Annotated in this window: 56 protein-coding genes and 1 riboswitch (1 of these 57 cut by a window edge); of the genes, 27 read left to right on the top strand and 29 right to left on the bottom strand. The window is 64.1% G+C overall.

Translation table 11 applies throughout. From position 1 onward, the window contains the following. Positions 1-849, bottom strand: partial view of an A/G-specific adenine glycosylase gene (locus ACXAJV_RS06745; protein ID WP_475083432.1) — the 5' portion only. Its footprint begins 213 nt before the window's first position; the window shows 849 of its 1,062 coding nt (coding positions 1-849); it begins with the start codon at positions 847-849; its stop codon lies beyond the left edge, outside the window. A 51-nt stretch (positions 850-900) separates the two neighbouring features. On the opposite strand from ACXAJV_RS06745, the gene ACXAJV_RS06740 reads away from it, so the two are divergent. From ACXAJV_RS06740 to ACXAJV_RS06685, 12 genes are all read left to right on the top strand, one after another. Beyond that, positions 901-1,431 carry a DciA family protein gene (locus tag ACXAJV_RS06740; protein ID WP_475083430.1) on the top strand — a complete coding sequence of 177 codons (531 nt, stop codon included), beginning with the start codon at positions 901-903 and terminating at the stop codon, positions 1,429-1,431. Positions 1,432-1,456: 25 nt separating this feature from the next. Next, the gene (locus ACXAJV_RS06735; protein WP_475083428.1) at positions 1,457-2,182 is read left to right on the top strand and encodes a thioredoxin domain-containing protein; all 726 of its coding nucleotides are present in this window, start codon (positions 1,457-1,459) and stop codon (positions 2,180-2,182) included. A 130-nt stretch (positions 2,183-2,312) separates the two neighbouring features. Beyond that, positions 2,313-3,053, top strand: coding sequence for a thioredoxin domain-containing protein (locus ACXAJV_RS06730; RefSeq protein ID WP_475083427.1), 741 nt, complete (start codon positions 2,313-2,315; stop codon positions 3,051-3,053). After that, a complete protein-coding gene (locus ACXAJV_RS06725) occupies positions 3,050-3,766 on the top strand; it encodes a DsbA family protein (protein ID WP_475083425.1) in 717 nt (238 codons plus the stop codon). Before ACXAJV_RS06730 ends, ACXAJV_RS06725 begins: the two co-directional genes overlap by 4 nt. A gap of 66 nt (positions 3,767-3,832) precedes the next feature. Next, entirely contained in the window at positions 3,833-7,279 is a 3,447-nt protein-coding gene (smc, locus tag ACXAJV_RS06720) for a chromosome segregation protein SMC (RefSeq protein WP_475083422.1), read from the top strand. A 123-nt stretch (positions 7,280-7,402) separates the two neighbouring features. Beyond that, the gene (locus ACXAJV_RS06715; protein ID WP_348509197.1) at positions 7,403-7,723 is read left to right on the top strand and encodes an AtpZ/AtpI family protein; all 321 of its coding nucleotides are present in this window, start codon (positions 7,403-7,405) and stop codon (positions 7,721-7,723) included. A gap of 65 nt (positions 7,724-7,788) precedes the next feature. Beyond that, positions 7,789-8,565, top strand: a complete 777-nt coding sequence (locus ACXAJV_RS06710) for a F0F1 ATP synthase subunit A (protein WP_475083419.1) — start codon at positions 7,789-7,791, stop codon at positions 8,563-8,565. A gap of 61 nt (positions 8,566-8,626) precedes the next feature. Next, positions 8,627-8,851, top strand: coding sequence for a F0F1 ATP synthase subunit C (locus ACXAJV_RS06705; RefSeq protein WP_203294954.1), 225 nt, complete (start codon positions 8,627-8,629; stop codon positions 8,849-8,851). Between the two features lie 79 nt (positions 8,852-8,930). Then, positions 8,931-9,497 (top strand): F0F1 ATP synthase subunit B family protein, encoded by a 567-nt coding sequence (locus tag ACXAJV_RS06700; protein ID WP_475083417.1) that lies wholly within the window; start codon positions 8,931-8,933, stop codon positions 9,495-9,497. Position 9,498: 1 nt separating this feature from the next. Then, positions 9,499-10,062, top strand: a complete 564-nt coding sequence (locus tag ACXAJV_RS06695) for a F0F1 ATP synthase subunit B family protein (protein ID WP_475083414.1) — start codon at positions 9,499-9,501, stop codon at positions 10,060-10,062. 198 nt (positions 10,063-10,260) lie between these two features. Continuing rightward, on the top strand, positions 10,261-10,626 hold the full coding sequence (locus ACXAJV_RS06690; RefSeq protein ID WP_475083412.1) for a helix-turn-helix domain-containing protein: 366 nt from the start codon (positions 10,261-10,263) through the stop codon (positions 10,624-10,626). Next, positions 10,623-11,924 (top strand): type II toxin-antitoxin system HipA family toxin, encoded by a 1,302-nt coding sequence (locus ACXAJV_RS06685; protein ID WP_475083409.1) that lies wholly within the window; start codon positions 10,623-10,625, stop codon positions 11,922-11,924. Before ACXAJV_RS06690 ends, ACXAJV_RS06685 begins: the two co-directional genes overlap by 4 nt. Positions 11,925-11,936: 12 nt before the next feature. Here the strand turns inward: ACXAJV_RS06685 and ACXAJV_RS06680 are convergent, their stop codons facing one another. The 6 genes from ACXAJV_RS06680 to gcvT form a co-directional block, all read right to left on the bottom strand. Then, entirely contained in the window at positions 11,937-12,230 is a 294-nt protein-coding gene (locus ACXAJV_RS06680) for a hypothetical protein (protein ID WP_475083407.1), read from the bottom strand. Positions 12,231-12,604: 374 nt separating this feature from the next. Next, positions 12,605-14,176, bottom strand: coding sequence for an aminomethyl-transferring glycine dehydrogenase subunit GcvPB (gene gcvPB / locus ACXAJV_RS06675; protein WP_475083405.1), 1,572 nt, complete (start codon positions 14,174-14,176; stop codon positions 12,605-12,607). A 1-nt stretch (position 14,177) separates the two neighbouring features. Next, the gene (gene gcvPA / locus ACXAJV_RS06670) at positions 14,178-15,521 is read right to left on the bottom strand and encodes an aminomethyl-transferring glycine dehydrogenase subunit GcvPA (RefSeq protein ID WP_475083404.1); all 1,344 of its coding nucleotides are present in this window, start codon (positions 15,519-15,521) and stop codon (positions 14,178-14,180) included. 4 nt (positions 15,522-15,525) lie between these two features. Then, the gene (locus ACXAJV_RS06665; protein WP_475083402.1) at positions 15,526-15,735 is read right to left on the bottom strand and encodes a hypothetical protein; all 210 of its coding nucleotides are present in this window, start codon (positions 15,733-15,735) and stop codon (positions 15,526-15,528) included. Between the two features lie 2 nt (positions 15,736-15,737). Further along, positions 15,738-16,103, bottom strand: coding sequence for a glycine cleavage system protein GcvH (gene gcvH / locus ACXAJV_RS06660; RefSeq protein ID WP_271187323.1), 366 nt, complete (start codon positions 16,101-16,103; stop codon positions 15,738-15,740). Between the two features lie 74 nt (positions 16,104-16,177). Beyond that, positions 16,178-17,275 (bottom strand): glycine cleavage system aminomethyltransferase GcvT, encoded by a 1,098-nt coding sequence (gcvT, locus tag ACXAJV_RS06655; RefSeq protein WP_475083400.1) that lies wholly within the window; start codon positions 17,273-17,275, stop codon positions 16,178-16,180. A gap of 174 nt (positions 17,276-17,449) precedes the next feature. Further along, positions 17,450-17,540: riboswitch (glycine riboswitch) on the bottom strand. 256 nt (positions 17,541-17,796) lie between these two features. On the opposite strand from gcvT, the gene ACXAJV_RS06650 reads away from it, so the two are divergent. After that, positions 17,797-19,311 carry a serine hydrolase gene (locus tag ACXAJV_RS06650; protein ID WP_475083398.1) on the top strand — a complete coding sequence of 505 codons (1,515 nt, stop codon included), beginning with the start codon at positions 17,797-17,799 and terminating at the stop codon, positions 19,309-19,311. A gap of 115 nt (positions 19,312-19,426) precedes the next feature. Here ACXAJV_RS06650 and ACXAJV_RS06645 read toward each other — a convergent pair whose 3' ends face one another. The 3 genes from ACXAJV_RS06645 to ACXAJV_RS06635 all read right to left on the bottom strand — a co-directional run bounded on the left by ACXAJV_RS06645 (position 19,427) and on the right by ACXAJV_RS06635 (position 22,251). Beyond that, positions 19,427-19,816, bottom strand: a complete 390-nt coding sequence (locus ACXAJV_RS06645) for a hypothetical protein (RefSeq protein ID WP_475083396.1) — start codon at positions 19,814-19,816, stop codon at positions 19,427-19,429. Between the two features lie 70 nt (positions 19,817-19,886). Beyond that, a complete protein-coding gene (gene argS, locus ACXAJV_RS06640) occupies positions 19,887-21,653 on the bottom strand; it encodes an arginine--tRNA ligase (protein WP_475083394.1) in 1,767 nt (588 codons plus the stop codon). A 4-nt stretch (positions 21,654-21,657) separates the two neighbouring features. Continuing rightward, positions 21,658-22,251, bottom strand: coding sequence for a hypothetical protein (locus ACXAJV_RS06635; protein WP_475083391.1), 594 nt, complete (start codon positions 22,249-22,251; stop codon positions 21,658-21,660). A 122-nt stretch (positions 22,252-22,373) separates the two neighbouring features. On the opposite strand from ACXAJV_RS06635, the gene ispH reads away from it, so the two are divergent. From ispH to rnhA, 3 genes are read left to right on the top strand one after another with little or no spacing between them, the layout of a single operon-like run. Beyond that, positions 22,374-23,321: a 4-hydroxy-3-methylbut-2-enyl diphosphate reductase gene (gene ispH / locus ACXAJV_RS06630; RefSeq protein WP_475083389.1), complete on the top strand. Its 948-nt coding sequence runs from the start codon at positions 22,374-22,376 to the stop codon at positions 23,319-23,321. A gap of 11 nt (positions 23,322-23,332) precedes the next feature. Further along, positions 23,333-23,752, top strand: coding sequence for a DUF1801 domain-containing protein (locus ACXAJV_RS06625; protein WP_475083387.1), 420 nt, complete (start codon positions 23,333-23,335; stop codon positions 23,750-23,752). Beyond that, positions 23,749-24,186 carry a ribonuclease HI gene (rnhA, locus tag ACXAJV_RS06620; RefSeq protein WP_475083385.1) on the top strand — a complete coding sequence of 146 codons (438 nt, stop codon included), beginning with the start codon at positions 23,749-23,751 and terminating at the stop codon, positions 24,184-24,186. Before ACXAJV_RS06625 ends, rnhA begins: the two co-directional genes overlap by 4 nt. Here the strand turns inward: rnhA and ACXAJV_RS06615 are convergent. From ACXAJV_RS06615 to ACXAJV_RS06595, 5 genes are all read right to left on the bottom strand, one after another. Then, positions 24,183-27,122 carry a PAS domain-containing protein gene (locus tag ACXAJV_RS06615; protein ID WP_475083383.1) on the bottom strand — a complete coding sequence of 980 codons (2,940 nt, stop codon included), beginning with the start codon at positions 27,120-27,122 and terminating at the stop codon, positions 24,183-24,185. The two genes, rnhA and ACXAJV_RS06615, sit on opposite strands and share 4 nt — an antisense overlap. Positions 27,123-27,341: 219 nt before the next feature. Continuing rightward, positions 27,342-27,689, bottom strand: coding sequence for an energy transducer TonB (locus ACXAJV_RS06610; protein WP_475083381.1), 348 nt, complete (start codon positions 27,687-27,689; stop codon positions 27,342-27,344). 104 nt (positions 27,690-27,793) lie between these two features. Continuing rightward, on the bottom strand, positions 27,794-28,288 hold the full coding sequence (locus ACXAJV_RS06605) for an NfeD family protein (RefSeq protein ID WP_475083379.1): 495 nt from the start codon (positions 28,286-28,288) through the stop codon (positions 27,794-27,796). A gap of 27 nt (positions 28,289-28,315) precedes the next feature. Next, positions 28,316-29,260, bottom strand: coding sequence for an SPFH domain-containing protein (locus ACXAJV_RS06600; protein WP_475083377.1), 945 nt, complete (start codon positions 29,258-29,260; stop codon positions 28,316-28,318). Between the two features lie 75 nt (positions 29,261-29,335). Beyond that, positions 29,336-29,818, bottom strand: a complete 483-nt coding sequence (locus tag ACXAJV_RS06595; protein ID WP_475083375.1) for a redoxin family protein — start codon at positions 29,816-29,818, stop codon at positions 29,336-29,338. Positions 29,819-29,916: 98 nt separating this feature from the next. Between ACXAJV_RS06595 and ACXAJV_RS06590 the strand changes: the two genes are divergently transcribed. After that, complete coding sequence (locus ACXAJV_RS06590; protein WP_475083372.1) at positions 29,917-30,504, top strand: YqgE/AlgH family protein; 588 nt, start codon at positions 29,917-29,919, stop codon at positions 30,502-30,504. 35 nt (positions 30,505-30,539) lie between these two features. Beyond that, entirely contained in the window at positions 30,540-30,965 is a 426-nt protein-coding gene (locus ACXAJV_RS06585) for a PaaI family thioesterase (RefSeq protein ID WP_475083370.1), read from the top strand. 16 nt (positions 30,966-30,981) lie between these two features. Here ACXAJV_RS06585 and ACXAJV_RS06580 read toward each other — a convergent pair whose 3' ends face one another. The 10 genes from ACXAJV_RS06580 to coxB all read right to left on the bottom strand — a co-directional run bounded on the left by ACXAJV_RS06580 (position 30,982) and on the right by coxB (position 39,054). Beyond that, positions 30,982-32,118 carry an EAL domain-containing protein gene (locus ACXAJV_RS06580; RefSeq protein WP_475083367.1) on the bottom strand — a complete coding sequence of 379 codons (1,137 nt, stop codon included), beginning with the start codon at positions 32,116-32,118 and terminating at the stop codon, positions 30,982-30,984. Beyond that, a complete protein-coding gene (locus tag ACXAJV_RS06575; RefSeq protein WP_475084420.1) occupies positions 32,115-32,693 on the bottom strand; it encodes a GNAT family N-acetyltransferase in 579 nt (192 codons plus the stop codon). The genes ACXAJV_RS06580 and ACXAJV_RS06575 overlap by 4 nt, the downstream gene beginning before the upstream one ends. 71 nt (positions 32,694-32,764) lie before the next feature. Then, positions 32,765-33,436, bottom strand: a complete 672-nt coding sequence (locus ACXAJV_RS06570) for an SURF1 family protein (protein WP_475083365.1) — start codon at positions 33,434-33,436, stop codon at positions 32,765-32,767. A 55-nt stretch (positions 33,437-33,491) separates the two neighbouring features. Continuing rightward, positions 33,492-33,785, bottom strand: a complete 294-nt coding sequence (locus tag ACXAJV_RS06565) for a DUF983 domain-containing protein (protein ID WP_475083362.1) — start codon at positions 33,783-33,785, stop codon at positions 33,492-33,494. 79 nt (positions 33,786-33,864) lie between these two features. Next, a complete protein-coding gene (locus ACXAJV_RS06560) occupies positions 33,865-34,746 on the bottom strand; it encodes a cytochrome c oxidase subunit 3 (RefSeq protein WP_475083360.1) in 882 nt (293 codons plus the stop codon). A gap of 73 nt (positions 34,747-34,819) precedes the next feature. Then, positions 34,820-35,383, bottom strand: a complete 564-nt coding sequence (locus ACXAJV_RS06555; protein ID WP_475083357.1) for a cytochrome c oxidase assembly protein — start codon at positions 35,381-35,383, stop codon at positions 34,820-34,822. Next, a complete protein-coding gene (locus ACXAJV_RS06550) occupies positions 35,380-35,586 on the bottom strand; it encodes a protoheme IX farnesyltransferase (RefSeq protein ID WP_475083355.1) in 207 nt (68 codons plus the stop codon). The genes ACXAJV_RS06555 and ACXAJV_RS06550 overlap by 4 nt, the downstream gene beginning before the upstream one ends. After that, a complete protein-coding gene (locus ACXAJV_RS06545) occupies positions 35,583-36,566 on the bottom strand; it encodes a heme o synthase (protein ID WP_475084417.1) in 984 nt (327 codons plus the stop codon). The genes ACXAJV_RS06550 and ACXAJV_RS06545 overlap by 4 nt, the downstream gene beginning before the upstream one ends. Before the next feature lie 17 nt (positions 36,567-36,583). Further along, positions 36,584-38,200: a cytochrome c oxidase subunit I gene (gene ctaD / locus ACXAJV_RS06540; RefSeq protein WP_475083353.1), complete on the bottom strand. Its 1,617-nt coding sequence runs from the start codon at positions 38,198-38,200 to the stop codon at positions 36,584-36,586. Positions 38,201-38,214: 14 nt separating this feature from the next. Further along, a complete protein-coding gene (gene coxB, locus ACXAJV_RS06535) occupies positions 38,215-39,054 on the bottom strand; it encodes a cytochrome c oxidase subunit II (protein ID WP_475083350.1) in 840 nt (279 codons plus the stop codon). Positions 39,055-39,446: 392 nt separating this feature from the next. Here coxB and tldD point away from each other — a divergent pair, with 392 nt between their 5' ends. The 3 genes from tldD (at position 39,447) to ACXAJV_RS06520 (ending at position 44,192) form a co-directional block, all read left to right on the top strand. Then, the gene (gene tldD, locus ACXAJV_RS06530) at positions 39,447-40,862 is read left to right on the top strand and encodes a metalloprotease TldD (protein ID WP_475083347.1); all 1,416 of its coding nucleotides are present in this window, start codon (positions 39,447-39,449) and stop codon (positions 40,860-40,862) included. A 134-nt stretch (positions 40,863-40,996) separates the two neighbouring features. Beyond that, positions 40,997-43,105 carry a TonB-dependent receptor plug domain-containing protein gene (locus tag ACXAJV_RS06525; RefSeq protein ID WP_475083344.1) on the top strand — a complete coding sequence of 703 codons (2,109 nt, stop codon included), beginning with the start codon at positions 40,997-40,999 and terminating at the stop codon, positions 43,103-43,105. Between the two features lie 163 nt (positions 43,106-43,268). Next, the gene (locus ACXAJV_RS06520; protein ID WP_475083341.1) at positions 43,269-44,192 is read left to right on the top strand and encodes an aspartyl protease family protein; all 924 of its coding nucleotides are present in this window, start codon (positions 43,269-43,271) and stop codon (positions 44,190-44,192) included. Positions 44,193-44,271: 79 nt separating this feature from the next. On the opposite strand, the gene ACXAJV_RS06515 is transcribed toward ACXAJV_RS06520, so the two are convergent. The 3 genes from ACXAJV_RS06515 to ACXAJV_RS06505 all read right to left on the bottom strand — a co-directional run bounded on the left by ACXAJV_RS06515 (position 44,272) and on the right by ACXAJV_RS06505 (position 48,571). Further along, complete coding sequence (locus ACXAJV_RS06515; RefSeq protein WP_475084415.1) at positions 44,272-46,179, bottom strand: peptide MFS transporter; 1,908 nt, start codon at positions 46,177-46,179, stop codon at positions 44,272-44,274. A gap of 141 nt (positions 46,180-46,320) precedes the next feature. After that, positions 46,321-47,697 carry a glutamate--cysteine ligase gene (locus ACXAJV_RS06510; RefSeq protein WP_475083339.1) on the bottom strand — a complete coding sequence of 459 codons (1,377 nt, stop codon included), beginning with the start codon at positions 47,695-47,697 and terminating at the stop codon, positions 46,321-46,323. A 109-nt stretch (positions 47,698-47,806) separates the two neighbouring features. Continuing rightward, positions 47,807-48,571 (bottom strand): 16S rRNA (uracil(1498)-N(3))-methyltransferase, encoded by a 765-nt coding sequence (locus ACXAJV_RS06505; protein WP_475083337.1) that lies wholly within the window; start codon positions 48,569-48,571, stop codon positions 47,807-47,809. Positions 48,572-48,648: 77 nt separating this feature from the next. Here ACXAJV_RS06505 and ubiA point away from each other — a divergent pair, with 77 nt between their 5' ends. The 5 genes from ubiA (at position 48,649) to ACXAJV_RS06480 (ending at position 53,269) form a co-directional block, all read left to right on the top strand. Then, positions 48,649-49,575 (top strand): 4-hydroxybenzoate octaprenyltransferase, encoded by a 927-nt coding sequence (gene ubiA / locus ACXAJV_RS06500; RefSeq protein ID WP_475083335.1) that lies wholly within the window; start codon positions 48,649-48,651, stop codon positions 49,573-49,575. Between the two features lie 48 nt (positions 49,576-49,623). After that, entirely contained in the window at positions 49,624-50,280 is a 657-nt protein-coding gene (locus ACXAJV_RS06495) for a class I SAM-dependent methyltransferase (RefSeq protein WP_475083333.1), read from the top strand. Between the two features lie 47 nt (positions 50,281-50,327). Continuing rightward, the gene (locus tag ACXAJV_RS06490) at positions 50,328-50,771 is read left to right on the top strand and encodes a MarR family winged helix-turn-helix transcriptional regulator (RefSeq protein ID WP_475083330.1); all 444 of its coding nucleotides are present in this window, start codon (positions 50,328-50,330) and stop codon (positions 50,769-50,771) included. A 95-nt stretch (positions 50,772-50,866) separates the two neighbouring features. Further along, on the top strand, positions 50,867-51,643 hold the full coding sequence (locus ACXAJV_RS06485) for an enoyl-CoA hydratase-related protein (RefSeq protein WP_475083328.1): 777 nt from the start codon (positions 50,867-50,869) through the stop codon (positions 51,641-51,643). A 243-nt stretch (positions 51,644-51,886) separates the two neighbouring features. Further along, the gene (locus ACXAJV_RS06480) at positions 51,887-53,269 is read left to right on the top strand and encodes a serine hydrolase domain-containing protein (RefSeq protein ID WP_475083326.1); all 1,383 of its coding nucleotides are present in this window, start codon (positions 51,887-51,889) and stop codon (positions 53,267-53,269) included. A 7-nt stretch (positions 53,270-53,276) separates the two neighbouring features. Here the strand turns inward: ACXAJV_RS06480 and ACXAJV_RS06475 are convergent, their stop codons facing one another. After that, positions 53,277-53,711, bottom strand: coding sequence for a BLUF domain-containing protein (locus ACXAJV_RS06475; protein ID WP_475083324.1), 435 nt, complete (start codon positions 53,709-53,711; stop codon positions 53,277-53,279). Between the two features lie 204 nt (positions 53,712-53,915). On the opposite strand from ACXAJV_RS06475, the gene ACXAJV_RS06470 reads away from it, so the two are divergent. After that, on the top strand, positions 53,916-55,418 hold the full coding sequence (locus ACXAJV_RS06470) for a UbiD family decarboxylase (protein WP_475083322.1): 1,503 nt from the start codon (positions 53,916-53,918) through the stop codon (positions 55,416-55,418). The last annotated feature ends 419 nt before the right edge of the window (positions 55,419-55,837 follow it).

The raw sequence follows: 55,837 nt of genomic DNA, 5'->3' as shown, positions 1-55,837 counted from the left end.
GACCTCTGCCCAGACCGTCGAGGGCACTTCGACCATGCCGCCGAGCAGGCCCTTGTCGGGCCGCCGGCGCAGCCAGAGTCCCTGCTCGCCCCTGACCAGCCAGGCGGTACCAAGGCGCACCGGTTTGGGCTTTTTCTTTTCCTTCAGCGGATAGCGCGTCATGTCGCCTTCCGCGCGGGCCGCACAGGCAAAGGCCCAGGGACAGGCGGCACAGTCCGGCGTCCGCGGAGCACAGACCGTTGCGCCCAGATCCATGATCGCCTGGGCATAGTCGCCCGGCCGGTCCGTTGAGGCGATGGCACCGGCCAGGCGGCGGATCTCCGGTTTGGCCTTGGGCAAGGGTGCCTGCACCCGGTAGAGCCGCGTGATCACGCGCTCGACATTACCGTCGACAACGCTGGCCGGTTTGTCGAAAGCGGCGGCCAGAATGGCATTCGCCGTGTACTCGCCCACCCCAGGCAGGGCTTTCAGCCCGTCCAGCGTATCGGGGAATGCACCGCCCAGCACCTCGGCAACGTGGATGGCGCAGGCATGCAGGTTTCTCGCCCGGGCATAATAGCCGAGCCCCGCCCATTCCCGCATTACGTGCTCGCGGGGCGCGGCAGCCAGGTCTTCCACCCGCGGCCAGAGATCAAGAAAGCGGAACCAGTAGGGCGTTGCGTGCGGCACCGTGGTCTGCTGCAGCATGATTTCCGACAGCCAGATCGCATAGGGATCGGCGACGCGGCCGGCCGCGCGGTCTTCCGGACGGATCCGCCAGGGCAGTGTCCGGCCTTCCCGGTCATACCAGTCCAGCAGCGCCGAACGCAGGCGGGCGATATCCTGTCGCGGGGAAAGGGATGCGCTCATCGAAACCTTCAGGACTTGCAGGCGGGCTGCTTCACGGCGAGAGTGCGCAGCATGAAGCGCAAACCGACCTCGTCAACACTGGAAGCCGCAGCCAGCGCCTATATCGGCAGCCGCCGCGGCCGGCGGGCCATCCAGCCCGCGCCCTCCGCGGGGCGGGCGGCCGAACGGGTGCTGAAACCCCTGACCCGGCAGTTCGGCATCGGGGTTGAGCAATTGCGCGAGCACTGGCCGGAAATCGTCGGCAAGCGCCTGGCCGACTGGAGCACGCCGAAAACCGTACAGCGCAGCGGCGGTATCAGCACGCTGGTGATCGAGGCGCGCGGTCCGGCGGGGGCGGTCCTGCAGGCAGAGAGCCGCCGGATTCTCGAGCGCATCCGCACCCATTCCGGCGACCGGGCCCCGACCCGCCTGCGCGTCGTGCAGGGACAGGCCAGCCGCGCCGCCGATGCCCCCGCGACGAGCGTGAAAAAACCGCAATCTTCATCACACACCGGCGAGACAGAGGCGACAACGCCGGAAGCGCGGCTATTGTCGGCACTCGACCGGTTTTCCCGCGCGATTCACCGCCGGGACGAGCCGTAGCATCCAGGCGTTTCCCGGGGGACACATGACACTGACACGACGCTTCTTCACCGCCACTGCCCTGGCGGCAGCTACAGCCCTGTCGGCCTGCGGCAATTCTTCGGACAACCCTGGCGGCAGCGCGATAGCCGAAACCGGCCGCAGCCTCGGTTCGGCGGATGCGCCGGTGACGATGACGGAATATTCCTCGGTCGCCTGCGGCCATTGTGCCCGCTTCCATGATGAAGTGTATCCGGCGCTGGAGCCCTATATCGAGGCCGGCCAGATGCGCGTGGTACTGCACGAGATGCTGAACGGCCCGCCGCAATTCGCCGTCGCCGGCTTTTCGCTGGCACATTGCGTTCCCGAAGAGCGCTATTTCGACACGATCGACGTGCTGTTTCAGCAGCAGCAGGCGATTTTCGACACCGCCCGCAGCGGTGGCAATGTCCGCGCCCGCTATGTGACGATCGCCCGGTCGATGGGACTGAGCGAAGCTCAGTTCGATGCCTGCCTGAACGATACGGAGATCAATAGCGCCATTGTCGCCTCGCACGAGGCCGCGATGGCCAGCGGTGTGACGCTGACCCCTAGTTTTGCCTTCAATGGCGAGCGTCTGGAGGCACGCACTGCGCCGGGGGCGTCCCAGGCGACCTATTTCCTCGGCGGCGAACAGGTAATGATCGACGGCGCCCCCCTGCCCGCCCGCCAGGACGGGGAGACGTTTTCGAGCCTGATCGACCATCTTCTGGCACAAGCCGCCGGCGGTTGATCCTGACAAGCGCTGATCAAATCTGAGCGAGGCGGTGGCAACAGCCCCGCCTGAGCGGTTAAGCTGCGGCGAGACCGCACGGGACAGAGCCGTCCCGGCTATAGGCAATTTCTCGGGGAGTGCCCTTTCGATGAACCTGACACGACGTGTGTTTTCCGCAGCCGCCCTGACGGCAAGCCTTGTCCTGGGTGCCTGCGGTGGCGGCGACGCGCCCGGAGAGGGCCAGTCCCGCTATGAGCGCGCCAGCGATCGCGGCATGGGCAATGCTGACGCAGCCGTGACGATGATCGAATATTCCTCTGTGGCCTGCCCGCACTGCGCGGCCTTCCATGAGGAAGTCTTCCCGGCGATCAAGGAAAACTACATCGAGACCGGACGCATGCGCTATGTGCTGCGCGAGATGATCACCGGCTCGCCGCAATTCGCCATTGCCGGCTTCTCGCTCGCCCATTGCGTGCCCGAGGAGCGCTATTTCGACATGGTCGACCTGCTCTTTCGCCAGCAGCGCGCCATCTTTCAGGCCGCCCAGACCCAGGGCAGTGCGCGTGGCCAGTATCTCGCGATCGCCCGCTCGATGGGACTGAGCGAGCAGGACTTCATCGCCTGCCTCAATAATGAGGAGATCAACCAGTCCATCGTCGCCGCGCATGACCGCGCGATCGCTGACGGTGTGGACGGTACGCCGCGCTTCATCTTCAACGGCCGCATGCTGGAAGCGCGCCGCGCGCCGGGCGCGACAGAATACACCTATTTCCTCGACGGCGAGCAGGTCGTCATCGATGGCGAGCCGCTGCCGGGCCTTGCCGATGCGGAAACCTTCACCCGCCTTATCGACCACCTTCTTGCGCAAGCCGGCGAGACTGCCGAATGACCGGTCTTCTCAACCGTATCGCTGGCGGGCTGGCGCTCCTTCTGTTTGCCGCCCCGGCAGCACTGGGCCAGCATCCCGGCCAGGCCGAAACCGCCGACGATCACGCGCTGGGCGATCCCGAAGCGCCGCTGCTGATCGTGGAATATGCCTCCTTTGCCTGCCCGCACTGCGCCCATTTCCAGGAAGCCGTGTGGCCGATGGTGAAGGAGGAGTTCGTCGATACCGGCCGGGTGCGTTGGGTTTTCCGGCCCATGTTGACCAATCCGGTCCAGCTCGCCGCAGCCAGCACCATCCTCGCCGAATGCGCACCGGAAGACCGTTTCTTCGATGCCGTCGACCTGCTGTTCGCCGAACAGCAGAGCCTGTTCGAGACCGCGCGCGAGGGCGGCGATGTGCTGGGTGTCTATAACCGGATTGCCGGCGCTGTCGGTCTCACGCCGGAAGCCTTCATGGGTTGCCTGCAGGACCCGGCGATGAATGAGGCGCTCAATGCGTCTGCCCAGCAGTCGGTCGAGTACGAAATCCCCGGCACGCCGGCCTTCCTGGTGGGCGGCGATGTGCTGATGGGCACCAATCGCGGGGAAGGTCTGCTCTTCTACTATGGTGACGAACCCCTTATTCTCAATGGGGAAAGGGCTCCCGGCCAAATGAGCGAAGACTCCTTCCGCCGAATCATCCTTCACTTCCTGAACGAGTCCGATTCGGAAAACTAGAATCGCATCAGGAAAGCGCCGCAATCCTCCGCTACAAGAGTGGGCAGGCGGTGCAATGGAGGTCGGGTGAAGTTCACACAGCTGAGGCTGGCCGGATTCAAATCCTTCGTCGATCCCACGGATTTACGGATCGATCCGGGCCTTACAGGCGTGATCGGACCCAACGGTTGCGGTAAATCCAACCTGCTTGAAGCCCTGCGCTGGGTTATGGGCGCCACCTCGGCCAAATCGCTGCGCGGCGATGGCATGGAAGACGTGATCTTCGCCGGCACCGACGCCCGGCCCTCGCGCAATCATGCCGAGGTCGTGCTCACTGTCGACAATGAGGACAAGCTCGCCCCGGCGCGCTTCAACGATGCCGACAGCCTCGAGATCACCCGCCGCATCACGCGCGGGGCCGGCTCGGCCTACAAGATCAATGGCGAGGAAGTGCGCGCCAAGGACGTCCAGCTCCTCTTCATGGATGCAGGCACCGGTGCCAATTCGCCGGCCCTTGTCCGCCAGGGTCAGATCTCCGAACTCATTGCCGCCAAGCCGCAGAACCGCCGCCGCATCCTGGAAGAAGCGGCCGGCGTGTCCGGACTGCGGGCGCGCCGGCACGAGGCCGAGCTGCGGCTGAAAGGCGCCGAAGCCAATCTGGACCGGCTGCAGGAGGTGATCGACGACATCTCCTCCCGCCATGGTTCCCTGCAACGCCAGGCCCGCCAGGCCTCACGCTACCGCCAGCTCTCCGCCTCGATCCGCGCGCTGGAAGCCGCCGTCTGGCTCAATCGCTGGCGCGAAGCGGCGACTGCAGTGGATACCGCCGAGGCGGACCTGACCGACAAGCGCGACGCCGCCGAGACCGCCACCCGCGCCGCGGCCGAAGCCCGCACCCAGGCGGAAGTCCTGGCGGCGGCCCGAGAGCCTGCCCGCCAGGCCGAAGCCGAAGCCGCAGCAGCCCTGCGCCGCCTGGAACGCGAACGCGATCTGCTGGAGCGCGACGCCGCCGAGATCGAACGCACCATCGAACGCCTGGAAGCGCGCCTGGACGAACTCGCCTCGGCCACCAGCCGCGAACGGCAGATCGTCGAGGATGCCCAGGCCAGCCGTGATGAGGCGGCCAAGGCCATCGCCGGCCTCGACGCCGAAATCGAGCGCGAGAGCGCCAATCTGGACGCCGCACGCGCAGCCGCCGAGACCACCGAGGAACAGCGCCTCGCCGCCGAGGCCGAGCTGGACGAACGCGCCCGCGAAGCCGCCGACAAGCGGGCTGCCATCGAGACCGCCCGCCGCGATCTGGGCCGGTTCGAGACGCGGCTGGAACAGATCGCCCGCGAGATCCATGGCGCCAGTGACGAGCGCGAACGGCTGGAAGCCTCGCCCGCTCTGCACCAGCTTGAGACCGCACAAATCGATGCCGAACAGGCCGAGACCGCCCTTACCGAGGCGCGCGCCCGGCTGGAAACGGCCGAAACCGAGCGCCAGGCGGCCGACGCTGCGCTGGAGACCGCCGCAGAGACCTGGCGCGACATGGCCTCCGCCCGCGACGGGCTGGAGCGGGAAGCCCAGGCGCTGGAGCGCCTGCTCGCCGCGTCGATGCAGGAAACCGTGTCGCCGGCGCTGGACGCCGTGCGTGCCCGGCCGGGCTATGAGCAGGCGCTGGCGGCTGCACTGGGCGACGATCTGGAAGCGTCGCTCGATCCGGCGGCATCACGCCACTGGTCGGAAGCCGGCGTGAAGGCCGAGATGCTGCCGGGCGGCTGCGTGCCCCTGTCCGATCATGTCGAAGCGCCCAAGGCGCTGAAGGCACGGCTGGATGCGATCGGTGTGATCAAACCGGAAAAGGCCGCCGAGGCGGCTGCGAAACTGAAGCCGGGCCAGCGTCTGGTCACGCGTGACGGCGATCTGTGGCGCTGGGACGGGCTGGTCGCCCGCGCCGACGCGCCGTCCGCCGCCGTTGCGCGTCTGGAAAACCGCAATCGCCTGGAGGCCGTCCGCGCCGAGCTGGAAGACACGGCCGAAGCTCACGAATCAGCCCGTACGGCTGAGGCCGCCGCTCGCACGGCCGCGGAAACCGCCCGTGCCGGCGAACAGTCGGCCCGCGCCGCAATCAGTCCGGCCGACCGGGCAGCCCGCGATGCCCTCGCCCGGGTCTCCTCCCTGCGCGAGAAGAGCGCCCAGGATGCCGCCCGGGCCACGGCGCTCAAGGAACGGATCGACCGGCTGACGGCCGAACAGGCCGAAACCCAGTCCGGCCGCGAGGCCGCGCAGGCCCTTCTGGAAGAGGCTGAAGCCAGCGATGGCGATACCGAGGCTCTGGACGCGGCCCGCGAGGCTGCCGACGAGGCGCGCCAGACTGCGGCCGACGCGCGCGCCCGGCTCGACGGTGTGCGCCGCGAAGGCGAGCTGCGCCGTCAACGCCGCATGGGTTTCAAGCGCGATCATGACGCCTGGGCAGAGCGCTGCAAGGCGGCCGAAGCCCGTATTGCCGATATCGAGAGCCAGTCGGCAGACGCCGGCAAGGCGCTCCACGAGGCGCGGGCAAAACCCGAAGTGCTGCAGGAAAAGATTCTCGCCCTGACCGGCAAGGTGCAGGCCGCCGAGCGGGCCGCGGAAGACGCCCGTGAAGCGGCCTCGACCACCGAAGGCCAGGTGAAGGAAGCCGACAGCGCCGCCCGCCAGGCCGAGGCCGCCGCCTCTGCCGCACGCGAAGGCCGCGCCGCCGCCGAGGCGCGCCTCACCGGGGCCAAGGAACGGCTTGACGAGACGACGGAGCGCCTGCAGGACGCGACTGGCGAGGCACCGGGCACGCTGTCCAAACGGGTCGACGAAGACGAGATCTCCGAACTGACCCCTGCCGAGCTGGAACGCCGTCTGGACGAGGCCCGCCAGGGCCGCGAGCGGCTGGGCGCCGTCAATCTGCGCGCCGATGAGGAAGCCGAGGAACTCAGCCAGCGCATGGAAGAGATGACGCGCGAGCGGGATGATCTGATCGAGGCGATCGCGCGCCTGCGCAAGGCGGTCGACGAGCTGTCCCGCGAGGGCCGGGCCCGCCTGCTGGAAGCCTTCGATATTGTCGACGGACATTTCCGCAATCTCTTCTCCACCCTGTTCGAGGGCGGCCATGCCGAACTGCGCCTGACCGAGAGCGACGATCCGCTGGAAGCTGGCCTGGAGATCATGGCCTGCCCGCCGGGCAAGAAGATGGAGAACATGTCGCTGATGTCCGGCGGTGAGCAGGCGCTGACAGCCTCGGCGCTGATCTTCGCGGTCTTCCTGTCCAATCCGGCGCCAGTCTGCGTGCTCGACGAGGTCGATGCACCTCTGGATGACGCCAATGTCGACCGCTATTGCCGCATGCTGGCCGAAATGCGCCGGCTGACCGAGACACGTTTCCTGGTGATCACCCATAATGCGCTGACCATGTCGCGCATGGACCGGCTCTACGGCGTGACCATGGCCGAACGCGGTGTTTCCCAGCTCGTCTCGGTCGACCTGGTGAGCGCGGAACAACTCATCGCCGCCGAATAGGTATTTCACCCTTCTATTTCAGCAGGTTAAATCGCCTGCACCCTTGCTTGACTTGCCGGGGGGCCGTGGATAGTGTGCGCGCGCCTGCGGGGGGCTTTTCTTCCGTTGGCGGACCGGACAGTCATGTCACGCAAAGACGAAAGCCCGCGCGACCCATCCAAAGCCGATCTGGACTCTCTGCAGCAGCGCATTGATGCGCGGCGCGAGAAGTACAGACCGGAACCGGATAACGCCCAGCGATCTGCCTGGCAGCTGGGAATGCGCTACGGGTCAGAATTCTTTGGCGGGGTGCTGGTCGGCGGAGGTCTGGGCTTTGCCCTGGACCATTTCGCCGGCATTTCGCCCTGGGGGCTGATTGCCGGAACGATGTTTGGGTTTGCAGCCGGTACGCTGAATGTCGTAAGGGCTGCGCAGGAAATCAGTTCGGAGTCGCAGGAGCGCTAGGCGCACCGGGCTCTGCCGGAAGAATCGCGGCCCTGGCCGCATTAGCGATTGAAGAGAGGCCGGGCGTGGCAGACACCAACCCGATCAAGCAGTTCGAAGTTCACGAGCTGGTTCCGTTCGAAGCTTTCGGCCTGAATCTGGCCTTCACCAATTCCAGCTTCTTCATGATGCTGACGACGGTCCTCACCGTTGCGCTGTTCACGCTGGCCATGTCCAGCCGCGCCCTGGTGCCGAACCGCGCCCAGTCGGTGGCCGAGATCATCTACGGCTTTGTGGCGGACATGCTGCGCTCGACCGCCGGTCCTGACGCGCTGCGCTTTTTCCCGTTCGTCTTTACGCTCTTCATCTTCATTCTGGTCGCCAACATGCTGGGCATGTTCCCGTACTTCCCGGGACCGGGCCTGCACTCCTTTACCATCACCAGCCACCTGATCGTGACCGTGGCCCTGGCGATGCTGGTCTGGCTGACCGTCATTATCTATGGCGTGTTCAAGAACGGTCCGAAATTCCTCAAACTGTTCGTACCGTCCGGCGTCCCGGGCTACATCCTGCCCTTCGTGTCGCTGATCGAGGTAATCTCCTTTATCTCGCGTCCGATCAGCCACTCGGTGCGTCTGTTCGCCAACATGCTGGCCGGCCACATCCTGCTGAAAGTCTTCGCAGGTTTCATCGTGATGCTCGGCGCCGGTCTCGGCGTGGGCGGCTATGTCCTCGGCATCGCGCCGTTCGCGATGACGCTGGGCCTGACGGCGCTGGAGTTCCTGGTCGCCTTCCTGCAGGCTTACGTGTTCGCCATCCTGACCTGCATCTACCTTTCCGACGCTCTGCACCCGGGTCACTAGACCGCAGACGTCACAGTCCAACCCAACCAACTGCCAGACATATCCTCGAAGGAGTTTTCAAATGGAAGAAATGGGCAAATACATCGGCGCCGGTCTCGCTTGCCTCGGCATGCTGGGTGCTGCTGTCGGCGTGGGCAACATCTTTGGTTCCTTCCTGCAGGGTGCCATGCGCAACCCGTCTGCGGCTCAGTCGCAGTTCGGCAACCTGATCTTCGGCTTCGCCGTGACGGAAGCGCTGGGCATCTTCTCCCTGCTGGTCGCGCTGATCCTGCTGTTCGTGGCCTAAATCATACCGGAGGCGGCCGGCTCATCCGGATCCGGCCGCTCCCGTTTCTGCTCCACCTTTCCAAGGGAGCCCGCGTCCCATGACGCATGCACCGCATTCTGATGTCGCACAGCACGCGGCCGAAGCAGCGCACGGCGCTGCGGAAGCTGTGTTCCCGCCGTTCGACCCGACCTATTTTGCGTCCCAGCTCTTCTGGCTGGCGATCTTCTTCGTGATTCTCTACATCGCGCTCGATCGCTTTATCCTGCCGAAGATCAAGACGACGATCGAAGACCGTCGCGACCGTATCGCCGACGATCTCGATGCTGCTGCCCAGGCCAAGGCCGATGCCGAAGCCGCGGGTGAAGCCTATGAGAAGGCGCTGGCCGAAGCGCGTGCCAAGGCGCACGTGATTGCGGCCGACACGCGCAAGGCGCTCGATGCCGAGATCGCCAAGGAGACGGCTGAAGTGGAGGCCGAGCTGGCCTCCAAGCAGGACGCCTCCGAGGCAGCCATCCGCAAGGCCAAGGACAAGGCGTTCGCCGAAGTCCGCGGTATCGCGGCGACCGCTACGGCGGCCGCTGTCGAAGCGCTGGCGGGTGTCGAGATCACCGAAGCCGATGCCGGCAAGACGGTGGACGGCCTGATCAAGGCGAAGGAGGCATAAGATGACCCTGTTCGCTGAAGACGCCGCTCACGGCTCAAGCCACGGCCCGGCCCTGTTCTCGGGTGAGTGGTTCGCGGCCCAGCCGTCCGATCCGACCTTCTACGCCTTCCTGGCCTTCATCGCCTTCTTTGCGGTGCTGGGTTATTTCGGCGTCCACAAGACCATCGCCAAGACGCTGGACGACCGCGCCGACGCGATCAAGTCGGAGCTGGAAGAAGCCAAGCGCCTGCGTGAGGAAGCCCAGGAAATGCTGGCCTCCTATCAGCGCAAGCAGCGTGAAGCCGAGGCCGAGGCCGAGGCCATTGTCGCCCAGGCCAAGACAGAGGCGAAGACGCTGAAGGCGGAAGCGCGCAAGGACATGACCGAGCGCCTGGAACGCCGCACGGCGCTTGCCGAGCAACGTATCGCCCAGGCCGAGGCCCACGCCGCTGCCGAGGTGAAGGCCGCGGCCGCCGAGCTGGCGGCCAGTGCGGCCGAGGAAATCCTCAAGACCAAGCTGAAGAAGACCGATCTGAACAAGATCGTCGATGCCGACATCAAGGCCGTTGGCGAACAGCTCAACTAGGCTCTCTTTGGATTTCGAGATTGCAAAGCCCGCGGGTTTCCCGCGGGCTTTTTCTTGGTCGCGCACCAAAACCGGACATATTTGTCCTTTTAACCCCACGAAACCACTTTATAGGACATTTTTGTCCTGTTATTGACAAACCGGATAAAAGGACATATTTGTCCGCTTATTGTTTCAGTTTGCGATTAGAGGACAATTATGGCCGCTCTGGATGATACTGACACGGGCCCGATCTCCAGTCTGCTGGAGCAATTGGGCCTCAGGATCGAAGCCTACCGGATATCGCGGCAGTTGAAGCAGGAAGAGCTGGCCGAAAGAGCCGGTATTTCCGCACGCACGCTGCGCCGGCTGGAGGCCGACGGGAACGGCACGCTGGATACATTCGCCCGCCTGCTTCGCGCCCTCGATCTCGACCATCGCCTGCTGGATGTCATCCCCGACGCTACAGTGAGCCCGCTCGACACGAGACGCACACCTCAGCGGCAGCGGGTGCGCGATCGTGCCGACGAGCCCGCCGTGACGGATACGCCCTGGACCTGGGGCGACGAGACTGACGGAACATGACGCGCGCCGACGTGATCCTGTGGGGCCGCCGGATCGGCGCCGTGCTGTGGGACGACCGGCGGCAGATCGGTACGTTCGAATACGTTCCCGCCTTTACCCGTTCGGGGATCGAGGTCGCGCCGCTCACCATGCCGCTGCGCACGGGCGTGTTCGAATTCCCTGCCCTGCCTCGCGATACGTTCAAGGGCCTGCCCGGCCTGCTGGCCGACAGCCTGCCGGACAAGTTCGGCAATCTGCTGATCGACCGCTGGCTCGCCGAACAGGGTCGCGCCCCGGGCGATTTCGATCCGGTTGAGCGGCTTTGCTATACCGGCCGGCGCGGCATGGGCGCACTGGAATTCGAGCCGTCCAGCGCTGCCCCGTCCGGCCGCGGCCGGCCGCTCGCGATCGACGCGCTCGTCGAACTGGCCGACCGGATGACTTCCAGCCGCCTGGAGGTGAAAGGCCGGCTCACCGGGACAGACGATCACCGGGTGATGGAAGACATCCTGCGCGTCGGCACCTCGGCCGGCGGCGCGCGTGCGAAGGCCGTGCTGGCCTGGAACCGGGAAAGCGGGGCGTTCCGCTCGGGCCAACTCGACCTGCCGGACGGATTTGAACACTGGCTGTTGAAGTTCGACGGGGTCAGTGGCAATGCCGACAAGGAGATCGCCGATCCGCAAGGCTATGGCCGGCTGGAATACGCCTGTTACCGCTTGGCCGTGGATGCCGGGATCGAGATGAGCGAATGCCGGTTGCATGAGGAAGGCGGGCGCGCCCACTTCATGACACGGCGCTTCGATCGCACGCCGGGCGGCGGCAAGCTGCACATGCAGTCGCTGGGGGCTATGCGCCATTTCGACTACAACCAGCCACGTGCCTACGCCTATGAGCAGGCCATCGAGACCCTGCGCCTGCTCGGTCTGGGCCGCTCGGCGATGGAGCAGATGGTGCGCCGGGCGCTCCTCAACATCGTCATCCGCAACCAGGACGACCATGTGAAGAATATCGCCTTCCTGATGGACAAGGCCGGCAACTGGTCACTCGCACCGGCCTTCGACGTCGTCTACGCCTATAATCCCGACGGGGCCTGGACATCTGAGCACCAGATGTCGCTCGCCGGCAAGACCGACGGTTTCACGCTCGCAGATCTCGTCGAGTTCGGCCGCTATGCAGACCTTAAACCGGCACAGCTGCGCGGCATGCTGGACGATGTCCTGCAGGCCGCAGCCCGCTGGAAGGGCTATGCCGACGAGGCCGGTATCCCGCACGATCTCTCGCGCCGGGCGCACACTGGTTTCAGACTGAAATTCGAATGACGGGCGGCGGAACTACTCCGCCGGCTCCTTCTCGCCGAAGGCGAAGCGGACACGTTTCCACACCCAGGGGAAGCGGCGCAGCGTGTTGGTGATGTAGGTGTGCAGCGTCTTCGACGCGGCTGCCACCAGCACCAGACCGAGCAGGCCCATCGGCAGGCCGATCGGGATGAAGGGCGTCAGGAAGCCCAGAGGGATGGCAAGCGCCATCAGCGCCAGCCCGACAGCGACGCAGACGGTACGGATGATCAGCACGACAACCGCGCCGAAAGCATTCCGTTGAGCCCATCCGTTGAGGGATTCATTCATCGCCGTGACCATCTTCCAACCCGTCCCGTTCGTGGGGTGCCGCGTGAGGGAGGGACACCCATCGGGACAGACAACACTAAACGCGTAAACATGACCCCAATGCGAGACAAAAAAGCCGAAATTCAGGCAGCGGCCCGGAGTCAGCAGCGGGTTGTTGCATATGCGCACCGGTTCTCACACCGGGGCGGCATTTCCTTGGCGGCTTGGTATCTTGCCACATGTTGCAGCGCACACTGCCCGGCGAAACCGTCTGAGCCGTGGCTGCAGGCATAAAATAGTAACGCCCCCGCCGGATGTCAGCGGGGGCGTCGGTGTTTTTTCAGCGCGAGCCCTCCACCAGGGAAGGGCCGCGACATTCTGCCACGGGGCTGCGGCTACTCCGCGGCAGCGGCCGCGCCACTGTCCGGCGTCCAGCGCAGCACGGGCTGGCGGGCCGCACGGGTCTCGTCCAGACGCTTGGTCGGGGCGTGGACCGGCGCCGCCAGGAAACGGTCGCTTTCGCCGGAGGTCGCCGCGAGGGCCAGTGCCTCGAGCACGTCGACGAAGCGGTCAAGCCCGCCCTTCGATTCGGTCTCGGTCGGCTCGATCAGCATGGCACCGTGAACGACCAGCGGGAAATACATGGTCATTGGGTGATAACCCTCGTCGATCATCGCCTTGGCGAAATCGAGCGTGGAGACGCCGGTGTCCTTGAGGAAACGGTCGTCGAACAGGGCTTCATGCATGCAGCTGCCCTCAAAGGCCGGCGTCATCACATGTTTCAGCCGGGCGAGGATGTAGTTGGCGTTGAGCACCGCATCCTCGGCAACACGCTTGAGACCGTCCGAGCCATGGCTCATCATGTAGGTCAGCGCGCGGGTGAACATGCCCATCTGGCCATGGAAGGCCGCCATCCGGCCAAAGGGCTCGCCCTCGGCTTCGTCCGCGTGCTCGACCATTTTCCAGGTCTCGCCATCCTTGACGACATAGGGCACCGGCGCGAAGGCCGCGAGCGCGTCCGAAAGCACGGTCGGACCTGAACCCGGACCGCCCCCGCCGTGCGGCGTGGAGAAGGTCTTGTGCAGGTTGATATGCATCGCATCGACGCCGAGATCGCCAGGACGCACCCGTCCGACAATGGCGTTGAAGTTTGCCCCGTCGCAGTAAAAATAGCCGCCCGCCTCATGGATCAGGTCGGCGATCTCGCGGATATCCCGCTCGAACAGGCCACACGTATTGGGGTTGGTCAGCATGATGCCGGCAACATCATCGCCCAACTTGGCCTTGAAGGCCTCCATGTCGACCCGTCCGGTCTTGTCCGCGGGGATTTCGTCGACGGAGAAACCACACTGCACGGCAGTGGCCGGATTGGTGCCATGGGCACTTTCCGGCACCAGCACGCGGCGGCGGTGGGTCTGCCCGTCGGCATCCAGCTTGGCGCGAATCGCCATCATGCCGCAGAACTCGCCATGGGCGCCGGCCTTCGGCGACAGCGCCACGGCGGGCATGTTGGTCAGCGTCATCAGCCAGTGGGCCAGCTCGCCCATCAGCTCATAGGCGCCCTGCACGGTCGAGGCCGGCTGCAGCGGGTGCACATCGGCAAAGCCCGGCAGGCGGGCGATCTTCTCGTTGAGCCGCGGATTGTGCTTCATCGTGCACGAGCCGAGCGGGTAGAGACCCAGATCGATGGCGTAATTCTTCCGCGACAGGCGCACATAATGGCGCATGGTTTCCGGCTCGGCGAGACCCGGCAGGCCGATCTGGCCCTGGCGTTCCAGACCGCCCAGGCGGGATGCGGTACCCCGGGGCTCCGGCAGGTCGACGCCGCAATGCTCCAGATTGCCGCGCTCGAAGATCAGCGGTTCGGCCTGGTCGAGACCGCGGCTGCCCGAGATGGTGTCGGCATAACCGCCGGTCTGGATATTTTCGGCCATGCGGGTGGGACGGCCTTGCGTGTTCATGCCCATCTTAAAGTACTCCGCGCAGCGCTTTTTCGAAGGCGATGAGATCGCCATCCGTATTGGTTTCCGTGGCCGCCACGATCAGCAGGTCCTCGAACTTGCCGGGATAGAGCCGGCTGGCAGGAACGCCCCCGAGCACGCCGATCCTGGCCAGATCATCGACCACCTGTGCTGCCGGTCTGGGCAGGCGCAGGGTGAATTCGTTGAAGAAAGTGTCGGTGACCAGTTCCACACCCTCGATCGCCGAGAGCCGGTCGGCCAGGGCGCAGGCCATCTCGTGATTGAGACGGGCCAGCGTGGTGATGCCGCGCTCGCCCAGCAGGGTCATGTGGATGGTCCAGGCCAGCGAGCACAGGCCGGAATTGGTGCAGATGTTCGAGGTCGCCTTGTCGCGGCGAATATGCTGTTCGCGCGTCGACAGGGTGAGCACATAGCCCCGGCGGCCATCGGCATCGACGGTCTCGCCCGCCAGGCGGCCGGGCATCTGGCGGATGAAGCGGCGATCGTCCTTGCAGGCGAAGAGGCCGACATAGGGTCCGCCGAAATTCAGGCCGACCCCGATCGACTGACCCTCGCCCACAGCGATATCGGCACCCATGGCACCAGGGCTCTCGACGAGACCCAGCGAGACACATTCGGTGAAGGCGGCAATCACCAGCGCACCCTTTTCATGGGCGGCTTCGGACAGGGCCCGCAGATCGTGCAGGCGGCCGAACACGTCCGGCGTCTGGACGACGACACAGGCGGTCTCATCATCGATGGCCGCCATCACGGCGGACAGGTCGGCGACATCCGGATCGGTAACCGAAATCTCCACATCGGAGTATTTCGCCAGCGTTTTGGACGCTTCCACATAGTGCGGGTGCACGCCGCCAGCCATCACGGCCTTGTTCCGGCGCGTCACACGGGCGGCCATCATCACCGCCTCGGCGCAGGCCGTCGAGCCGTCATACATGGAGGCATTGGCCACATCCATGCCGGTCAGGAGCGCGACCTGGGTCTGGAATTCGAACAGGGTCTGCAGCGTGCCCTGGGAGATTTCCGGCTGGTACGGCGTATAGGCCGTCAGGAATTCGGAGCGCTGGATCAGGTGATCCACCGTCGCCGGGATGTGGTGCTTGTAGGCGCCGGCTCCCACGAAGAAGGGCGCCTGGCCGGCCGAAATATTCTTCGACGCCATGGCGCCGAGCGCCCGTTCGACCTGCAGTTCGCCCTGCTTGGTGGGCAGGTCGATCAGCCCGTCCAGCCGCGCCGCTTCGGGCACGTCCTGGAACAGATCGTCGATGGAAGCGACGCCGATGGCCTCGAGCATCGCCTTGCGATCGGTATCGGTATGGGGGAGGTAACGCATCAAGCTACTCCGGCTTGGAAGTGTTGCCGGACGAGGCATCCGCCTCGTCCGAATTGCGGCTGAAATACATGGCGATTGCCGGCAGTGCCGCGCCGCCGCCGATCAGAAGGGCAAACCACAGCGCCGGGCTGTCCCGCAGTGCAAACAGCACCATCATCGCGACGAAAGCCGCAGACGGGATCAGGACAACCGGGCGAAGCAGTGTGCGCCACATGATCAGGCCGTGTGATCCTGGTAGGCGGCCTCGTCCATCAGCCCGTCGAGCTGGGACGTGTCGGACACCTTGATCTTCACGAACCAGCCGTCGCCGGCCGGGTCTTCATTGACCTTCGCCGGCTCGTTCTCCAGCGCGTCATTGATCTCGACGATCTCGCCATCGACCGGCGCATAGACTTCGGAGGCGGCCTTGACGGATTCGACGACGGCGAACTCGTCGCCCTTTTTCAGGGATTTGCCGACATCCGGCAGTTCGACGAAAACGACATCGCCCAGCTGGCCGGCGGCATAGGCCGTGATGCCGATCGTGGCGATATCGCCATTGAGGGAAATCCACTCATGGTCTTCGGTATAGCGGGTGGTCATGATTGTCTCCTGCCCCAGAATAAAAGCCTGAAAAACGCCTGGCGGCTGCCCGTCCGGTTACCCGGTCCGCAGCATCAGCCCCGATAGAAATTCGCCGTCACGAACGGCATCTTCATCACTTTCGCGGCCCGCGGCTTGCCGCGGACGAGAATATCGACCTCGGTGCCAGGCTGCATGAAATCGCGATCGATATAGCCCATCGCGACCGGACCGTTCACGGTCGGACCGAAACCGCCCGAGGTAACGATGCCGATCACGGTGCCGTCCTTGGACGCGATCTCGGCACCCTCGCGTGCCGGGGCACCGGTCAGGGTGAGCCCGACTCGCTTCTGGCAGGTCTTCGCATCGATCTGCGCCGCGATCACGTCAGCGCCCGGGAAATCCCCGCGCTCGCGCCGCGTCTTCGACAGGGCCCAGATCAGCGAGGCTTCGACCGGTGTGCGGGTCTCGTCCATGTCATGGCCATAGAGGCAAAGCCCGGCTTCCAGGCGCAACGAGTCGCGCGCGCCCAGGCCGATGGCCTCGACTTCCGGTTGATCAAGCAGCAGGCGGGCAATCCGCTCGGCATCGTCTTCCGGGGTGGAAATCTCGAACCCGTCTTCGCCGGTATAGCCGGACCGGGAGATCAGCACGTGTGCGCCGTCCAGCGTGAAGACGCCGCACTGCATGAACACCATCTTGCAGGCGTCCGGGCAAAGGCGTTCCATCACATCCTTCGCCGCCGGTCCCTGCAGCGCCAGCAGCGCGCGGTCCTCGATGCGGGTCAGCGTGCCCTTGCCCTTCGTCGCGTTTTCGATGAGCGCAAAATCATTATCCTTGGTGGCCGCGTTCACGACGAGGAAAAGCCCCTCCCCGTCCGGGCGCGACACCATCAGATCGTCGCGGATCCCGCCGGTCTCGTTCAGCAGCAGGGTGTATTTCTGTTCGCCGGCACTGATCGCAGACAGATCGGCCGTGATCAGTGCTTCCAGCGCGGCTTCGTCGCCGGTATAGCGCGCCTGGCCCATATGGGAGACGTCGAACAGGCCGGCCTTTTCGCGTGTATGCTTGTGCTCGCCCATGATCCCCAGCGGATACTGGACGGGCATGTCATAGCCGGCGAACGGCACCATCTTGCCGCCCAGCTCGACATGGAGCGCGTGAAGGGGTGTCTTGAAAAGCGTGCCGGTCATCGATCGGGTCCTTGCATGGGGGCGATCCTGCAAGCCCGTGTGCCTGCAAGCCTTCGCCCCCGCTGTCCCGATAACCTGAGAGATTCCGCGATCTTCCTCGCGCCGTCCGATCACGGCGGAAGTCGCTTGCTCCGTCGGTGGGATGGAGGTGCCCCCATCCACTTTCCAGCGTTTATCTCTCCCGCGGTCCTTCGGCCTGAGCGTTTCCGGGGCGGTTGCGCCTTCGGCGCCGGCCTTATTTGCCGGTCTCTCCCGCGGGGAGTTTGGTCCCGCCTCCCCCGATTTCACACGGGCTTCGCGATTGCGGCGGACTCTATGAATCCATGGCGAAGAGTCAATGTCACAAGGCGGTTAATTCGTAGGGCGTAACCCGCCATGACAGGACAGGTGGAGACCGGTACTGGATGGGGAGAATACAACGCTTCCAGGCAGGGTGCAGCGACTGCCGCCCGCTGAGCCCCGATTGCATCCAAATCGCCCCCTGCCTGCATCCCAACCGCGAACCAGCTCGGGATACGTTCATGCCTTTCAAGATTTTTGCTGCCAGCCTTCTGGCGGCCACATCACTCGTCTCTACGTCCGCATTTGCCCAGGTCGTTACGGTCAACGAAGGCACTCAGCAGCGCATCACGGACTATATCGCCACGGCAGAGGCGGTTGGTTCGGCCGGCGGCCTGTTGGTCACGATCGGCGACGAAACCCTCATTTCGACCGGATACGGACTGGCCAATCGTGGCGCCCAGTATCCGGCAACGCCTGAAAGCGTGTTCGACATGGGCTCGCTGACCAAGCAGTTCACCGCCGCGGCCATACTCGTGCTCCAGGAACGCGGCCAGTTGAGCGTATCCGACACATTGGATCAGTATTTTGCGGCTCTGCCTGCCGACAAGACCGGTATCACCATCCACCAGCTGCTGACACACACGTCCGGCCTATCGGACCATACCGGCGGTTATGAAGGCAGCGATCACAGCCCCTACAAATCGCGCGAGGATTTCTTTGCCGCGCTGTTCGCCAGTCCGCTGAGCCGTGAACCGGGCACGTCGCTGGAATACAGCAATGCCGGCTACACTGTTCTCGCCGCGATCATCGAGGACATCAGCGGCATGGCTTACGAACATTTCCTGATCGAGGCTGTGCTGGACCCGGCCGGCATGGAGCAGACCGGTTACCGCCTGCGCGACTGGGATGATGAAGACCTGGCGCACATGTACTTCCACGGCTTCCTGGATCCCGAACGGGCGGATATCGGCAGCTTCATCCACCGCTGGCGGGACGAGGAAGTCTCGTGGCACATGTTGGGCAATGGCGGTCTCTACACAACGCTTGTCGACATGGGCAAATGGCATCGCGCACTGCAGGACGGCACTGTTCTGTCAGCGGAGTCCACCGCACAGATGCACGCGCCGCACGTCCCTTGGGAAGAAGGAGACCCGGACCATTATGGCTATGGCTGGGTTGTGGAAACCGGATCCGAGGGAAGACCCGTCAATCACGCCGGCTCGAACGGGCTCTTCAATGCAACGATCCGCCGCTATCCGGCAGACGACATTCTGATCATGCACTGGACGAATGAAAGCCGCCCCGCCGCGGATCGCATGGGCGCGGTAGTGCGTCGCATGCTGGTAGACCCGGCCTACGAAGCCGCCCCGGTTCACGCCTCGCCCTATACGCTGATCAACCAGTTCAGCCAGAGCCAGCCAATTGAGCGGGTCACGGAGCTGCCCGCGCACCTGGAAATGATTACCAGGCGCACGCTCAGCGACCGCCGCATTCTCAATCGGGTCGGCTTTCATCTGCTGAGTGAAGAACGTGGGGACTGGGCTGTCGCCCTGTTCGAATTGAACACCACACTCTTCCCGGACGATGGAAATCTGTACGACAGCCTCGGTGAAGGACAATTCGCACTGGGCAATACCGAGGCAGCGCTGGCAGCCTTCCGCACATCGCTGGCGCTCGCGCCGGACGACGGCGGATGTGGCTGGTGCGATAATGCCCGGACCCGTATCGCCGAACTGGAAACCGGAGCGCAATAGCACCGCCGTCTACATCCGCTCCGGCGCTTTCAACCGACAAGGAGGAGGCTGAGCTGAAGCTGTTTGCGCCTTGCCAGAGCGATTGTGCCTTCGGGGCCGGTTAATCCGTGCCCGGTCAATTACTCTGGTAGGCGTAGCCCACACAGGCACCCAGACCGCCCTGCAAAAGCCCCATCAGGCCCGCCTGCTCCTCAGCAGAAAGCGCCGCCGCTTCAGCCGCAGACGTGTCGCGGGCCGCCTCCCAGTCGGGCAGCATGGAGCGGTCCTGGATGGCGCCCTGCGAGCCGAGTGCGAACAGGCGGTAGACCTGCGGTGTCGCATTGTCCTGCAGATGACCGTCAAGGCAGGAGCAAAACGCGTCGTGGTCCTCGGGCACACCGCCGCTGCGGTCGACCTGCTGGATGCGGCAGGCATGCTGCATCCAGACAGAGTGATCCGCCGGATCGTCAGAGAAGGTCGAAGGTTCAGACGCCACGAGGAGAGCGGCAAGAGCAGTCAAAATCATGTGAAACTCCCGGTTTTCGCCACCCTACCCGATTGCCGTGCGGGTAACCTCCCCCGTTCGGGGGAGAGCGCTACATCCGTTCCGGGGCTTCCAGACCGAGCAGGCCAAGGCACAGCTCCAGCTGCTTCAGCGTCGCTTCGGCCAGAGCGAGCCGCGAGCGTTTCACGGCTTCCGTCTCTGCCGACAGGATCGGACAGGCCGAGTAGAATTTCGAGAAAGCCTGGGCCAGCGTGAAGGCGTGGTCGCAGATCGCGTTGGGCGCCCGGTTCTCGCACGCTTGCTCCAGCGCCGCGCCGAAAGCGTCCAGCGCCAGAACGAGATCGCGCTCCTCGGCCGCCTCGGCCGAAATCGGCCCCGGCTCGACGCCCGCCTCGGTCGCCCGGCGCATCAGGGATTTCACCCGCACCGCGGCATAGAGCAGGTAAGGACCGGTCTTGCCCTCGAAACTGGTGAAACGGTCCAGGTCGAAGACGTAGTTGGTCGTGCGATAGTTCTGCAGGTCGGCGAACTTGATCGCCGCCAGACCCACCATGCGCGCCACCCGGTCATGCTCTTCCGCACCGACATCGGCGGCGAGCCCCGCTTCCTTGAGGCGCTGGTCGGCCCGTTCGATGGCGCTGGCGATCAGATCGGCCAGACGGAATGTCCCGCCGTCGCGCGTGCGCAGACGCTTGCCGTCAGTGCCGTTGACCGTGCCGAACTTGACGTGCTCCAGCGATCCTTCCGGCGCCAGGCCGGCCTTGTCGGCCGCGCGGAAGACCTGTTCGAAGTGATCCGACTGCGCCAGATCGACGACATAAAGCGTCAGATCGGGGCCGACCGACTGCTTGCGGTCCAAGATGGTGGCGAGATCGGTCGTGCCGTAAAGCGATGAGCCTTCCGACGTCACCAGGATCAGCGGCGCCAGCTCTTTCTTGTCGCCGTCACGGGCGACCCGGACGACCCAGGCGCCCTCGCTTTCTTCGGCCACGCCACGTGCCTTGAAGTCGGCCACCAGCCCGTCGATCAGATCATTGACATCGCTTTCGCCCTTCCACAGGTCGAAATGGACACCCAGATCGCCGAAATCCTTCTTCAGCGCCGCCACGGAAACGTCGATGAAGTGGCTCAGCAGGGCGCGATAGCCGGCCCGGCCCGCCTGCAGCTCGGCCGTGGCGCGGCGCGATTTTGTCAGCCGGTCGGCGTCTTCCTTGGCCTTCTTCGAGGCCTGCGGATAAAGCCGCGCCAGATCCTCGATATCGACCGGCGGTTCGGACGGATAACCCTCCGTGATCGCCGCATCGAAATAGGGCAGATCGGGCTGTTCTTCCTCCAGTTCGGTGATGAGGTGGCCCATCTGCAGGCCCCAATCGCCGAGGTGGATGTCGGAAATCACCGTGTCGCCGCGGAAGCGGAACAGGCGCTGCAGGCTGTCACCCAGCACAGAGGAACGCAGATGGCCGACATGCATCGGCTTGGCCACGTTCGGACCGCCGAAATCGATCATCACCTTGCGCGGTTCGGACACTTGTGGTGCGCCGGCACGATCATCCGACGCAATCTCTGCGGCGCGGGCGTTGATCGCTGCGGGGGCCGGCAGGAGGTTGATAAAGCCCGGCCCGGCAATCTCGGCCTTTTCGATCAGCGCATCGCCGGCGATCCGGTCCAGCACAGCCTGCGCAATCTCGCGCGGCGGCTTGCCCGCCTGCTTGGCCGCCGGCATGGCGCCATTGCACTGGAAGGGGAAGCGTTCGGGGTTTTGCTTGGACGGGGTGACACGGCCCAGCTCCCGCGGAAGCTCGAGGGAAGCAAACGCGTCGCCCAGCACGCCGCTGAGCTGTTCGGCAATAGAAGGCATGTTTCTAGTCCTGGCCGGCCGCCACGCGGAAACGCTGACCGGAGCGGTTGAAGGCGATCTGTTCCGGGGTCAGCTCGAAGCCGACAATGATCTCGAAGTTCACGCCCGACGTGTCCTCGCCCGCCCGCGGGATGGAGATCGCGTCGATCTCCTCGGTCAGGTAGACGCGGTCCTCACCGGCATCGAACTCGACACGGATCGGGAAGACTTCCTTGTGGATCACGTCGAAGTCACGGCGGGTAATGGCGACAAAATACTCATAGGTGCGCGCATCGCCGCGGGCTGCGGGACCACGGCCGAAGCCCATGTCGATCTCGAGATTCGCCAGGATCGGACGTTCGCCGTAATAACTGCACAGCGAGCGCACGGCGAGAATTTCGCCGGTAAAGCCAACATTCTCGTAGGCGACTTCGCCGCCTTCCAGCTCGACCAGGCGCTGCGCTTCGTACAGTGACAGGGCCGACGGACACGGTCCGGCATTCTGTTCCGGAGACGAGAGGGCATCGGACACCGACTGGCAGCCGGTCAGAAGGCCAGCTGTGACAGCGAGGGCGGCGATTGACCGCACGTGACTGGAGAACGCCCGAGTGAAATACATTGTGCACTACCTGTCCTGGAAACGGACCCCGCCACTGGATAGCGGCCGGGCACTTTGTTAGGACGGTCATACGATGCACATGCGGCTTCCGCAACGGCATCGCTGAAGGAGATTGCGAGCCGATGAGCGCGCCCCTACCGCCACTCACCCTCCTCTTGACCGCTCCGCGCGGTTTCTGCGCCGGTGTGGACCGGGCAATCCAGATCGTCGAGCGCGCGCTCGAGCGTTTCGGCGCGCCGGTCTATGTACGCCACGAGATTGTCCACAACCGGCATGTCGTCGAACGGCTGGAAGCCATGGGCGCCGTCTTTGTGGAGGAGCTGGACCAGTGCCCGGACGACCGGCCGGTGGTGTTTTCCGCACATGGCGTGCCCAAGCGCGTGCCGGCGGAAGCGCAGCGGCGCGAGATGATCTATGTCGACGCCACCTGCCCGCTCGTCTCCAAGGTGCATGTCGAAGCCCAGCGCCACTTTACCAATGGGGACGAGATCATACTGATCGGCCATGCCGGCCACCCCGAAGTCGTCGGCACGATGGGACAATTGCCCGACGGCGCCATCACCCTGGTGGAAACCGTCGAGGACGCGCAGGCCTTCTCACCGCGCGATGTCACGAAGCTGGCCTTCGTCACCCAGACCACGCTGTCGGTGGACGACACGTCGGCGATCGTCGAGGTGCTGCAGGCGCGCTTCCCCCAGATGAAGGCACCGCACAAGGAAGACATCTGCTACGCCACCACCAACCGCCAGAACGCCGTGAAGGCGGTCGCCGCGCGTTCGGACATTGTCTTCGTGATCGGTGCGCCCAACTCGTCCAACTCCGTTCGCCTCGTCGAAGTCGCCAAACGTGCAGGCGCGCCGCGGGCCGAACTGGTTTCCTGCGCGGCCGATGTCGACTGGGAAGCTCTGGGCGAGATTGCCAGTGTCGGCATCACGGCCGGCGCCTCGGCGCCCGAGGACCTGGTACAGGGTCTCATCCAGGCGTTCCGCGAGCGCTTTGACGTGACCGTCGAGCATGTCAGCGTGACCAAGGAAGACGTCGTCTTCAAACTGCCGCGTGCAGTGGCCTGAGGACGCCTGTGATGAGCGAGAACAAGACGCAGCCGACCGGCGTTTCGCCCGCAGATTTCATCGCCTCGATCGAGCACCCGGTCCGCCGCGCCGATGCGGAAACCCTGCTTGAGATGATGGCCCGCATCACCGGCGAAGAGCCGCGCATGTGGGGGCCGTCCATCATCGGCTTCGGGACATATCACTACCGGTATGACAGCGGCCGCGAGGGCGATTTCATGCGCACCGGCTTCTCGCCGCGCAAGGCCAATCTCGTAGTCTATATCATGCCCGGCTATACCGATTTCAGTGCCATTCTCGGCCGGCTCGGGAAGCACAAGCTCGGCAAGTCCTGTCTCTATATCAACAAGCTGGCAGATGTGGACCTCGTCGTGCTCGAGGAGCTGATCCGGGCCGGCCTTGCCGACATGGCGGAAAAATATCCCGAATGACCCTGATCGTGATCCATACCGACGGCGCCTGCTCCGGCAATCCGGGCCCCGGCGGCTGGGGCGCGATCCTGGAATGGAACGGCCACCGCAAGGAACTCAAGGGCGGTGAGCGCGACACCACCAATAACCGCATGGAAATGATGGCGGCGATTCAAGCGCTCGAAGCGCTCAAACGCCCCGGGCAGACGGTGAAACTGGTCACCGATAGTGTCTATCTGCGCGATGGCATCACCAAGTGGATCCATGGCTGGAAGAAGCGCGGCTGGAAGACCGCCGACAAGAAGCCGGTGAAGAATATCGACCTCTGGCAACGCCTCGACACGCTGACGCAGACGCACAGTATCGACTGGCAGTGGATCAAGGGTCATGCCGGACATGTAGAGAACGAACGCGCCGACGAGCTCGCCCGCGAGGGGCTCGCCGAAGCGCGCTAGCCGGCCGCTGCCAGCCCGCCCGCCTCACCCTTGTCCGGCTCTGCAGACAGGGCCGCCTCGAGAACGCGGCACACGTTTTCCAGATCGAGCGGTTTGGACAGATAGTCCGTCGCGCCGATATCGAGATAGCGCTCGCGCGCGCCGGCCGTCGCATCTGCGGTGACGGCGAATATCGGCAAGTCAGCCCAGCGTTCGCCCGAACTGCGGATCTGTATGATCGTGTCCTCGCCCGACATGACGGGCATCTGGATGTCCATCAGCACGGCGTCATACGGCTTGTTGGCCAGGGCTTCGATCGCCTCCAGCCCCTCGGCGGCGGTATCCACCTCATGGCCCAGTGAGCGAACCAGGGCGGCCGCGACGACGCGGTTGGTCTCGACATCGTCCACCACGAGAATCCGGCCCGGCGCGACCGGCACCGCCAGCCGCTCCCCGCGTACATCATTGTCCTCGACGGCGGCCATCTCCGGTAGCGGCAGCTCGAACCAGAAGCAGGCCCCCTCGCCCAAGCGGCTGTTGACCCCGATCTCGCCGCCGGCCTGCCGGACGATCTCCCGGCATATGGTCAGCCCCAGACCGGTGCCACCATGCTTGCGCGTAACGGATGCATCGACCTGTGCAAACCGGTCGAAGACATGCTCCAGCCGGTCTTGCGGAATACCCGGACCGCTGTCCTGGACTTCGAACCGGATCCGGTCGCCTTCGGCCCGGTGTATCCGGACGTCGACACGGCCAGTTTCGGTGAACTTGACGGCATTGCCGGCAATATTGATCAGCACCTGGCGCAACCGGGCCTCATCACCCCCCACAATGGCCGGCAAATCGGCAGCCACATTGCAAGCGACTGCAAGACCTTTCTCGCGTGCCGTCGGCTCAACCACGCGCAGCGCATCGGCCACCATGTCACGCAGGTCAAACGGCTCGAAAGCCGTTTCCGCCATACCGGATTCGATCTTGGAAATATCCAGCACGTCCTCAATCAGGCTGAGCAGGGCCCTGCCTGAGGATTGCAGGGTCTCGACATAGCCCGCCTGGACCCCGTCGAGGTGGGTCATCTTGAGCAATTGCGCCATGCCCAGAACGCCGTTCAGCGGCGTTCGGATCTCGTGGCTCATATTGGCCAGAAATTGCGACTTGGCCGTATTGGCCTGCTCAGCTTCCTCGCGGCGGCGGTCCAGCTCACGGGCGGTATTCACATCGTCGGTGATGTCGAAATTGGTGCCGGAGATAACCCGGCTTCCGTCATAGCGTTGGATAATCGACGCGCTCACACGGACATGCCGCACCGTCTCATCGGGCAAAACGGCCCGGTATTCAAAGTTGGCCTGCCCGCCACCATTGATCGCATCTTCCACAACGGACATCACACGATGGAAATCGTCCGGGTGCACGCATTCACGCCAGCGCTGGAACGTCATGTCGTCGAAACCATCGCGTCCGAACATTCGGTTGCACGCCTCGTCCCACCAGCAATAAGGCTCGTCGATACCGAATTCCCAGACACCAACAGCAGAGGCTTCCAGCGCCATGGACAGGCGACTCGACAGGGTCGCCATTTCGGCCTCGCGTGAGCGGCGTTCCGTCACGTCGCGATAGGAACCGATAAGCTTGACAGCCCGGCCATCTGCAATCACCGGCTTGCCGAGCACTTGTACCCAGATGCGGCGGCCGCCGGCCGTGATCATGGGGACTTCCATGTCCCAATTGCTCAAATTACCGACAAATCCTTCAACCGTCGCGCGCACGCCCGCGCGTGCTTCTTCGGGTATGAAGGACATGAGGTCCTCGCGCGTTATAGTGCGGGCCGGAGGAACTTCGAGGATACGGCGGGTGGTTGCATCCCATTCTACCGCGCCTGTCACAAGATCGACTTCCCAGCTGCCGATACCGCTCAGCTCGGTAACAGCGGCAAGCCGCGCGCGCGTGCCTTCCTCGACGTCGACCAGACGTGTTTTCTCTGTAATGTCCTCGGCCGAACCGGCCATGCGGATCACGCAACCGGACGTGTCCTGCTCGGCCTGTCCGCGAACATTCAGGTGCAGATAGTGTCCGTCTGCGTGCTCGAACCGGAAGGCGATCTCCAGTGGTTCACAGGTCGTCCAGGCGTATTGCAGGGCCTTGTGAACCCGCGTCCGGTCGTCGGGATGTATCCGCGACAGCAGCAGGTCCAGACCGTCGCGGGCGTAGGTACCGCGGTCTTCGTCACTGGGCGGACGGCCGATGATCTCGAGCAGGCGGTTCGAGGTAAACAGCTCGTTGTTGACGAGATCGAGTTCCCAGATTCCGGCCGTCATGCCGGCAATCACCAGGCTGAAACGGCGCTCGGATTCGGCCAGCCGCTGCAGCGCGTCGTCCCGATCGCGGGAAATACGGCGTGCGTAGATGATGTCGCCGATCGTCTGCAGCAGCGGTGAAATGTCCTTCAGCGCCGCATCCGTATATCCATCTGGCCGGTTGGCCAGCCCCAGCAGGGCAACAAACTCGCCATGCGAGTGAAGCGGAATACCGGCATAGGCGTTGAGCTGCGGGTGGCCGGGCGGCAATCCGCCCGCTTCGGCATGCTCCGCCGGTGTGTTGGCGATGACCCGGTCACCTGTCTTGAGGCTGTAGCCGAACAAGGTGTCCAGATTGCGGAACTCAACACCACTGGCTTGGTTCGTCTCGTATAACTTGCGGGTTTGTGCATTCCAGGAGATGTCGGTTATCGCCCAGGTCTTGAGATAGGGGCGGCCGGCATCCTGCAGCACTTCACCAATAAAGCCGTATTCGCTAGTGGTCAGTCGCAGCACCATCTCCAGCAGATCGTCGAACGCTTCGCGCTCGGCCCCCTCGCCGGAAATGAAAACACTCTGCACACGCGCAATCGCAGAGAGGACTTCATTGGCCGTCGCGATATCGGCGTTTTCGAGTTCTCGTGAGCTGTGACGGTCTGCCAATCCTACCCCCCGAAAAGCAGGCGACCAGTGGTGCGCGCCCGATTTTTCACGAGTTTAGGTTCCGGGCGTTACGATGAATTTAAAAACCGGCATTGTGCACTTGCGTATGAAAACGAATATTTGACGCGCCGCAGCAAAAACATCGTGTGGAAAAGACAAAGGGCCGCGGCATGTCTGCCGCGGCCCCAGGCCGGCTTTGCCGTCCCCCGAAGACGGAGACTAGTTGCTCAGACGGAATTCCAGCTCATAGGAATGGCCGTCGGTCTGGGCTGCGGCCGGCGCAAAGCGCCAGGATTCGATGGCCGACAGCGCCGCTCGGTCGAACACGCCGGCCGGCGTGGCTTCGGCGATCTCGGCATTGACGACTTCACCGGTCGGGGCGACCGAGTAGGTCACACGGACCGAGCCCTCGATGCCGCGGCGTTCGGCGCCGCGCGGGTAGTCCGGGGCAACACGCTCGATTGCTTCGCGCTCGGGCGCGTCGGCAGCGGCGGCAGCTCCGGTCAGTGCAACTGGAGCTGCAATCATGGAAAGGCACAGGCAGGCGGAGAGGATGGTCTTGTTCATGGCGTTCACTCAGCGAGGTTAGGTGCGTTTGCGAGCGAACGTTTAGGGCCTGTGTCTTGCTACCTCGCTTCCGAAATTCCTAAATTTTGATCAAACCCGAAACTTTACGCAGTGGGGTGCGCGTCGGTCGCTGTGGTCGCCGGTGCAATTGTCAGTATGACGCCGCGGACTTCGATCACGAACCAGTGCGCACCGGCTTCCGGATCGGACCCGTCTACCGTCTGGGCCGACCATTCCGTATCGCCATAACGCACACGCCCTTGTCCTGCCGAAAAGGCACCGACCACGGTCACCCGCTGTCCGACCATGCGGCTGGACCGGTCGTTGAGACCGCTGTCCGATCCCGACTTCAGCGCTGGGCGTACCCAGCGGTCGCCGGCCCAGAGGAGCGGCAGGGTCAGAACGATGAACACACCCAACTGGATCGGCCAGCTGATACCGAACGCTTCCATCGCGACAAAGCCGGTCAGGAAAGCCGCGGCGGCCGGCCACAAAAGGTAGGTGGTGCCGGTGAGCAGTTCGGCGATCAGGATGACGCCGGCAATCGCCCACCAGGCCCACATATTCATACGGTCGAAGACTGAAAAGAGGATATCCATCGCCAAAACCTCCTATCGCCTGACTGCTCAGCCCTGACCCTTGCGGGTCGCTTCGCTGACGGCGTCGTGCGCTGCCTTGCCCAGCTCGCCCACACCGGTGATAGTGCCGATGATGTTCGAGAACTCGGCGGGAATGATGACGGTGCGCTGTTGCTCGCTGGTCGCCAGCTTGCCGAAGGCCTCGACGTATTTCTGGCCCAGGAAGTAGTTGATGGCAGACACGTCGCCCTTGGCGATGGCGTCGGAGACCATTTGGGTGGCCTTGGCTTCGGCTTCGGCTTCGCGTTCGCGGGCTTCGGCGTCCAGGAAGGCGCTCTCCTTGCGGCCCTCGGCCTCGCGGATAGCGGCTTCCTTCTCGCCCTCGGCACGCAGGATGGCCGACTGCTTGGAACCCTCGGCCTCCAGGATCTCCGCGCGCTTCAGGCGCTCCGCCTTCATCTGGCGGGCCATGGCCTCGGTGATGTCATTGGGCGGGGACAAGTCGCGGATCTCGATCCGGGTGACTTTCACGCCCCAGGGATTGGTGGCGGCGTCGATCACGCCCAAGAGGCGGGCATTGATCTCGTCACGCTTGGACAGGGTCTCGTCCAGGTCCATCGCACCGATCACGGTCCGCACATTGGTCAGCGCCAGATTGATGATGGCGAATTCCAGATTGTCGACCTCATAGGCCGCGCGCGGTGCGTCGAGCACCTGGATGAAGACGACCGCATCGACGGACACCGTCGCATTGTCGCGTGTGATCACATCCTGGTTGGGCACATCCAGCACGCGCTCGCGCATATTCATCTTGTAGCCGATCGAGTCGATGAAGGGCATGATGAAGTGGAGGCCCGGCTTCAGGGTCCGCGTGAAACGCCCGAAGCGTTCGACCGTGAATTCCCGCCCCTGCGGCACCGTTTTGATCACCGAAGCGATGATGAAAAGCGCCAGAAGGAAGAAGACGCCAATACCGATCAGACCGAAATCCATGCGGAACCCCTTTCTTGTTTATCTTGCCGGCGACCGGGCGGCACCGCGCCGCCCGGGCCGAACCAGGGCAGATCCCTAGAGCTGACCGAGAATATGGTCAGCGGATGACACCTTGAATTCGCCGGGTGCCTCAACGTTCAGTTCGGACACGACGCCGTCCTTCACAATCATGGAGAAGCGCTGCGAGCGCGTGCCCATGCCGAAGCCGGATCCGTCCATTTCCAGGCCGGCTGCCTTGGCGAACTCGCCATTGCCGTCGGCCAGCATTGCCACATCGTCGCCGGCATTCTGGGACTTGCCCCAGGCGTCCATGACGAACACGTCGTTCACCGACACGCAGGCGATCGTATCGACGCCCTTCGCCTTGATCTCGGACGCTTTTTCGACGAAGCCCGGCAGGTGCTTGGCCGAGCAGGTCGGCGTGAAGGCGCCCGGCACTGCGAACAGCGCCACGGTCTTGCCCGCGAACACATCGTCCGTCGACAGCTTCGTCGGCCCGTCTGCCGTCATCGTCATGAAGCTGGCTTCGGGAAGGCGATCTCCGACCGAAAGGGTCATGTCAGTTCTCCTGTGAGTTAGTATTCATGCAAACACGCACGGCAAGATAGCGGGAACCTGGCTGGACGCATCCCCTCTTTGCGGCGAACATGGCAACCATGGACCGTGCGACCGACACAGATGTGGACGAGAGTTTCCTCAACGGCAAGCTTCTCGTCGCCACGCCGAGCATCGGCGATCCGCGCTTCGACCGCGCCGTGATCCTGATGTGCGATCATGCCGCCGATCACGCGATGGGGATTGTCATCAACAAGCCCGTCGAAGGCCTGCGCATGCCGGAACTGTTCGAGCAGCTCGACATCGCGGGCGGCAAGGGCGCGCCCGACCGGCCCGTCCTGCTGGGCGGTCCGGTCGACCGGGATCGCGGCTTTGTCCTGCACTCGACCGACTTTCACGCCGAGGAGTCCACCCTGCCCGTCTGCGACGGCATCCTGCTTACCGCTACGCGCGACGTGCTTGAGGCGATTGCGTCGGTGCATCCGCCGCGACGCAGCCTGATGGCGCTGGGCTATGCCGGCTGGGGCGCCGGCCAGCTGGAAAATGAGCTGGCCGCCAATGCCTGGCTGGTCACAGATCCGGATGAAGGTCTGATCTTCGACACCGAGGATGCCGGCAAGTGGGAGGCCGCTCTTGACCTGATCGGCGTAACGCCCGAACACCTCTCCATGATCTCCGGCCACGCCTGAGCCGCCGGACCTCCCAACAGCGAAAAGATCCACTCATGAATGCGCACACCGTTGAAAGCGGCGAATTCGCCGGCTGGCACTATTGGCCGACCGATCCTTTCGAACAGGCCGCCGGCCCCTTCTTCTATCGCCATGTCGATGGAGCGGCGGTCTGTGCCTTCCGGGTGCAGAAAAAGCAGCTGAACGGCATGGGTATCATTCATGGCGGCTGCCTGATGAGTTTTGCCGACTTTGCCCTGTTCGGCATTGCGCACGAGGAGATGGGGCCGTCAGGCTATGGCGTGACCGTCGCCTTCACCTCCGAATTCCTCGGCAGCGCCCGCGAGGGTGACTATATGGAAGCGCGCGGCGAAGTGCTGAGGGCTGGTGGTTCGCTTATCTTCGTTCGCGGGGTGGTCACGGCCGAGGGCAAGCCCTGCCTGAATTTCTCCGGCACGATCAAAAGGCTGCGCGAACGCTAGGTGTGAACTCTCGCAGCTAGATGCCCGGCGCTGCAAACCGTCCGGCGATACCATCAGCCACGGCACCCGCCGCAGCGTCCGGAGACAGGGCACCGGCATACCGATAGCCCTGCGCGAACTGGCAGCCCATCTCGCGCAGGCGATCTGCCGCCTCGACGCTCTCCACGCCTTCGGCCACGACCTTCATGCCGAAATGTGTCGCCAGCTGAATCACGGATCTCACGACGGTTCCCGCGCTTTCGTCAGCGGTCATCGCGCGGATGAAGTAGCGGTCGATCTTGACGACATCGAAGGGCAGCATATCGAGCCGGGCGAGCGAGGAATAGCCGGTGCCGAAATCGTCCAGCGCGAGAGCGATCCCCGCTTCGGACAGGCGCTTCATGGCGCCGGCCGCCTGCTCCGGATCGCGCATGATCTCGGTTTCCGCGATCTCCAGCTTGAAGGCTCCGTCCGGCAGCTGCGCCTCCTTCACCGTCGCAATCAGGCGGTCGCAGAAAACCGGGTCTACAAGTTCGGAAACTGTTGCATTGGCGGCCACGAAAAGGGTGCCGGATGTCACATGAGCGGTGCGCCAGGACGACAGGTCTGCGACAGCACTGCTACGCACCTGGTCGGAAATACGCTCAAGCAGATCGAGATCCTGGGCCATGTCGAGAAAATCATCCGGCGCCAGCACGCCCAGCCCCGGACGATCCCAGCGCGCCAACGCCTCGAAGCCAGCCAGCCGGCCCGTCGAAAGATCGATCACCGGCTGGTACCAGGCCAACACTTCCCCGTTCTCGACGCCATTGGCGAGCGCATGTTCCTCGCTGATCCGGCCAGCTCCATCGGCGGTGCTACCAGCCGGTGTCATCAGCCCCTCAACCCGGCCGTCACTTTTGCGGCGGCCGAGCAAACGGACATAGGCGAGCTGCCCCTTGTCGCCGATCAACCGCAGACGGATATCTATGTGCTCGCGTTCCAGCGCCGCCGTCAGGCGCGACTGGTCAGCCGGACCGAGACGATCGAGAAAGCCGGTCCAGGCCAGCTGTGCCGAATCCAGTCCGAAGCGGGCGAAGTCGCCGGTAAAATGCACCCGGCCAGCAGCCGTGTCGCAGGCGAAGGCGACCGCGCCGGCTGCTCGCGCGCCGGCCTCGAAGTCGGTTCCCGTCATGACCGCGGATCGGTTGAGAGGATGGCGTAGCGCTCATGGTCGCGCCATTCCCCGGCGATATTCAGATAGGCGCGGGCGAGCCCTTCATGGGTAAAGCCGACAGCCTCGAGAAGCGTGCGGGACGCCGTGTTCGCTGGCTGACAGGCCGCCTCGATCCGGTGCAGGCGCAACTCGTCGAAGGCAAAGGCCAGGACCCGGCGGACGGCGGCGCGGGTGTGGCCCTGGCGCACATAGGGGCTTCCGATCCAGTAGCCGATATCCGCACTCTGCAGCACGCCGCGACGGACATTGTTCAGATTGCAGGCGCCCAGCAGAACATTGTCGCGGGCACGCATCACAAAGAAGGGGTAGCCGGTTCCGGCATTGCGGTCCGCGTCATACCGCTCGATACGGCGGCGGAAGGCGCCCTTGGACAGCTCGTCCTGGGTCCAGGCGGGTTCCCACGGCTCGGTGTGCGCGCGGCTGGCGCTGCGCAGGCGGGCCCAGGCCTCATAATCCTCCAGCTGTGGCGTGCGCAGCCGGATGCCTTCGCCGATCAGCGGGGCGTCCCACGGAGTTTCGCGCCAAACTGCCACCAATCCATTCTCCCGTCCGGGCGGCTTGTTGTCCGCCTTCTCTCTACATCATTCGACCGGCATGCGCCGCATCAAAGACGCAACCGGCCACGCGCGACGTGGAAAGCTGCGTAGACACCGACCAGCGCAAGCGCCAGCCCGTACCAGGTCAACGCATAGCCCAGATGCCGCGGAGGCGGTGTCTGGGCGAGGCTTTGCGGCAGGCCGAGATCGGCCCGTGCCCACACCGGGGCAATGCGCGCCGGATCGACGCCGAGTGCCGCGGCCATGGCATCAACATCGAAACGATACCACTGATTGGTATCCGGATCGTTGCGCCCGCTGAAAACGCCTGCTGCCGGCAGGGGTTCGATGCGCCATTGCGAGACCGGCGTGCGATCGCCGCGTATCAGGGTCTCAAACCCGGTTTCCACGAACACCAGCCGGTCCGCATCACCGGCTTGGCAAGCCGGCACGGACATCACGCCGACGCGGGCCCAGCCCGGCGCGTCGCGCAGGGTGTAGACCCGAAGGGTTTCCCCCGTCAGCGGTGCCGGGCCGGTGACGCTCGGTCCGAAATCTCCCTCGAAACCGTTGCACAACGCGGCCCGGAAGCTCGCCACCTCGCCGCGCGCCTCGAAGGCATCGATCTGGCCCGCCTTCCAGGACATGCGCTGCATCTGCCAGGTACCCAGCGTGAGCAGGAGAGCCAGCGCTGGCAGGCTGAACAGGGTGAGAAGCGGCAGCGGTCGGAAGTGCGGCATGGGATGCCCGGTCCCTCCGGGAGGCTTGGATATCTGTGGCCGGAAGGCCGCCCGTCTAGTCGTCGAGCCGGGCTTCCTGAGCGTCGTGTTCAAACTGCAGCGCGAAAAGCAGCCCCTTGATCGGCCGTAGCAGCAGGATCGAGACGACGGGGATAAAGGGGATCTGGAAGATCAGGTGCACCCACCAGGGCGGCGAGAAGGCGACCTCGATCAGCAAATAGAGAACAACGGCAAGAAAACCGACGATGAACATCACGAAGACGGAGGCCCCGTCGCCCACATCCGCCTTGTCGAAGTTCGCGCCGCACACATCGCAGCGCGGCGCGATCTTCAGAAGCCCGTCGAACATGGCCCCCTCCCCGCATTTCGGACACCGTCCTGAAAGGCCGGCCTGAAACGGGGAGGGTCTGGTCATGATTGCCTGGCTCCTAGCCGAAGACGACGTAGACGAAGGCGAACAGGAAGAGCCAGACCACGTCGACGAAGTGCCAGTACCAGGCAGCAGCCTCGAGACCGAAATGCTTCTCCGGCGTGAAGTGGCCGGCGAGCAGGCGGAACAGGCAGACCGCCAGGAAGATCGTCCCGATGACCACGTGCGCCCCGTGGAAGCCTGTCGCCATGAAGAAAGCGGCCCCGTAGAGGTTACCGCCATCGGCGATCGAGAAGGCGAAGTGCGCCTCCATGTATTCGACGACCTGCAGCGAGGTGAAGCAGATGCCCAGCACGACCGTGAAGATCAGGCCCAGCGTGGCGCCCTTGCGATCGCCGTGCTGCAGGGCGTGGTGCGCCCAGGTGACCGTGGTGCCCGAGAGCAGCAGGATCAGCGTGTTCATCAGCGGGATGTGCCACGGATTGAACGTCTCTACCCCGACCGGCGGCCAGCTGCCGAGGCCCTGGAAGTCAGCGGCCATCGTAGCGGCATCCCAGCCGGCACGCACTTCATGGAAAATGGCGTATTCGAAGAAGATCCAGAACCAGGCCACGAAGAACATCACTTCGGAGGCGATGAACATGATCATGCCATAGCGCAGGTGCAGGTCGACCACCGGTGTGTGGTCACCGCGACGCGATTCCTTGATCACGTCGCCCCACCAGCCGATCATCGTGTAGATCACAACAGCGAAGCCGAGGAGCAGGCCGCCCCAGGAACCGTCGCCATACATGAAGGCCAGCGGGTGATCCGCGCCGACCAGGCCCTTCATATTGCCGACCGCACCCACGGCCAGCAGGAAGGCACCGAGCGAGCCCACAAACGGCCACGGGCTCGGATCAACCAGGTGATAGTCGTGCTTTGCGGCATGCCCAGCCATCGCGAATCTCCTGCGATTTCAAATCAGCCCCTTAATGCGCCCTGATTACAGGGCGGGGCGTCAAGGTTCAATGCTAAGGCGCGGCGTCGGACGAGGCCGCATCCCCCTCGGTTTCAAAAAACGTGTAGGACAGGGTGAGTGTCGTGATGTCGTCCAGCCGGCTTTCCTCGTCGAGCAGCGGGTCGACAAAGAAGAGCACCGGCATTTCGACGCTTTCACCCGGTTCCAGGGTCTGTTCGATGAAGCAGAAACATTCTAGCTTCGAGAAATAGGGCGCGGCCTTGAAGGGCGCGACATTGTAGGTAGCCACACCGGTGATCGGATGGTCGGACGTGTTGGTGGCCGTATAATAGGCCAGCGCCGTCTCGCCGATACGCACCGTCATCGAGCGCTGCACGGGATGAAATTCCCAGGGCAGGTCGCGGCTAATATTGGCGTCAAACAGCACGGTCACTTCACGATCGAGGATCTCACCGGCTTCGCCCATGGCGACCGTCGTGGTGCCACCATAACCGGTGACCTTGCAGAACAGGTTGTAGAGCGGAACGGCCGCGAAGGCCGCGCCAACCATCACCACCGCCGTGGTTCCGGCCATCAGCGCGACACGGGCATTCGGGTTCTGCCACAGGCGCTTCATCCGGCTGCTCCCGCAATATTCTGGCTCAGGCGCACAACAGTGATCAGAAAGACCGCGACCATGAAGGCGACCAGGCCCCAGGCAATGTAGACATTGCGGCGCTTGCGGGCCTTTTCCTGTTCCGGCGTCAGACGGACATGCTCGCCCGTCGCCTGGCCCTCACGATGATGGAAACCGAAATTGTCGTCGTCGCGATCGCTCATCCCGCCACTCCCGGAACCGCGAAATAAGCGCCCAACCCGTGTTCGGCAATCAGCGCCGCGAAGAGCGCGGCCAGGTAGCCGATCGAATAGGCGAAGAGATCGCGTGCAGCCTTGTCCCCGGCGCGGACGGCGTAAAGCTCACCCTCTTCGGCCGAACCGGCCTCACCGGCCCGCGATGCGAAGACGCGCCAAGCCAGCAGCATGAACAGCGCGCCACCGCCCAGCGAGGTCGCAGCATAGGCCAGACCACCCAGCCCCGTCAGAACGGGTGCACCGGCAAACACGACCATGACGATCGAGTAGAGCAGGATCTGCAGCCGGGTCGATTTGGGGCCCTTTGCCACCGGCATCATCGGCACACCGGCCGCGGCATAGTCGCCGGACTTGTAGAGTGCCAGCGCCCAGGAGTGCGGCGGCGTCCACAGGAAGATGATCATGAAGAGGATAACCGCATCGAGCGAGACTTCGCCCGTCGCTGCGACCCAGCCGATCATGGGCGGGAAAGCGCCGGCGGCCCCGCCGATGACGATATTCTGCGGCGTCGAGCGCTTCAGGATCATCGTATAGATGACCGAATAGAAGAAGATGGAGAAGGCCAGAAGGCCTGCTGCGAGATAATTGCTCGACAGCGCCATGAGCAGAACCGACAGCACCGCGCCCACCACGCCGAAGCCGTAGGCGTTCGACACCGACACCGCGCCACGCGGCACGGGCCGTTTGCGGGTGCGCTTCATCGTGGCATCGATGTCCGCGTCATAGGCCATGTTGAGCGCGCCGGCGGCGCCGGCGCCCATGGCCACACACAGGATCGACATGAAGGCCAGGAAGGGATCCATGTCGGCCGGAGCCGCGACCAGACCGGAAAAGGCAGTGAAGACGACCAGCGTCATCACCCGCGGTTTCATCAGGTCGAAAAAGTCGCGGGGCGAGGCTGTCGAAACAGCCCCGCCCTCTGCGTGCGTAACGCCGGTTTGGGTCAGCGTGTCCAACGTGCCACCTACTTGATTTTCGGCAGCTCGTTGAACTGGTGGAAGGGCGGCGGAGAAGACAGGGTCCACTCCAGCGTCGTGGCGCCTTCGCCCCACGGATTGGCCTCGGCCTTCCGGCGGCGCACCATCGCGTCGATGAGCACCAGGAAGAACAGAACCATACCCACCAGCATGATCAGATAGCCCACCGTGGACACATAGTTCCACAGGGCGAACCCGTCGGCATAGTCGACATAGCGGCGCGGCATGCCCTGCAGACCCAGGAAGTGCTGCGGGAAGAAGATCACGTTCGCGCCGATGAAGAAGAAGGCGAACTGCAGACGCGCCAGGATCGAGTTGTACTTCACACCGAAGATCTTCTCGAACCAGTAGTACCAGCCGGCGAAGATCGCGAAGACGGCACCCAGAGACAGCACGTAGTGGAAGTGCGCCACCACGTAATAGGTGTCGTGCAGGGACTGGTCGACACCGGCATTGGCCAGAACGACGCCCGTCACACCACCCACGGTGAACAGGAAGATGAAACCGATCGCCCACATCATCGGCGTGCGGAATTCGATCGAGCCTCCCCACATCGTTGCGATCCAGGAGAAAATCTTGATGCCCGTGGGCACCGCGATCACCATCGTGGCAGCAATAAAGTAGGCCTTCAGATCAACCGGCATGCCGACCGTGTACATGTGGTGCGCCCACACGATGAAGCCGATGAAGCCGATCGCCACCATGGCGTAGGCCATCCCGAGATAGCCGAAGATCGGCTTGCGCGAGAAGGTCGACACGATGTGCGAGATGATGCCGAAGCCCGGCAGGATCAGGATGTAGACTTCCGGGTGACCGAAGAACCAGAACAGGTGCTGGTACATCACCGGATCGCCGCCGCCCATCGGATCGAAGAAGGTCGTGCCGAAATTGCGGTCGGTCAGCAGCATGGTCAGGGCGCCAGCCAGGACCGGCAGCGACAGCAGCAGCAGGAAGACCGTCACCAGAACCGACCACACGAAGAGCGGCATCTTGTGGATCGTCATGCCCGGCGCGCGCATGTTGAAGATGGTGGTGATGAAGTTGATGGCGCCCAGGATCGAGCTGACACCTGCGATGTGCAGGGACAGGATCAGGAGGTCCATCGCCGGTCCGTTATGGCCCGAGGTCGAGAGCGGCGGGTAGAGCACCCAACCACCGCCGAAGCCCATGTCACCGCCAGCACCCGGCACAAACATCGACATGACGGCCAGGATGAAAGCGAACGGCAGCAGCCAGAAGGAGATGTTGTTCATCCGCGGGAAGGCCATATCCGGCGCGCCGATCATCAGCGGCACGAACCAGTTGCCGAAACCGCCGATCATCGCCGGCATGACCATGAAGAAGATCATGATCAGGCCGTGCATCGTCGTGGCGACGTTGTAATTGTGCTCGTTGCCCCAGAAACCGTTGTTGAAGACCTGCAGGCCCGGCTCCATGAGTTCCCAGCGCATCAGGCCGGACAGGGCACCACCGATAATCCCCGCGAAGATCGCGAAGACCAGGTACATCGTGCCGATGTCCTTGTGGTTGGTCGACAGCACCCAGCGGCGCCAGTCCCACATGCTCGGGGTGTGATCGTCGTGCGTAGCGGCGTCAGCAGACATGGTTCAGCCCATCCCTAGTCGAGTTGCGCCAGGCGCGTTTCCCGCGCGGCGGAATATTCAGCAATCACGGCGTTGGCTTCGTCCGAACCCGGACCGGCCTCGACCCAGGCGTCGAACGCGTCCTGCGACACGACGTGAACCTCGATCGGCATGAAAGCGTGGCGGATGCCGCACAGCTCGGAACACTGGCCGTAATAGGTGCCCTCTTCGGTCACCTGGAACCAGGCTTCGTTGATGCGGCCCGGAATGGCATCCATCTTGGTGCCGAAGGACGGCATCGCCCAGTTGTGGATCACGTCGGCCGCAGTCACCTGCAGGCGAACAACGGCATCAACCGGAACGACGACCGGATAGTCGACCGACAGATTGCGCAGCTGGCCTTCGGACAGATCCTCGTCCGCAACCATCGTGGAGATGTATTGCGGCACTTCGTGGTCGGGATACTCATAGCCCCAATACCACTGATAGCCCGTCGCCTTGATGGTGAAGTCCGCCTCCGGGATCTCGTCCTGGAAGTACAGGAGCGGGAAGGAGAAGACCGAGATCACGATCAGGATCATCACCGGCACCGCCGTCCAGACCACTTCGAGCAGCGTGTTGTGGCTGTTCTTGCTGGCTTGCGGATTGGCTTTGCGGTTGTAGCGGATCATCACCCACAGCAGCAGGCCCATCACGAAGACCGTGATCGGAATGATGATCCAGAGCAGGATGTTATGGAAACTGGTCACGCGTTCCATGATCGGCGTGACGGCCGGCTGAAAGCCCAGATGGCCGTCCGTCGGCTGGCCGGGCGTTGCGAGTGCGCCGGCAGCGGCGGTTGTCCACGTAAGCACGAGTGCGGTCAGGAATCGCATGGCTTCCCCATACAAGTCAGGCATTAAGGCAGGAATCTCCCGCCGATGGCGGCGGAATATAGAGCCCGGTCACGGCCGTGTCAGGCCGTCAACGGCATTTTTTGTACCGGCATTCGCACATGATGTCCGAATAGTCGGCAACATATTGATTTTAAAAGCTCCACACTCCTCGTCCAACCGAAATTGCGAGGCATTCTCGCCCTGTCACCCCGATTGGACTTGCGACTATAGGCCGCTTGCCCCGACTCAATATGCGGCCAAACGTCTCAGCGCCCTGAACGGATTGCCCGGCAATTGCCCGCCGCCGCTGCGGCTTCGCTGACCTGCGCGTGTTCCCTCGTCCTCCCCGGTCGACTATGTCATGCTCGTGAAAACGCTTCTGGAGTGCCGCCATGTCTGACGAACCGATCGAGCAGTTCGAATTCGACGTCGAGGACGTCACACCGGTCCTCGCCGGCACGATGTCCGGCGCTGACGATGGTGAGCTCTTCCTTGAAACAGCCGTTTCGGAATCCCTCGTTTTCGACGACGGCCGCCTGAAATCCGCGAGCTTCGATTCCAATCGCGGATTCGGATTGCGCTGTGTGGCGGGCGAGGCCTTCGGCTATGCCCATTCCTCTGATCCAACGCTGGATGCTGTGAAACGCGCCGCGGAAACCGCGAGTGCCGTCAAGCGCGGCCATGCCGGTGTACTGGCGCCGCCGCCGGCGGGCACCAATCGCAAGCTTTACGATGCCGTCGATCCGGTGGCGCATCCGGCCTTCGATACCAAGGTGAAACTGCTGCAGGAGATCGACGCATACTGCAGAACCAAGGATGCCAGCGTGGTGCAGGTTTCGGCCTCCATCGCCGGCGCCAAGCGCAATGTCTCGATCATCCGCGCCGATGGCGACATCAAGACCGATATCCGGCCGTTGGTACGCCTGAACGTCCAGGTCACCGTGGAACGTGACGGCCGCCGCGAGACCGGGTCGGCCGGTGCCGGCGGTCGCGCCGAGTTCGACCGTTGGATTGCGCCGGACGCGTGGAAGCCGCTGGCGGACGAGGCGTTGCGGATTGCCCGGGTCAATCTGGACGCCGTCGATGCGCCCGCCGGCGTGTTCGACGTTGTACTCGGTCCCGGCTGGCCGGCCGTGCTGCTGCACGAGGCCGTCGGGCACGGGCTGGAGGGCGATTTCAACCGCAAGGGCACGTCTGCCTTTGCCGGCCGCATGGGCCAGCAGGTCGCCGCCAAGGGCGTGACGGTGATTGATGACGGCACGATGGAGAAGCGCCGCGGCTCGCTGACAATCGATGATGAAGGCACGCCGACCGAGCGCACCGTGCTGATCGAGGACGGCATCCTGACCGGCTACATGCAGGACCGCATGAATGCCCGCCTTATGGGCCACAAGCCGACCGGCAATGGCCGCCGGCAATCCTATGCGCACCCGCCCATGCCCCGCATGACGAACACCTACATGCTGGCGGGCAATCACAAGCGCGAGGAAATGCTCGAGAGCCTGAAAGACGGCATCTATGCCGTAAATTTCGGCGGCGGCCAGGTCGACATCACCTCCGGCAAGTTCGTCTTCCAGTGCACCGAGGCCTACCGGGTCAAGGATGGCAAGGTGGTTGCGCCGGTGAAAGGCGCCACGCTGATCGGCGACGGACCGACTGCCCTCACCCGTATCGAGATGATCGGCGATGATTTCGAGATGGATCCGGGTGTCGGTGTGTGCGGCAAGGCTGGCCAGGGCGTGCCCGTCGGAGTCGGCCAGCCCAGCCTGAAGATTTCGGGTCTGACGGTGGGCGGCGCCGGCAGCTGATGCCGCGCCGCAGCAACACAGCCGAATAACAGGCGCGTGATTCACCTTACGAAAGCTTACGTATTATAAGGCCCCGCCATGTACTACTCCAGTCGTCAAGGGACGCTGGGTTGGCACAACTCGTCAGGGGTACAATGCGAGGGACAGTTATCGGCGTGGTCGCAGGGGCCGCGACAGCCGCTTTATTTGGTGATTCAGCCTGGGCATTCCGGGATGACGCAGACGCTGGGCCTGCGGACACCATTATCGAGACACAAGCCGGGATAGCAATCTATGCGCCGGCCTTCTTTGCTACATATTCACCGGTCACGGCGCTGGACATGGTCAGCCGCGTGCCGGGCTTCTCGCTCTCGGGTGGCGATACTGATCGCCGCGGCCTGGGTGACAGTTTCGGCAACCTCCTGGTCAACGGCCAGCGGCCGTCGAACAAGTCCTTGTCCCTGGAGACGGTCCTGCAGCGCATCCCGATGGAGGATGTCGCCCGGATCGAGCTGATCCAGGAAGCCTTGCCGCAATACGACATGCGTGGCCATCCGCGCCTGGTGAACGTCATCCTGCGTGAAGGCACGGGGCGCTCGGGATCATGGGCGTCGCGCTTCGTCCTGACGGATTCAGGGCGCATGGGGAATTGGAGCGAGATATCCTACTCCATGCCGATCGGCACCGCGGACATCGTACTGGGCCTCGAAGGCGGCTTCGATGGAAATCGCCTGCGCAAGCACCATGCCTTCCACAATGGCCAGGACGAACCGGAATTCTATTCGCGGGTCTCGGATCAGCGTGCCTATTCGGAAATCATTCCCACCATCTCGGTAAACTGGGCCATTGATGACCGGTCACGCCTGCGTTTCGACGGACGGTTCGAGGCCCGGTCCTGGCACAGGGGCGCGATCGGCTTTGTCAGCGATACGTCCGGTTCCCCCGTCGCCATCGAACGGAACCAGACGCAGGATGAAGGCCGGGAAGCATCGGCAACGCTGACCTATAATCGCGATCTTACCGGCACCCTGTCTTCGGAGACGATCCTGCTGGTCAGTCGCGAAAGCTGGGAAGACGGTCCGGAGCCCTATGAACTCTACGATATGGAGACCGGATTCGTCGGCGCCACCATCGTCAGCCTCGACGGCGACTACGAGGAAACGGCCCTGCGCCAGACGCTGTCCTGGAATCCGGTCCCGGCTCACGCTTTCGAGATCGGAGCAGAAACCGCGATCAATGCCCGCGATACCGACCTGGACCTGTTCGAGGATGACGGCACGGTTGTCACACCCATCCCGCTGCCTGTCTCGTCGACACGGGTCGAGGAGACCCGCAGCGAGATCTTCGCCAACCACGTCTGGTCGGCCAGCGACAGGTTGAGTGTAGAAACAGGCCTGCGCTACGAGTTCTCCGAGATCACCCAGACAGGCGATGCGGAACAGTCGCGCAGCTTCACCTATGCCAAGCCGAGCGTGACGCTGAACTGGCGCCAGGACGACCGCAACCGGCTGCGCTTCACGGCGCGGCGCGATGTCGACCAGCTGGAATTCGACAAATTCGCCAGCTCCATCGACGTCGCCGACGACAATCCCGTTCTCGGCAATCCGGACTATGTGCCCCAGCGGACCTGGACCATCGAGGCCGAATGGGAACGGCGTTTTGGCGAGGACGGCTCCTTCTCGCTGCAGGTCGGCTATGACTGGATCCAGGACCTCGACGGCTGGGTGCCGATCGTCACAGATGACGGTGTCTTCGATGCACCGGGCAATATCGGCGACGGGACCAATCTGCGCGTCACCGGAAACCTGACCTCGCCGCTCGACCGTTTCGGCCTGACCAATGCCGTCATCGATGTCTTCCTGGAATGGTACAACACCCAGGTGGACGACCCGCTCACCGGCGAAAGCCGTCACTGGTCCGGCGTTCGCGAATGGGAACTCAGCCTGGATTTCCGGCAGACCTTCCCGCAGCAACAGCTCGCCTGGGGCTGGGACTATCATTGGGTCACCAACGGCGAGACCTTCCTGGCTCAGGAGTACCGCGAGTTTGACAATACCGATGGCGATTTCGACATCTATGTCGAGACGACACGCTGGTTCGGCATGACCGTGCGAGCCGGGGTGGACGGTGTCTTCAACAATGGCGACGACCGCCGGCGGGTCTTCTATGACGGATCGCGTGCAGATGGCGTGATCGATGCCATCGAGTACCGCAACATCTCGATGGGCCAGTACGCCTATCTGCGGTTCCAGGACACGTTCTAGTGATCGCGACGGGACCCGGAACGTCCGGGTCCCGTTTGCAGCTGCCTCACAAGGCGGCGTACCGTGACAACAGCAAGACAGGACGAGAGCGCTGTACAGGCGCCGGAATCCGGAACCACAGACCAGCGAGGGGCTGCTGGCGAACCTGCAGGGAGGCAGGACCATGTCGCATGCCCATGATCTTCTGACCGGCCGTTGCGCCGCCCTGATACTCGCCGCCACACTGGCGTCGGCGCCCGCATATTCGAGCGACATGTCGAGCGGAGACGGCATCCCGCTGGAACGAACACCCAGCGGACATCTACTGCTTCCCGTCACGATCGGCGAAGACGGTCCATTCCCCTTCATCCTCGACACCGGCGCCAGTCACACGGCAATCGCCGCCCCTATCGCAGAACAACTGGGCTTCCAGTCGCGTTGGGAGCATGTCGACGATGTTCAGGCACTGACAACGCGCTTCGAGGCCGAGCGCTTCGCGCTACACAGCCTCAATTTCGGAGACCAGTCTCCGATCGACCTCCTGAGCGTGATCATTCCCGTTGAGGAAGGGCAACCCATCCCCGTCGCCGGCCTCCTCGGCGTCGATGCCATTCGCGCCGAGCGCTACCGCGTCGACTTCGCCGCCGGACGACTGGAACTGGCCCCCTCCCCCGCATCCCGCGCCGATGGCCGGATCGATCCGGCCGGCCTTCTGGTCGGTGACGCCGCCATGCTTCGCGCCAGCCGTCCGGTAAGGGTGATGCTCGACAGCGGCAGCGCACGGACGATCGCGAATGTTCCACTCGATCGCCTCGTCGGGAGCCGTCACATGGTGATGCGGGCCATGACGGTCGGCGGCATTGACGGCCGCGAGGTGGAAGAGGCCAGCCTGTTGTCGATCCGGCAGTTCCGCATGGGTGGTCTGTGCTTCCCGTCACTCCGCGTGCTGAACGCGGATCTCGACATCTTCGAGCACCTCGGCTGGGAGAACGAACCCGCCATCGTTCTGGGCATGGACCTGCTGCAATATGCCGAGGTGACTGTCGATCGCGAGACCGGCAGTTTCCAGATCGACGCCGCCGTGCCGGATTACGCCTGCGAGGAGTAGCGCAACACGGATGGCGTAAAGAAAAAGGCCGCGAAGCGATCAGCTCCGCGGCCTTCTTTATGTCGGTGTCAGGACCACATCACGCCTTGGGATGCGCGTCCTGTTCCGGGCCTGCCGCTTCGGCGGCCGCCGGGATCATGACCTGATCTTCGGCACGGCCGTGGCCCAGCTTCTTCAGGAGGAAGCTGAACACGCCGACCACGATACCCAGAACGATCGCCACGAGGCCGATCGCCTGGAAGACGGAGGCATAGCCATTCAGCGCCGCTTCCGGATCCAGCACCTGGCCGGCAACCGTGTCGGTCGCCGTGAAGGTGGCAATGATTCCTGCCACGTATTGCGCGAAGGAGCTGGAGAGGAACCAGCCTGCCATCATGAAGGACACTACGGCTGCCGGAGACAGCTTGGTGATGGCCGACAGACCGACCGGCGACAGGCACAGCTCACCGGTGGTGTGCAGCAGGTAGGCGCCCGCCAGGAAGATCAGCGGCACGCGATAGCTGTCATCGGCAAAGCTCACGCCCCAGACAAGCAGCATGAAGCCGAGGCCGACCTGGACCAGCGCCAGCGCAAACTTCAGAACCGTGTTCGGGTTCTTCTGAAGCTTGGCGAGGAAGGCCCAGAGCGCGGCAAAGACCGGCGCGAAGATCAGGATGAAGCCGGCATTGAAGGACTGGGTCTGCGATGCCGTCAGGCTCATCTCGATGCCGATCGGGCCCAGATTCCAGACCGCAGCTTCCGCCACCGACAGATCGGTATTGCGGGCGGCAAACAGGTTCATCGACGAGCCGGCCTGTTCGAACAGGGCCCAGAATACGACCGAGGTCACGATCAGGAAGATGGCCAGGATCAGGCGCTGGGCCTCAACCGCCGTACACTCGGTGACCATGTAGTAGATCATGTAGCCGACAAAGAGCAGACCGCCGATGATCAGCAGGACCGCCAGAAGATCGGTGCCTGCAAACATGATCGTGTGGGCCTGCACCATGAACCAGACGACCAGTACGCCGGCGACGCCAAGCAGGTAGATCAGACCTTCGCGGCTGAGCGGTCCGAAGACCTTCTGCTTCAGCTTCTCCGGCTCCGGCGGATTGCCGACATGGCCGATCAGATTGGTGCCCGGCAGGAAGAACAGCGCACGACCACGGACAAAGACCAGCCAGCCGACCAGCATGCCCACACCGGCCAGGCCGAAGCCGGCCCACCAGCCCACGGTCTCTCCGAGCAGGCCGCACAGGATGGCCGCCCAGAAGGACCCCAGATTGATGCCGTAATAGTAGAGGGTGAAGCCACCGTCGCGGCGCGGGTCGTTTTCTTCGTAGAGCTGGCCGACGATCGAGGAGATGTTGGCCTTCAGGAAGCCGACACCCATGATGATCAGTGCCAGGGCGAGGTAGAAGATGTTCACGAACATCCGCTCGCGCTCGATGATCTGCGTTTCGAACGAGCCGGCCGGCAGGGTCGCCGGAATCGCTGCGCTCGCCGGCAGGCCCTCGATCACCAGATCGCCCGCGGAATTGGCGGAGAAATCATAGGTGGCGTCGCCAACTTCCAGCAACACGGTCCGCGCAGCGCCGCGGCCTTCGGCCACGAGCTCGTACTGGCCCCCGTCATAGACAATCGCTTCGCGCGCAGGCTCGCCTTCAATCCCCATGGTGAAGTGACCCGCGACCAGCAGCAGCGCACCGAAGGCGATGGCCTTGCGGTTGCCCAGATACTTATCGGCCAAATAGCCGCCGACCAGCGGCAGCAGATAGACCAGAGCGGTATAGGCGCCATATTGCGAGCTGGAGAAGGCGTCGTCGAACAGGAAATGCTGGGTCAGATAGAAGATCAGCAGACCGCGCATACCGTAGTAGGAGAAGCGCTCCCACATTTCGGCGAAGAAGAGGATGTGCAGCCCTTTCGGGTGATTGCGCATCTCGAGAAACACCGGAATTGCCGTCGCGATGGTCACGACAATGCCGATGGCAACAACCAGATTGATAACCATGTTCTCCCCGTCCCCGCCCCACCGGCGGGCCAAATTTCTGGCCCGCAATTGACCATGCACGGCATCCAGGCTCAAGCCTGTGACGCGGCTGTGACAATCAATTGCCCGCGAGGGGGAGGGGACGGGAGCGGTTCGCTAGTAGGCGGCTTCGGTAAACACCGGTTCGATCGAACCGCCCCAATCGCCGTTGAAACGCGCGATCAGATCCTCGGCCCGGGTGCGGCCGGTCTTCACGATCTCGTCCAGATCGTCGAGGAAGAGCGACTCGTTTTCACCATGACCGTTCAGACGCTTGCGGGCATTCAGGCCCTTGCGGCTGATGGCCAGAACCTCGCGGGCCACATCCTGCAGCGTGCCTGAACGGAAAGGCGTTCCGAGCCCGCTGCGGGCCGCGCCGGTCCGCAAGGCATTGCGCTCCTCGGCCGTCCAGTCCTTCACCAGGTCCCAGGCCGCATCCAGCGCCGTTGAGTCGTACAGCAGGCCCACCCAGAAAGCCGGCAAGGCGCACAGCGTGTTCCACGGTCCGCTATCGGCACCGCGCATTTCCAGGAAGGTCTTCAGACGCACTTCCGGGAAGAGCGTGGAGAGATGGTCTTCCCAGTCGCTCAGCACCGGACGTTCGCCCGGCAGAGCAGGCAGCTTGCCGTCGAGGAAGTCGCGGAAACTCTGGCCGGTGGCGTCCAGATAGACATTGTTGCGCTTGACGAAATACATCGGCACGTCGAGGGCCCAGTCGCGGTACTGCTCGAAGCCGAAGCCCTCGTCGAAGACGAAGGGCAGCATGCCGGTGCGGTGATTGTCGGTGTCGGTCCACACATGCGCCCGGAAGGACAGGAAATCGTTCAGCCCGCCGTCCTTGAAGGGGGAATTGGCGAACAGGGCCGTCGCCAGCGGCTGCAGCGCCAGCGAGACCCGGAATTTCTTCGCCATGTCGGCTTCGGACGCGAAATCGAGATTGGTCTGTACCGTGCACGAGCGGAACATCATCTGATGGCCCATCGTGCCCACTTTGGGCATGTAAGCCTTCATCAGCTTGTAGCGCGCCTTGGGCATCATCGGCGTGTCTTCCAGGGACCATTTGGGCGAGAAGCCCAGCCCCAGGAAGCCGGCGCCGATACGGTCGGCGACCTCGCGCACTTCGCGCAGATGGCCGTTCACTTCCGCACAGGTCTCGTGAATGGTTTCCAGCGGCGCGCCGGAGAGCTCGAACTGACCGCCCGGCTCCAGCGTGATCGAGGCACCCGCACGCTTGAGAGCCACGACGAAACCGTCTTCCTCGATCGGCGTCCAGCCGAAAGCCACCAGGCCTTCCAGCATCTTCTTCACACTCGGCCCGCCACCGTTTTCGTAAGGCAGGGGTGTGTGGTCCTCGAGCGCAAACCCGAATTTCTCGTGTTCGGTGCCGATACGGAAATCGGCGTCTGCCTTGCAGCCGGCCGCGAAATAGGCCGTCAGCTGGTCCAGACTTTCGACGGGTGCGCCTTCGCCGCCCGGATTATAGGTGCCACTCATTCCAGGCGCCCCCGCTCTGCCGTCAATATCCGCAACAGATATGTGGGCGTTCCGGCGAGAACAAGGGCCGGTATCTGCGGATTGCCGCGATGCATTGGCGGATACGGCCTCAACACCAGTCGCCGTGAACGGATTGCCAGAGCACGAGTGCTGCCATGGCAGCGGTTTCCGCGCGCAGGATGCGCGGCCCCAGCGTCACCGGGGTGACGAAATCGTGATCCCGCAGCCGTGTGCGCTCGGCATCTGAGAAGCCGCCCTCCGGCCCGATCAGGATCGCCGCCGGCCCCGCTTCCAGCCCGGCCAGCGCGGCGGCCATCGGCTGGCCGCGCCCGCGCGCACCGCCCCAGGGCTCGCCCGCCTCGTCACCGGCCTCGTCGCAATAGATCAGCCGCCGCGCCGGATCCCAGCCATCAAGCACCCGCTCCAGCCGCTCCAGCTCGTCTATTTCCGGCAAATCGAGCCGCTCGGTCTGCTCGGCCGCCTCCTTGGTGATGGTGCGGAAACGGTCGATGCGGACACGTTCGCTCTGCGTGCGGGCCGTTGAAACCGGACACAGCCGCGCCACCCCCAGCTCGGTCGCCTTCTCCACCATCAGATCGGTCTTCTGGCGCTTGACCGGTGCGAAGAGCAGCCAGAGGTCCGGCACTCCGGCCTGCGGCCGCGTCTGTTCGAGGGGTTCGAGGATCACAGCCTTGCGGCCGGTCTCCACGATCTGCGCCCGCCACTCGCCGTCGCGGCCATTGAACAGGCGCACCGTATCGCCCGCCGCGCGACGCATCACATTGATGAGATAATGGGTATCTTCCTTCGGCAGGGCGACAGCCCGGCCGGCGGCGAGATCCTGGCCAATAAAGAGTCTCGGGTCGTTCGACATGCCTTCGCTTTGGCGGGGCTGCGCCGGTGCGTCAAGTGCGGCTTGAACTGCCCGGCCGGTTTTGCCACACAGCGAAGATGGTTTTGAACTTCGACCGGCGAGTCGCCGACAGCCTTCCGAAGACCTGGGTAGATCGCGCACCGCCGGCGGTGCGGCCCTATCTGCGTCTGGCGCGCTATGACCGTCCGATCGGATTCTGGCTGCTCGGCCTGCCGTGCTGGATGGGCCTGATGCTGGCCCGCACCGGCGACGGCCTCGGCTGGACCGATCTGTGGTATGCGGTGATCTTCGCCATCGGCGCCATCGCCATGCGTGGCGCCGGCTGTACCTATAACGACATTGTCGACCGCGACCTGGATGCGCAGGTCGCCCGCACCGCCGACCGCCCGTTGGCGGCGGGGACCATAACCCTGCGCCAAGCCTGGATTTTTCTGACCGGCCAGGCGCTGGTCGGATTGCTGGTCCTGATCCAGCTGCCACCCCTGGCGATCGGTGTCGGACTGGCGGCGCTTGTCCTGGTGGCCGCCTATCCATTCATGAAACGCATCACCTGGTGGCCGCAGGCCTGGCTGGGTCTGACCTTCAACTGGGGTATCCCGGTTGCCTTCACCGCAGCAGCCGGTGTGATCGAGCCCGCCATGATCGCGCTCTATGCGGCGGCCGTGTTCTGGACGCTGGGCTATGACACGATCTACGCCCACCAGGATGTCGAGGATGATGCCCTCGTCGGCGTGAAATCCACCGCCCGCCTGTTCGGCGAGAGCACACCCTACTGGGTGGCCGGCTTCTACGGGGCCCATGCCCTTCTCGTCGCCCTGGCGATCTGGCTGAGCGGCGCCTCGCCCTGGGTGGTGCTGCCTTTCACCGTCTATACGGCGCACCTGTTCAACCAGGTCCGGAAGCTGGACGTGGAAGATGGTGCGCGCTGTCTTGCCCTGTTCAAGGCCAACCGCACCAGCGGCCTGCTGCTGGTCGCCACGCTGGCGCTGGGCGCACTGATCTGACCGGTCGGGAGGCCGGCGTCTTCGCGACTTTCTGGCCGGGGCACTGCCGTGACATCGCCATCCATCAGTGATCCCCATCGCTTCATCCGCGACCACACCGCCCTGATGCCACCGCCACTGGTTCCGGAAATTCCGCTGCATCTTGCCGTGGAAACCGTGGCGCTGTGGCGGCAAACCGAGGAGGCCCTCGGCGAAATGGGGTTGCCGCCACCCTTCTGGGCCTTCGCCTGGGCCGGCGGCCAGGCCCTGGCACGATACTGCCTCGACCATCCGGACAGTGTCCGCGGCAAGCGCGTGCTCGACTTTGCCGCCGGCAGCGGTGTGACCGGCATCGCGGCCCTGAAGGCCGGCGCGCGGTCCGTCGAGGCCAGCGAGATGGATGCGTTCGCCATCGCGGCGATCGAGGCCAATGCGGCCGCCAACCATGTTACCCTTGCCACACGCCTTGAGGACGTTGCCGGCCGCGATGACGGCTGGGATGTCGTGCTGGCTGGTGATGTCTTCTACGAGGTCGAGCTGGCCTTGCGGATCGGCGACTGGCTGGCCGGCCTGCACCGGCGGGGCGCAACCGTGCTGATCGGTGATCCCGGCCGCGCCTTTCTGCCCAGGGGCGAGCTGGAGGAAATGGCCCGCTACACCGTCCCCGTCCAGCGCGAGCTGGAAGACCGCGAAGTCCGCTTCGCAAAGGTCTGGCGCTTCCCCTGACGGGAGGCACCTCCCCCCGCCGCCAGAATCGGCGCAGCTTTCGGGACATGGCTCGCGCGCGCGCCGTCGACCGGCGGCTTTTCCTTTTGCTTGAAATCGCGGCCCGGCGGATGAACCGGGATGCGGATGCGCGCCTGAAGAAGACCGCCGGCGTCACCACGGCGCAGGCGGCTGTTCTGTTCCTGCTGGCCCGCAAGGGCGAGCGGCGCATGGGCGATATCGGCGAGACATTGTCGCTGAACCCGCCGGCAGTCACCGGGCTGGTCAACCGCATGGAGACCCTGGGCCTTGTCGTGAAGACGGCCTCGCGGACTGACAAGCGCTCAGCTGTTGTCTCCCTGACCGAGAAAGGCCGCGCCGTCAGCGATGCGGCAGACCATGTGCTGCGCGATCTCAATCTCGAGCTGGAAGCGTGGCTGGGCACGGACGATGCCGACCGGCTGCACGACATACTCACCCGTCTGGTCACACGGGCGACTGACGGTTCTTGACGTTTACGTCAACTGGCACAGCCCTTCCAAAGCCGTACCGGACGCTCTAACCTGTCCGGCAACAACACCTGAAAAACGATCCATGGGAGGCTCGTGTGAGCGAACAGGTTCTGGTCGATACCGCGGAGCGTATCCGCACGATTTCCTTCAACCGCCCCGACAAGAAGAATGCACTGACGCGGGCCATGTACACTGCCGCCGCCGAGGCGATCGAGGATGGCGACCGGGATCCGGCCGTGCGCGTCATCATCCTGACGGGCGAAGGCGGCATTTTCACCGCCGGCAATGACATCGTCGATTTCATGGAACAACCGCCGGCGATGGATGGAAACGAGGTGTCCCCGGTCCAGCATTTCATGCAGGCGCTGCTCAATGCGAAGAAGCCCGTGATCGCGGCCGTCGACGGGCTGGCCATCGGTATCGGCGTCACCCTCCTGATGCATTGCGACCTCGTCTATTGCTCGGACCGGTCCAGTTTCAAGACGCCTTTCGTCGATCTCGCCCTGGCGCCGGAATACGGCTCCAGCCAGACCATGCCGCGCGCCTTCGGCCATGTCGTGGCCGCTGAACTCCTGCTGCTGGGTGCGTCCTGGAGCGCCGAACGGGCCGCCCAGACCGGCCTCGTCGGCACCGTCACGACGCCGGACGCGCTGATGGAAACCGTGCGCAACACGGCCCGCATTCTCGCCGCCAAAGCACCGGAGGCACTGGCCAAGGCCAAGACCCTGATGCGCCGTGCGCCGGAGCCACTGGCCGACCGGATCGCACTGGAAGGGCGCCAGTTCGCCGAACAATTGCGCTCGCCGGAATTTGCCGAGGCTGCCGCCGCCTTCATGGAGCGCCGAGCCCCGGACTTCGACAAGCTGGGCTGAGCCAGACCGCATTCGGACGGGCCGGGTCCCGGGTTTTGCGAGTGGCCGCATTTTCGAACCGCAAAACCGGGCCCACTTTTGCTGAAAATGCCGGATCCTTAGCGGCCGCATTTTCGAACCGCAAAACCGGGCCCACTTTTGCTGAAAATGCCGGATCCTTAGCGGCCGCATTTTCGAACCGCAAAACCGGGCCCACTTTTGCTGAAAATGCTCTAGATTTACGCCAGGACCTCGGGGGACATCATGGCCAAACGTATTCTTCTTGGTGCAGCTGCAGTGGTGGTTGCGGGCGGGCTTCTGGCCCTCAACCTGTCGCCGCTCGGGCGTAGCTATCTGCCCTCTGGCACCGGGCTCGTCGCCAAGCAGACCTGTTCACTGACCTTCGTCGCCGGTCTCGACACCGATCAGGCCAAGGCGATCTATGTAGACCCGCTTCTGGGGGCAGCCGCCAGCCTGATCCATTATGATATCGACACCGAGGCGCGCGAGGTCCGCTCGGGCGTGTTCGGCCTGTTCTGGCGCCAGCATGCCGTCTATCGCGAAGGACTGGGTTGTACGCTGGTCCACGGCCGCAGCGATTTCGATCCGGAGCTGGAAGTCCCGCTCACTGCGCCCTTCGAGCCGCTCGAACTCGATACAGAGCATCGCGACACGCATTTCGATGCCACGGCATTGCAGGCCTCTGTCGACGGTGCTTTCGGCGCTGCGGATTCAGATCCGCGCAATACGCTGGGCGTCGCCGTGCTGCACCAGGGTCGCCTGGTCGCCGAGCGCTATGCACCCGGTGCCAGCCGCGAGACGCGCTTCCATGGCTGGTCGATGACCAAGAGCACGATGGCGACGCTGGCCGGCGTTCTGCAGCGCGACGGGCTGATCGACATCGAGGCTGAGGGCGAGGTTCCCGCACTCGCCGCCATCGATGCGAGCCTGACCGACATCACCATCGAGGACCTGTTGCGCATGGCCGGCGGGCTGGCCATCGCCGAGCGCAATGATGGCTGGGACCCGAATTCGCAAATGCTGATGACCCGGTCCGACATGCCGCACTTCGCCGCCACGCGCGAACGGCTCCACGGGCCGGGCGAGCACTGGCAGTATATGAGCGGCAATACGATCCTTGCGACCCATGCCATGCAGCAGCAACTCGGCGATAATCTGCCCGAGCAGGTCACCGAGCTGCGCGCCCGCCTGTTCGAGCCCTTGGGCATCCGGTCCGCCATCCTGGAACCGGACGAAAGCGGGACCTTCCAGGGCTCCTCCTACATGTATGCCACGGCGCATGACTGGGCCCGGCTGGCGCAGCTCTATGCCGAAGACGGGGTCATTGACGGGCAACGCCTCCTGCCGGAGGACTGGGTGGATCTCGTCAGCCTGCCGACGGAAGGCTCGGACGGGGCCTATGGCATGGGCTTCTGGCTGCCGGAAGATCATGAAAACCTGCCTGACGGCACTTTCATGATGCGCGGCTTCCAGTCCCAGCTGGCCTATATCATGCCGCAGCAGGATCTGGTCATTGTCCGCTTCGGCGCGACCAACCGGGCGGCCTCCGGCGCCAGCGAACTCGCGGCCGGCGTCGCCGCAGCCCTGCGCGACCGCCCCGGCCCGCACACCGGCACCGCGGACTGAAAGCAGGTTAGGCCGCGGCCAGCGGCGGCGATTCGGCGAGCGTGGCGCTGCGCAGGCACTGGGCGACAAGCTCGCTCGCCTGCGCCGCGCTGGCATGTCCTTCGCGCAAGGCCCGCAGTACAGACATATCGTAGATCGCCGCATCGCCGCGGGCGACGGACCAGCGCGAATATTGCCGGCGGGATATCGGCAGAAATTCCTCGCTGCGCAGGTCCGAGATTCGCGGGTCCGCCGCAATCGCCAGGAAGAAGCCGCGCAAGGTCTCGCGATCACCTTCCAGCACGTCCAGGAAATAACCGTCGAGCCAGACCAGTCCGCCGGTCATCTCCCGCTCCACACTCGCCGTCATGTGCGCCGCCAGCATCAGTCCCAGATCGCCATTGAGCGCATCCTCGCCCAGATCGACCCGGGCACGGGCAACGAGAACCATTCTGTGCAGCATGCGGAGCAACCTTCCATCGATCAGGCCGCGGTCTATGGCAGCCGCGTCTGAAGCAAGGCTCAAAACGTGTCGCAAAATTCGAGTTGAACTTGACTCAAATGCGACGCAATCCGGGCCGTCCTGCAGGTGCGACGCAGCGCACGCTGGACTTTCGCCCGTGAAGTTGCAGTTTCGGTTATTCGATATCACCGGAGCCCGACCCGCATGGCTTACAAATCCCTGCGCGACTTCATCGACCAGCTGGAAGCCGAGGGCGACCTCGTGCGCATCACCACGCCGGTGTCGACAGATCGCGAAATGACGGAGATCCACCGCCGCACCCTGCATGCCGGCGGCCCGGCCCTGTTGTTCGAGAATGTGCTCAACGAGACGGGCGAGAAGAGCGAGATGCCCTGTCTCGTCAATCTGTTCGGCACGGTGAAGCGGGTCGCCCAGGCGGTCACGCTGGGCGGCGAGGCGCGAACCACGGGCGCAGAACTGCGCGAGGTCGGCGAGCTCCTCGCCTTCCTGCGCCAGCCCGAACCGCCGCGCGGCATCAAGGAAGCCGTCGACCTGCTGCCGCTGGCGAAAACCGTCATGTCGATGCGGCCCAAGACGGTGAAAAAGGCGCCCTGCCAGGAGGTGGTGCTGACCGGCGAGGATATCGATCTCGACCGCCTGCCGATCCAGACCTGCTGGCCGGGCGAGCCGGCGCCGCTGATCACCTGGCCGCTGGTCGTCACCAAGGGTCCCTCCGGTGACAAGCAGGACGATTTCAATCTCGGCATCTATCGCATGCAGAAGCTGGGCAAGACGCGCACACTGATGCGCTGGCTGAAGCATCGCGGCGGCGCCCAGCACTATCAGCGCTGGAAGACGGAACGCCCGGAACCCCTGCCCGCCGCCGTCGTGCTCGGCGCCGATCCGGGCACCATCCTCGCCGCCGTCACGCCCGTGCCGGATACGCTGTCGGAATACCAGTTCGCCGGCATATTGCGGGGCCAGAAGGCCGAGCTCGTCGATTGCAAGACAGTGCCGCTGAAAGTACCGGCGGAGGCCGAGATCGTGCTGGAAGGCCACGTCCTCCTGGACGAGTACGGTCCGGAAGGCCCCTATGGCGACCACACCGGCTACTATAATTCCGTCGAGCAATTCCCGGTGTTCGAGATCTCTGCCATTACCATGCGCAAGGATCCGATCTACCTGACCACCTATACCGGCCGGCCGCCGGACGAGCCCGCCGTGCTGGGCGAGGCGCTGAACGAGGTCTTCATCCCGCTTTTGCAGCAGCAATTCCCGGAGATCGTCGACTTCTGGCTACCGCCCGAGGGTTGTTCCTACCGCATCGCCGTCATCACCATGAAGAAGGCCTATGCCGGCCATGCCAAACGGGTGATGATGGGCGCCTGGTCCTTCCTGCGGCAATTCATGTACACCAAGTGGATCATCGTCGTGAACGACGATATCGACGCGCGCGACTGGAAGGATGTGATGTGGGCGGTCTCCACCCGCATGGACCCGGCCCGCGACATCGTCACCGTCGAGAACACCCCGATCGACTATCTCGACTTCGCCTCGCCCGTCTCCGGCCTGGGTTCGAAAATCGGCCTGGACGCGACCAACAAGGTCGACGGCGAGACCAATCGCGAATGGGGCGAAAAGCTGGACATGGACGACGCCACGAAGGCCAAGATCGACGCGATCTGGGCCGAGCTGGGGATCGATTGATCCAAGCCCTGTCCTGAGAGCCTCCTTCCTTCTCCCCGTCTGGGGAGAAGGAGCCCAAAGGGCGGATGAGGCGCGCGCGACAGCGCTGAGAAGAGCCTTGAATGGGCCGCTGCGCGGCCGCCCCTCACCCTTTGTTGCTTTCAACAGGCCCCCGGCCTGTTGAATTCGCTTCGCGAGCCGCGCCTCAGCCCTCTCCCGGTTGGGGAGAGGGGGTACAAACGCTCCCACAAACACCGTCACCCTGACACCCGCTTTCGCGGGCGCAGGCTTCAGTCAGGGCCCAGTTCATAGAGCGCGGTGGCCGCGACCTCGCACTTATCCCGCAAACCGTCACCGCTCAGGCCGAGCCCCTCTAGCCCAAATCTCCCTTTACGATCTGGGTCCTGACTTTCGTCAGGATGACGGTTTGTGGGGACGGA

This window comes from Maricaulis sp. ABE4_448 (genome assembly GCF_056160825.1).
The sequence above is the reverse complement of the archived record's forward strand: the minus strand, read 5'-3'. Positions and strand labels throughout refer to the sequence as shown.

Excerpts from the sequence above, each read along its gene's own strand:
- ubiA (WP_475083335.1), top strand. The coding sequence starts at position 48,649 with ATGGTTTTGAACTTCGACCGGCGAGTCGCCGACAGCCTTCCGAAGACC.
- ACXAJV_RS06645 (WP_475083396.1), bottom strand. The coding sequence starts at position 19,816 with ATGATTTTGACTGCTCTTGCCGCTCTCCTCGTGGCGTCTGAACCTTCG.
- ACXAJV_RS06740 (WP_475083430.1), top strand. The coding sequence starts at position 901 with ATGAAGCGCAAACCGACCTCGTCAACACTGGAAGCCGCAGCCAGCGCC.
- gcvT (WP_475083400.1), bottom strand. The coding sequence starts at position 17,275 with ATGACCGGCACGCTTTTCAAGACACCCCTTCACGCGCTCCATGTCGAG.
- ACXAJV_RS06565 (WP_475083362.1), bottom strand. The coding sequence starts at position 33,785 with ATGTTCGACGGGCTTCTGAAGATCGCGCCGCGCTGCGATGTGTGCGGC.
- ispH (WP_475083389.1), top strand. The coding sequence starts at position 22,374 with ATGAGCGCGCCCCTACCGCCACTCACCCTCCTCTTGACCGCTCCGCGC.
- ACXAJV_RS06510 (WP_475083339.1), bottom strand. The coding sequence starts at position 47,697 with ATGAGTGGCACCTATAATCCGGGCGGCGAAGGCGCACCCGTCGAAAGT.
- ACXAJV_RS06635 (WP_475083391.1), bottom strand. The coding sequence starts at position 22,251 with ATGTATTTCACTCGGGCGTTCTCCAGTCACGTGCGGTCAATCGCCGCC.
- ACXAJV_RS06685 (WP_475083409.1), top strand. The coding sequence starts at position 10,623 with ATGACGCGCGCCGACGTGATCCTGTGGGGCCGCCGGATCGGCGCCGTG.
- argS (WP_475083394.1), bottom strand. The coding sequence starts at position 21,653 with ATGCCTTCTATTGCCGAACAGCTCAGCGGCGTGCTGGGCGACGCGTTT.
- ACXAJV_RS06680 (WP_475083407.1), bottom strand. The coding sequence starts at position 12,230 with ATGAATGAATCCCTCAACGGATGGGCTCAACGGAATGCTTTCGGCGCG.
- ACXAJV_RS06650 (WP_475083398.1), top strand. The coding sequence starts at position 17,797 with ATGCCTTTCAAGATTTTTGCTGCCAGCCTTCTGGCGGCCACATCACTC.
- ACXAJV_RS06475 (WP_475083324.1), bottom strand. The coding sequence starts at position 53,711 with ATGCTGCACAGAATGGTTCTCGTTGCCCGTGCCCGGGTCGATCTGGGC.
- ACXAJV_RS06605 (WP_475083379.1), bottom strand. The coding sequence starts at position 28,288 with ATGGATATCCTCTTTTCAGTCTTCGACCGTATGAATATGTGGGCCTGG.
- ACXAJV_RS06585 (WP_475083370.1), top strand. The coding sequence starts at position 30,540 with ATGAATGCGCACACCGTTGAAAGCGGCGAATTCGCCGGCTGGCACTAT.
- ACXAJV_RS06725 (WP_475083425.1), top strand. The coding sequence starts at position 3,050 with ATGACCGGTCTTCTCAACCGTATCGCTGGCGGGCTGGCGCTCCTTCTG.
- ACXAJV_RS06490 (WP_475083330.1), top strand. The coding sequence starts at position 50,328 with ATGGCTCGCGCGCGCGCCGTCGACCGGCGGCTTTTCCTTTTGCTTGAA.
- ACXAJV_RS06735 (WP_475083428.1), top strand. The coding sequence starts at position 1,457 with ATGACACTGACACGACGCTTCTTCACCGCCACTGCCCTGGCGGCAGCT.
- ACXAJV_RS06705 (WP_203294954.1), top strand. The coding sequence starts at position 8,627 with ATGGAAGAAATGGGCAAATACATCGGCGCCGGTCTCGCTTGCCTCGGC.
- ACXAJV_RS06580 (WP_475083367.1), bottom strand. The coding sequence starts at position 32,118 with ATGACGGGAACCGACTTCGAGGCCGGCGCGCGAGCAGCCGGCGCGGTC.
- gcvPA (WP_475083404.1), bottom strand. The coding sequence starts at position 15,521 with ATGCGTTACCTCCCCCATACCGATACCGATCGCAAGGCGATGCTCGAG.
- ACXAJV_RS06700 (WP_475083417.1), top strand. The coding sequence starts at position 8,931 with ATGACGCATGCACCGCATTCTGATGTCGCACAGCACGCGGCCGAAGCA.
- ctaD (WP_475083353.1), bottom strand. The coding sequence starts at position 38,200 with ATGTCTGCTGACGCCGCTACGCACGACGATCACACCCCGAGCATGTGG.
- ACXAJV_RS06550 (WP_475083355.1), bottom strand. The coding sequence starts at position 35,586 with ATGAGCGATCGCGACGACGACAATTTCGGTTTCCATCATCGTGAGGGC.
- ACXAJV_RS06570 (WP_475083365.1), bottom strand. The coding sequence starts at position 33,436 with ATGCCGCACTTCCGACCGCTGCCGCTTCTCACCCTGTTCAGCCTGCCA.
- ACXAJV_RS06590 (WP_475083372.1), top strand. The coding sequence starts at position 29,917 with ATGGACCGTGCGACCGACACAGATGTGGACGAGAGTTTCCTCAACGGC.
- ACXAJV_RS06715 (WP_348509197.1), top strand. The coding sequence starts at position 7,403 with ATGTCACGCAAAGACGAAAGCCCGCGCGACCCATCCAAAGCCGATCTG.
- ACXAJV_RS06690 (WP_475083412.1), top strand. The coding sequence starts at position 10,261 with ATGGCCGCTCTGGATGATACTGACACGGGCCCGATCTCCAGTCTGCTG.
- ACXAJV_RS06665 (WP_475083402.1), bottom strand. The coding sequence starts at position 15,735 with ATGTGGCGCACACTGCTTCGCCCGGTTGTCCTGATCCCGTCTGCGGCT.
- gcvH (WP_271187323.1), bottom strand. The coding sequence starts at position 16,103 with ATGACCACCCGCTATACCGAAGACCATGAGTGGATTTCCCTCAATGGC.
- ACXAJV_RS06480 (WP_475083326.1), top strand. The coding sequence starts at position 51,887 with ATGGCCAAACGTATTCTTCTTGGTGCAGCTGCAGTGGTGGTTGCGGGC.
- tldD (WP_475083347.1), top strand. The coding sequence starts at position 39,447 with ATGTCTGACGAACCGATCGAGCAGTTCGAATTCGACGTCGAGGACGTC.
- ACXAJV_RS06505 (WP_475083337.1), bottom strand. The coding sequence starts at position 48,571 with ATGTCGAACGACCCGAGACTCTTTATTGGCCAGGATCTCGCCGCCGGC.
- ACXAJV_RS06470 (WP_475083322.1), top strand. The coding sequence starts at position 53,916 with ATGGCTTACAAATCCCTGCGCGACTTCATCGACCAGCTGGAAGCCGAG.
- ACXAJV_RS06595 (WP_475083375.1), bottom strand. The coding sequence starts at position 29,818 with ATGACCCTTTCGGTCGGAGATCGCCTTCCCGAAGCCAGCTTCATGACG.
- rnhA (WP_475083385.1), top strand. The coding sequence starts at position 23,749 with ATGACCCTGATCGTGATCCATACCGACGGCGCCTGCTCCGGCAATCCG.
- ACXAJV_RS06520 (WP_475083341.1), top strand. The coding sequence starts at position 43,269 with ATGTCGCATGCCCATGATCTTCTGACCGGCCGTTGCGCCGCCCTGATA.
- ACXAJV_RS06555 (WP_475083357.1), bottom strand. The coding sequence starts at position 35,383 with ATGAAGCGCCTGTGGCAGAACCCGAATGCCCGTGTCGCGCTGATGGCC.
- ACXAJV_RS06525 (WP_475083344.1), top strand. The coding sequence starts at position 40,997 with ATGCGAGGGACAGTTATCGGCGTGGTCGCAGGGGCCGCGACAGCCGCT.
- ACXAJV_RS06730 (WP_475083427.1), top strand. The coding sequence starts at position 2,313 with ATGAACCTGACACGACGTGTGTTTTCCGCAGCCGCCCTGACGGCAAGC.
- coxB (WP_475083350.1), bottom strand. The coding sequence starts at position 39,054 with ATGCGATTCCTGACCGCACTCGTGCTTACGTGGACAACCGCCGCTGCC.
- ACXAJV_RS06560 (WP_475083360.1), bottom strand. The coding sequence starts at position 34,746 with ATGGCTGGGCATGCCGCAAAGCACGACTATCACCTGGTTGATCCGAGC.
- ACXAJV_RS06600 (WP_475083377.1), bottom strand. The coding sequence starts at position 29,260 with ATGGATTTCGGTCTGATCGGTATTGGCGTCTTCTTCCTTCTGGCGCTT.
- ACXAJV_RS06610 (WP_475083381.1), bottom strand. The coding sequence starts at position 27,689 with ATGAACAAGACCATCCTCTCCGCCTGCCTGTGCCTTTCCATGATTGCA.
- gcvPB (WP_475083405.1), bottom strand. The coding sequence starts at position 14,176 with ATGGGCATGAACACGCAAGGCCGTCCCACCCGCATGGCCGAAAATATC.
- ACXAJV_RS06695 (WP_475083414.1), top strand. The coding sequence starts at position 9,499 with ATGACCCTGTTCGCTGAAGACGCCGCTCACGGCTCAAGCCACGGCCCG.
- ACXAJV_RS06625 (WP_475083387.1), top strand. The coding sequence starts at position 23,333 with ATGAGCGAGAACAAGACGCAGCCGACCGGCGTTTCGCCCGCAGATTTC.